General features: G+C 75.7%; 54 protein-coding genes and 1 pseudogene (2 of these 55 running past the window's edge). 28 read left to right on the plus strand and 27 right to left on the minus strand.

What is annotated here, in order from left to right:
* Nucleotides 1-1,041 carry the end of an ATP-binding protein gene (locus BLW63_RS00485; protein ID WP_091150357.1) on the plus strand. The gene continues 1,737 nt to the left of window position 1, outside the view, so the window shows 1,041 of its 2,778 coding nt (coding positions 1,738-2,778); its start codon lies off the left edge, out of view; the stop codon is at nt 1,039-1,041.
* A gap of 25 nt (nt 1,042-1,066) precedes the next feature.
* On the opposite strand, the gene BLW63_RS00490 is transcribed toward BLW63_RS00485, so the two are convergent.
* Complete coding sequence (locus BLW63_RS00490) at nt 1,067-1,525, minus strand: nuclear transport factor 2 family protein (RefSeq protein ID WP_211516946.1); 459 nt, start codon at nt 1,523-1,525, stop codon at nt 1,067-1,069.
* Nucleotides 1,526-1,891: 366 nt separating this feature from the next.
* Here BLW63_RS00490 and BLW63_RS00495 point away from each other — a divergent pair, with 366 nt between their 5' ends.
* The 5 genes from BLW63_RS00495 to BLW63_RS00510 all read left to right on the plus strand — a co-directional run bounded on the left by BLW63_RS00495 (nt 1,892) and on the right by BLW63_RS00510 (nt 6,869).
* Nucleotides 1,892-2,329 (plus strand): VOC family protein, encoded by a 438-nt coding sequence (locus tag BLW63_RS00495; RefSeq protein ID WP_244522302.1) that lies wholly within the window; start codon nt 1,892-1,894, stop codon nt 2,327-2,329.
* A 44-nt stretch (nt 2,330-2,373) separates the two neighbouring features.
* The gene (locus BLW63_RS26540; protein WP_170856569.1) at nt 2,374-2,562 is read left to right on the plus strand and encodes a bleomycin resistance protein; all 189 of its coding nucleotides are present in this window, start codon (nt 2,374-2,376) and stop codon (nt 2,560-2,562) included.
* A gap of 390 nt (nt 2,563-2,952) precedes the next feature.
* A complete protein-coding gene (locus BLW63_RS00500; RefSeq protein ID WP_091150359.1) occupies nt 2,953-4,284 on the plus strand; it encodes a dihydrolipoyl dehydrogenase family protein in 1,332 nt (443 codons plus the stop codon).
* Nucleotides 4,285-4,557: 273 nt separating this feature from the next.
* On the plus strand, nt 4,558-5,778 hold the full coding sequence (locus BLW63_RS00505; RefSeq protein ID WP_091150361.1) for an epoxide hydrolase family protein: 1,221 nt from the start codon (nt 4,558-4,560) through the stop codon (nt 5,776-5,778).
* Between the two features lie 11 nt (nt 5,779-5,789).
* Complete coding sequence (locus tag BLW63_RS00510; RefSeq protein WP_091150364.1) at nt 5,790-6,869, plus strand: thioredoxin family protein; 1,080 nt, start codon at nt 5,790-5,792, stop codon at nt 6,867-6,869.
* Between the two features lie 15 nt (nt 6,870-6,884).
* Here the strand turns inward: BLW63_RS00510 and BLW63_RS00515 are convergent, their stop codons facing one another.
* Nucleotides 6,885-7,487: a TetR/AcrR family transcriptional regulator gene (locus BLW63_RS00515; protein WP_091150366.1), complete on the minus strand. Its 603-nt coding sequence runs from the start codon at nt 7,485-7,487 to the stop codon at nt 6,885-6,887.
* Between the two features lie 191 nt (nt 7,488-7,678).
* On the opposite strand from BLW63_RS00515, the gene BLW63_RS00520 reads away from it, so the two are divergent.
* The gene (locus tag BLW63_RS00520) at nt 7,679-8,629 is read left to right on the plus strand and encodes an alpha/beta fold hydrolase (RefSeq protein ID WP_091150368.1); all 951 of its coding nucleotides are present in this window, start codon (nt 7,679-7,681) and stop codon (nt 8,627-8,629) included.
* Nucleotides 8,630-8,775: 146 nt separating this feature from the next.
* Complete coding sequence (locus BLW63_RS00525; protein WP_091150371.1) at nt 8,776-9,516, plus strand: alpha/beta fold hydrolase; 741 nt, start codon at nt 8,776-8,778, stop codon at nt 9,514-9,516.
* Nucleotides 9,517-9,581: 65 nt separating this feature from the next.
* On the opposite strand, the gene BLW63_RS00530 is transcribed toward BLW63_RS00525, so the two are convergent.
* Together BLW63_RS00530 and BLW63_RS00535 are read right to left on the minus strand one after the other, a co-directional pair.
* Nucleotides 9,582-9,878 carry a DUF6510 family protein gene (locus tag BLW63_RS00530; RefSeq protein ID WP_211516947.1) on the minus strand — a complete coding sequence of 99 codons (297 nt, stop codon included), beginning with the start codon at nt 9,876-9,878 and terminating at the stop codon, nt 9,582-9,584.
* 23 nt (nt 9,879-9,901) lie between these two features.
* Nucleotides 9,902-10,363, minus strand: coding sequence for a DUF5709 domain-containing protein (locus tag BLW63_RS00535; RefSeq protein WP_091150373.1), 462 nt, complete (start codon nt 10,361-10,363; stop codon nt 9,902-9,904).
* A 287-nt stretch (nt 10,364-10,650) separates the two neighbouring features.
* On the opposite strand from BLW63_RS00535, the gene BLW63_RS00540 reads away from it, so the two are divergent.
* From BLW63_RS00540 to BLW63_RS00550, 3 genes are all read left to right on the plus strand, one after another.
* Nucleotides 10,651-13,464: a helix-turn-helix transcriptional regulator gene (locus tag BLW63_RS00540; protein WP_091150375.1), complete on the plus strand. Its 2,814-nt coding sequence runs from the start codon at nt 10,651-10,653 to the stop codon at nt 13,462-13,464.
* Nucleotides 13,465-13,532: 68 nt separating this feature from the next.
* Nucleotides 13,533-14,135, plus strand: a complete 603-nt coding sequence (locus tag BLW63_RS00545; RefSeq protein ID WP_091150377.1) for a molybdopterin-dependent oxidoreductase — start codon at nt 13,533-13,535, stop codon at nt 14,133-14,135.
* Nucleotides 14,105-14,866: an FAD-binding oxidoreductase gene (locus BLW63_RS00550; protein ID WP_091150380.1), complete on the plus strand. Its 762-nt coding sequence runs from the start codon at nt 14,105-14,107 to the stop codon at nt 14,864-14,866. The genes BLW63_RS00545 and BLW63_RS00550 overlap by 31 nt, the downstream gene beginning before the upstream one ends.
* On the opposite strand, the gene BLW63_RS00555 is transcribed toward BLW63_RS00550, so the two are convergent.
* Both BLW63_RS00555 and BLW63_RS00560 read right to left on the minus strand, forming a co-directional pair.
* Entirely contained in the window at nt 14,863-15,078 is a 216-nt protein-coding gene (locus BLW63_RS00555) for a hypothetical protein (RefSeq protein ID WP_091150382.1), read from the minus strand. The genes BLW63_RS00550 and BLW63_RS00555 overlap by 4 nt on opposite strands.
* A gap of 154 nt (nt 15,079-15,232) precedes the next feature.
* Nucleotides 15,233-16,048, minus strand: coding sequence for an AfsR/SARP family transcriptional regulator (locus BLW63_RS00560; RefSeq protein ID WP_091150385.1), 816 nt, complete (start codon nt 16,046-16,048; stop codon nt 15,233-15,235).
* A 307-nt stretch (nt 16,049-16,355) separates the two neighbouring features.
* Here BLW63_RS00560 and BLW63_RS00565 point away from each other — a divergent pair, with 307 nt between their 5' ends.
* Nucleotides 16,356-17,225, plus strand: coding sequence for a response regulator transcription factor (locus BLW63_RS00565; RefSeq protein WP_244522257.1), 870 nt, complete (start codon nt 16,356-16,358; stop codon nt 17,223-17,225).
* A gap of 21 nt (nt 17,226-17,246) precedes the next feature.
* Here BLW63_RS00565 and BLW63_RS00570 read toward each other — a convergent pair whose 3' ends face one another.
* On the minus strand, nt 17,247-17,993 hold the full coding sequence (locus tag BLW63_RS00570) for an HpcH/HpaI aldolase family protein (protein ID WP_091150389.1): 747 nt from the start codon (nt 17,991-17,993) through the stop codon (nt 17,247-17,249).
* 318 nt (nt 17,994-18,311) lie between these two features.
* Between BLW63_RS00570 and BLW63_RS27655 the strand changes: the two genes are divergently transcribed.
* Nucleotides 18,312-18,728, plus strand: a complete 417-nt coding sequence (locus BLW63_RS27655; protein ID WP_244522258.1) for a membrane dipeptidase — start codon at nt 18,312-18,314, stop codon at nt 18,726-18,728.
* Here BLW63_RS27655 and BLW63_RS00580 read toward each other — a convergent pair.
* From BLW63_RS00580 to BLW63_RS28820, 6 genes and pseudogenes are all read right to left on the minus strand, one after another.
* Complete coding sequence (locus tag BLW63_RS00580; RefSeq protein ID WP_091150392.1) at nt 18,680-19,861, minus strand: cation:proton antiporter; 1,182 nt, start codon at nt 19,859-19,861, stop codon at nt 18,680-18,682. The two genes, BLW63_RS27655 and BLW63_RS00580, sit on opposite strands and share 49 nt — an antisense overlap.
* A gap of 8 nt (nt 19,862-19,869) precedes the next feature.
* Nucleotides 19,870-20,355 carry a cation:proton antiporter regulatory subunit gene (locus BLW63_RS00585; protein WP_091150394.1) on the minus strand — a complete coding sequence of 162 codons (486 nt, stop codon included), beginning with the start codon at nt 20,353-20,355 and terminating at the stop codon, nt 19,870-19,872.
* Between the two features lie 61 nt (nt 20,356-20,416).
* On the minus strand, nt 20,417-21,328 hold the full coding sequence (locus BLW63_RS00590) for a universal stress protein (RefSeq protein ID WP_091150397.1): 912 nt from the start codon (nt 21,326-21,328) through the stop codon (nt 20,417-20,419).
* An 18-nt stretch (nt 21,329-21,346) separates the two neighbouring features.
* On the minus strand, nt 21,347-21,859 hold the full coding sequence (locus BLW63_RS00595) for a universal stress protein (protein WP_091150400.1): 513 nt from the start codon (nt 21,857-21,859) through the stop codon (nt 21,347-21,349).
* A 92-nt stretch (nt 21,860-21,951) separates the two neighbouring features.
* Nucleotides 21,952-22,371 carry a hypothetical protein gene (locus tag BLW63_RS27660; protein ID WP_244522259.1) on the minus strand — a complete coding sequence of 140 codons (420 nt, stop codon included), beginning with the start codon at nt 22,369-22,371 and terminating at the stop codon, nt 21,952-21,954.
* A gap of 175 nt (nt 22,372-22,546) precedes the next feature.
* A pseudogene (locus BLW63_RS28820) lies at nt 22,547-23,485 on the minus strand (alcohol dehydrogenase catalytic domain-containing protein); the annotation flags it as partial.
* A gap of 115 nt (nt 23,486-23,600) precedes the next feature.
* Here BLW63_RS28820 and BLW63_RS00605 point away from each other — a divergent pair.
* Complete coding sequence (locus BLW63_RS00605; protein WP_091150402.1) at nt 23,601-24,026, plus strand: pyridoxamine 5'-phosphate oxidase family protein; 426 nt, start codon at nt 23,601-23,603, stop codon at nt 24,024-24,026.
* Between the two features lie 158 nt (nt 24,027-24,184).
* Nucleotides 24,185-25,843, plus strand: a complete 1,659-nt coding sequence (locus BLW63_RS00610) for a GAF domain-containing sensor histidine kinase (RefSeq protein ID WP_211516949.1) — start codon at nt 24,185-24,187, stop codon at nt 25,841-25,843.
* 97 nt (nt 25,844-25,940) lie between these two features.
* On the opposite strand, the gene BLW63_RS00615 is transcribed toward BLW63_RS00610, so the two are convergent.
* A complete protein-coding gene (locus BLW63_RS00615; protein ID WP_091150405.1) occupies nt 25,941-26,612 on the minus strand; it encodes a response regulator in 672 nt (223 codons plus the stop codon).
* Nucleotides 26,613-26,853: 241 nt separating this feature from the next.
* Between BLW63_RS00615 and BLW63_RS00620 the strand changes: the two genes are divergently transcribed.
* On the plus strand, nt 26,854-27,816 hold the full coding sequence (locus BLW63_RS00620) for a hypothetical protein (protein ID WP_091150407.1): 963 nt from the start codon (nt 26,854-26,856) through the stop codon (nt 27,814-27,816).
* Between the two features lie 209 nt (nt 27,817-28,025).
* Here BLW63_RS00620 and BLW63_RS00625 read toward each other — a convergent pair whose 3' ends face one another.
* Together BLW63_RS00625 and BLW63_RS27665 are read right to left on the minus strand one after the other, a co-directional pair.
* Nucleotides 28,026-28,301, minus strand: coding sequence for a hypothetical protein (locus BLW63_RS00625; RefSeq protein WP_211516950.1), 276 nt, complete (start codon nt 28,299-28,301; stop codon nt 28,026-28,028).
* Nucleotides 28,298-29,896, minus strand: a complete 1,599-nt coding sequence (locus BLW63_RS27665) for a DUF4389 domain-containing protein (protein WP_244522260.1) — start codon at nt 29,894-29,896, stop codon at nt 28,298-28,300. Before BLW63_RS27665 ends, BLW63_RS00625 begins: the two co-directional genes overlap by 4 nt.
* 537 nt (nt 29,897-30,433) lie before the next feature.
* On the opposite strand from BLW63_RS27665, the gene BLW63_RS00635 reads away from it, so the two are divergent.
* Genes BLW63_RS00635 through BLW63_RS00645 form a run of 3 tightly spaced genes read left to right on the plus strand, consistent with a single transcriptional unit; the run spans nt 30,434 to nt 34,607 of the window.
* On the plus strand, nt 30,434-32,845 hold the full coding sequence (locus BLW63_RS00635) for a phosphatase PAP2 family protein (protein ID WP_091150410.1): 2,412 nt from the start codon (nt 30,434-30,436) through the stop codon (nt 32,843-32,845).
* Nucleotides 32,842-33,918, plus strand: coding sequence for a lysylphosphatidylglycerol synthase transmembrane domain-containing protein (locus BLW63_RS00640; RefSeq protein WP_170856570.1), 1,077 nt, complete (start codon nt 32,842-32,844; stop codon nt 33,916-33,918). Before BLW63_RS00635 ends, BLW63_RS00640 begins: the two co-directional genes overlap by 4 nt.
* Entirely contained in the window at nt 33,915-34,607 is a 693-nt protein-coding gene (locus tag BLW63_RS00645) for a phosphatase PAP2 family protein (RefSeq protein ID WP_139263443.1), read from the plus strand. Before BLW63_RS00640 ends, BLW63_RS00645 begins: the two co-directional genes overlap by 4 nt.
* 119 nt (nt 34,608-34,726) lie before the next feature.
* Here BLW63_RS00645 and serA read toward each other — a convergent pair whose 3' ends face one another.
* Nucleotides 34,727-35,935 carry a phosphoglycerate dehydrogenase gene (gene serA, locus BLW63_RS00650; RefSeq protein WP_091150414.1) on the minus strand — a complete coding sequence of 403 codons (1,209 nt, stop codon included), beginning with the start codon at nt 35,933-35,935 and terminating at the stop codon, nt 34,727-34,729.
* A gap of 166 nt (nt 35,936-36,101) precedes the next feature.
* Here serA and BLW63_RS00655 point away from each other — a divergent pair, with 166 nt between their 5' ends.
* Entirely contained in the window at nt 36,102-37,385 is a 1,284-nt protein-coding gene (locus BLW63_RS00655) for a glycerophosphodiester phosphodiesterase (protein WP_170856571.1), read from the plus strand.
* A complete protein-coding gene (locus tag BLW63_RS26545; protein ID WP_170856572.1) occupies nt 37,382-37,555 on the plus strand; it encodes a hypothetical protein in 174 nt (57 codons plus the stop codon). The genes BLW63_RS00655 and BLW63_RS26545 overlap by 4 nt, the downstream gene beginning before the upstream one ends.
* A 74-nt stretch (nt 37,556-37,629) precedes the next feature.
* Here BLW63_RS26545 and BLW63_RS00660 read toward each other — a convergent pair whose 3' ends face one another.
* The 4 genes from BLW63_RS00660 to BLW63_RS00675 form a co-directional block, all read right to left on the minus strand.
* Nucleotides 37,630-39,015 (minus strand): carotenoid oxygenase family protein, encoded by a 1,386-nt coding sequence (locus tag BLW63_RS00660; RefSeq protein ID WP_091150419.1) that lies wholly within the window; start codon nt 39,013-39,015, stop codon nt 37,630-37,632.
* 113 nt (nt 39,016-39,128) lie between these two features.
* Nucleotides 39,129-39,539 carry a large conductance mechanosensitive channel protein MscL gene (mscL, locus tag BLW63_RS00665; protein ID WP_091150421.1) on the minus strand — a complete coding sequence of 137 codons (411 nt, stop codon included), beginning with the start codon at nt 39,537-39,539 and terminating at the stop codon, nt 39,129-39,131.
* Nucleotides 39,540-39,581: 42 nt separating this feature from the next.
* A complete protein-coding gene (locus tag BLW63_RS00670) occupies nt 39,582-39,887 on the minus strand; it encodes a Rossmann-fold NAD(P)-binding domain-containing protein (protein ID WP_139263445.1) in 306 nt (101 codons plus the stop codon).
* Nucleotides 39,888-39,967: 80 nt separating this feature from the next.
* Entirely contained in the window at nt 39,968-40,633 is a 666-nt protein-coding gene (locus tag BLW63_RS00675) for an NAD-dependent epimerase/dehydratase family protein (protein ID WP_091150426.1), read from the minus strand.
* Here BLW63_RS00675 and BLW63_RS00680 point away from each other — a divergent pair.
* Nucleotides 40,632-40,991, plus strand: coding sequence for a carboxymuconolactone decarboxylase family protein (locus BLW63_RS00680; RefSeq protein WP_091150429.1), 360 nt, complete (start codon nt 40,632-40,634; stop codon nt 40,989-40,991). The genes BLW63_RS00675 and BLW63_RS00680 overlap by 2 nt on opposite strands.
* Here BLW63_RS00680 and BLW63_RS27670 read toward each other — a convergent pair.
* The gene (locus tag BLW63_RS27670; protein ID WP_244522262.1) at nt 40,891-42,018 is read right to left on the minus strand and encodes a MetQ/NlpA family ABC transporter substrate-binding protein; all 1,128 of its coding nucleotides are present in this window, start codon (nt 42,016-42,018) and stop codon (nt 40,891-40,893) included. The genes BLW63_RS00680 and BLW63_RS27670 overlap by 101 nt on opposite strands.
* 56 nt (nt 42,019-42,074) lie before the next feature.
* On the opposite strand from BLW63_RS27670, the gene ureA reads away from it, so the two are divergent.
* From ureA to BLW63_RS00710, 5 genes are all read left to right on the plus strand, one after another.
* Nucleotides 42,075-42,692: an urease subunit gamma gene (gene ureA, locus BLW63_RS00690; RefSeq protein ID WP_211516951.1), complete on the plus strand. Its 618-nt coding sequence runs from the start codon at nt 42,075-42,077 to the stop codon at nt 42,690-42,692.
* Nucleotides 42,689-44,377, plus strand: coding sequence for an urease subunit alpha (locus BLW63_RS00695; RefSeq protein WP_091150431.1), 1,689 nt, complete (start codon nt 42,689-42,691; stop codon nt 44,375-44,377). Before ureA ends, BLW63_RS00695 begins: the two co-directional genes overlap by 4 nt.
* A gap of 11 nt (nt 44,378-44,388) precedes the next feature.
* The gene (locus tag BLW63_RS00700; protein WP_091150433.1) at nt 44,389-46,059 is read left to right on the plus strand and encodes an amidohydrolase; all 1,671 of its coding nucleotides are present in this window, start codon (nt 44,389-44,391) and stop codon (nt 46,057-46,059) included.
* Nucleotides 46,056-47,405 (plus strand): MFS transporter, encoded by a 1,350-nt coding sequence (locus BLW63_RS00705; protein WP_091150434.1) that lies wholly within the window; start codon nt 46,056-46,058, stop codon nt 47,403-47,405. Before BLW63_RS00700 ends, BLW63_RS00705 begins: the two co-directional genes overlap by 4 nt.
* A 73-nt stretch (nt 47,406-47,478) precedes the next feature.
* Nucleotides 47,479-47,988 carry a phosphohydrolase gene (locus BLW63_RS00710; RefSeq protein ID WP_091150436.1) on the plus strand — a complete coding sequence of 170 codons (510 nt, stop codon included), beginning with the start codon at nt 47,479-47,481 and terminating at the stop codon, nt 47,986-47,988.
* Nucleotides 47,989-48,108: 120 nt separating this feature from the next.
* Here the strand turns inward: BLW63_RS00710 and BLW63_RS28415 are convergent, their stop codons facing one another.
* On the minus strand, nt 48,109-49,050 hold the full coding sequence (locus BLW63_RS28415) for a sensor histidine kinase (RefSeq protein ID WP_091150438.1): 942 nt from the start codon (nt 49,048-49,050) through the stop codon (nt 48,109-48,111).
* On the minus strand, nt 49,047-49,889 hold the full coding sequence (locus BLW63_RS00720) for an MEDS domain-containing protein (protein WP_091150440.1): 843 nt from the start codon (nt 49,887-49,889) through the stop codon (nt 49,047-49,049). The genes BLW63_RS28415 and BLW63_RS00720 overlap by 4 nt, the downstream gene beginning before the upstream one ends.
* 124 nt (nt 49,890-50,013) lie before the next feature.
* Between BLW63_RS00720 and BLW63_RS00725 the strand changes: the two genes are divergently transcribed.
* Nucleotides 50,014-51,759: a PHA/PHB synthase family protein gene (locus BLW63_RS00725; protein ID WP_244522263.1), complete on the plus strand. Its 1,746-nt coding sequence runs from the start codon at nt 50,014-50,016 to the stop codon at nt 51,757-51,759.
* A gap of 22 nt (nt 51,760-51,781) precedes the next feature.
* Here the strand turns inward: BLW63_RS00725 and BLW63_RS00730 are convergent, their stop codons facing one another.
* The 3 genes in view from BLW63_RS00730 to BLW63_RS00740 are tightly spaced (at most 24 nt apart) and all read right to left on the minus strand, a layout consistent with a single transcriptional unit that may run on beyond the window.
* On the minus strand, nt 51,782-52,639 hold the full coding sequence (locus BLW63_RS00730; RefSeq protein ID WP_244522264.1) for an alpha/beta fold hydrolase: 858 nt from the start codon (nt 52,637-52,639) through the stop codon (nt 51,782-51,784).
* An 11-nt stretch (nt 52,640-52,650) separates the two neighbouring features.
* Entirely contained in the window at nt 52,651-54,612 is a 1,962-nt protein-coding gene (locus BLW63_RS00735) for a 3-oxoacyl-ACP synthase III family protein (RefSeq protein ID WP_091150442.1), read from the minus strand.
* Between the two features lie 24 nt (nt 54,613-54,636).
* Nucleotides 54,637-56,640 carry the end of an ATP-binding protein gene (locus BLW63_RS00740; protein ID WP_091150445.1) on the minus strand. Its footprint extends 3,492 nt past the window's final position, so 2,004 of the gene's 5,496 nt are visible here — the last part of the coding sequence; its start codon lies beyond the right edge, outside the window; the stop codon is at nt 54,637-54,639.

Raw genomic sequence — 56,640 nt, forward strand, 5'->3', positions numbered from 1 at the left:
CTCTGGGACGACGGCAGCTGGGACGCGCTCACCCGCCGGCACCTGGAGATCGTCCGCGACGCGGGCGCCCTCAGCGCGCTCCCGCTGGCCCTCCACACCCGTGCCGTGGTCCACCTCTTCACCGGCGAGCTGGCCACGGCGGCGTCCCTGGTCGAGGAGACCCGGTCGGTCACCGAGGTGACGAGGAGCAGCCTGGCCCCCTACGGCGAGGTCGGCCTGCTCGCCGTGCGGGGGGACGCCGAGCGGGCCGAGCCGCTGATCCAGCGCTGTCTCGAGGACGTCACCGCCCGCGGCGAGGGAGCCGGCGTCACCGTGGTCCAGTGGGCCCGGGCCGTGCTGTGCAACGGGCTCGGCCGCTACGGGGAGGCGCTGCACGCGGCTCGGGAGGCGGTCGCGTGCCCGCCGGAGCCCGGCGCGGCCCAGTGGGCTCTCGCCGAACTCGTCGAAGCGGGGGTGCACGCCGGGGATCCGGCAGCGGCCGCCGCCGCGCTCGAGCGGCTCTCCGCGACGACCGGGGCCAGCGGCACGGACTGGGCGCTCGGGGTCGAGGCCGGCAGCCGCGCCCTGCTGCAGCAGGGGCGCGCCGCCGAGGACTCCCACCGGGAGGCCGTCGACCGGCTCGCCCGCACCACCGTCGCGGTCGGGCTGGCCCGGACCCAGCTGCGCTACGGCGAGTGGCTGCGGCGGGAGGGACGCCGCGTCGACTCCCGTGTGCAGCTGCGGGCCGCCCACCGGTCACTGACCTCGATGGGGGTCGAGGCGTTCGCCGGGCGCGCGCGGCACGAGCTCCTGGCCACCGGCGAGACGGTGCGCCGGCGCACGGTGGAGACCTCCCGGGAGCTCACCGCGCAGGAGGCCCACATCGCTCGGCTGGTCGCGCAGGGGCTGACCAACCCCGAGATCGGCGCCGCGCTGTACCTCAGCCCCCGGACGGTCGAGTGGCACCTCCGCAAGGTCTTCACCAAGCTCGGGGTCAGCACGCGCCGCGAACTGCGTCGCCCGCAGCCGGCTGCGCCCGACCCCGGCACCCGGCCGCGCTGACCGGGGCGCCGCGCCTGCCGCCGGCTCAGCCCGGCCCGTCCGCCCGCGGCGGCACGGCGGGCGGCGGGTCCGGCTCGCGGGGGTCGAACCGCTCGACCCACCGGGCGCGCCAGGCCGGCGGCTCCCAGGGCTCGCCGAAGTAGATCCGCTCGCGGACGACCCGGTCCCCGCGGAACTCCATGATCCCGACAGCCAGCACGGGCCGGTCGTCGTAGTGGATCGTGTACTCGTTCACCCACAGGTCGTGGCAGCCGGTGGTCCGGTGGAGCTCGAACCGCTGGCGGGCCGGGTACGTGGACCGGAACCCGGTGATCGCCGCCCTGCCGCGGAGCCGCTCACCGCCCTGCGGCCACTCGACGACGGCGTCCTCGGCGTAGATCTCCGAGGCGCGGGCGATCCGGTCGCCCGGTGCGCCGCCGGCGGCCCCGACGTCCGAGGCGGCGAAGTGCGCCTCGATCGCCGCGCGTGCCCTCGCGTCGTCCACCGTGCCTCCTCGCCGGTCGTGTCCTGGTCCTCGGGCCGGTCGCGCCTCGGCCGGTGCCGACCGGCCACCGCGATCCTCGACCGTCACGCCGCCACGGACGGTGTCGGAAGGCATGTCACCGCCTCTCGTCGGGCGCCGGGGGGGCGCCGACCCCGGGTCGACTGTCGGGGCACCGGGTCCCCGTCGCCCCCGTGGGATCCCCTGGTCCCTCCCTGGTGCGATGCGGCGGAGCACACCACCGGCCGGGGACCGGGCAGCGGACCAGGGAGTCCCCCTGGTGCGATGCGGCGCTCGACGGCGCGAGCGTGTCCGGGCCGGCGACGACCCGGGTGCCGGCCCCGCGACGACGAGGAGCACGCCGTGGACATGAAGCTCGAGGCCGTCGTCATCGGCGTCTCCGACGTCGACCGGGCCAAGCACTTCTACAAGGGGCTCGGCTGGCGGGAGGACGCCGACTTCATGATCGACGAGGGCTTCCGCGCCGTCCAGCTCACGCCGCCCGGCTCGCCCTGCTCCATCCAGTTCGGCCTCGGACTCCCCCCGGCGAGGCCCGGTTCGGTCGCCCTGTTCCTGGCCGTACCCGACATCGAGGCGGCCCGCGCCGAACTGATCGCGCACGGGGCGGACGTCAGCGAGGTCTTCCACGACGCGGGTGGCGGCCTGGCGGTGCGCGCGGATCCCGCGACGCACGCGCCCGGGCCCGACCCGGAGCGCCGCAGCTACGCGTCCTACGCCACCTTCGCCGACCCCGACGGCAACCGGTACGTGGTGCAGGAGCTCACCACGCGCCTGCCCGGCCGGTGACCCACCCGACCCGCTGACACCGATCGACGAGAGGAGACGACGAGATGGACGACCCGACGCTGGCCCGCCTGCTCCGGGAGGCCGAGGAACACCACGGGCGGTACGAGCCGGTGGGGCCCCCGCACCACTGGTCGGACTGGTACGCCGGCTACGTCGTGGCGCGGCAGCAGGGCCGCACCCCCGACGAGGCCGTCGCCGACGCCACCCTCGTGATCGAGGGCGCCCCGCACTGACCGACGGGCGGCCCGTCCCGTCGGCGCGCGGGGTGCGCACCCCCCGGCGCGCCGCAGTCGGTCGGACAGGACCCTGCTCCGGCGCCGCCGCGTCCGCGCCGGGTGCGCGCTGCCGCAGGGTCCTGGTGACCGGCGCCCTCGAGGGGCTCCTCGTGGACGGTGGTCCCGACGGCGGCACGGAGCCGGCCGGGCCGCGAGGACGGGGGCGGCGACACCAGGGACTCCCACGGGCGCGACGGGACGGCCCGGACCACGACCGTCGGGACACCCCGCTCCTCCTGGCCGGTACCGACGCGGAGCGCAGCGGCCCGGGCCCGGCGGGATCCGGAGGATCCTCTCGGCGAGACGCACCACCGCCGGGCGCAACGGCGACACACCCGAGGAGCGGTCATGGACTACGACGTCATCGTGGTGGGCGGCGGAGCCCCGGGAGAGCACTGCGCCGCGCGGCTCGCCGAAGGCGGCCGCAAGGTCGCCATCGTCGAGCGGGAACGGGTCGGCGGGGAGTGCTCGTACTGGGCGTGCATCCCGTCGAAGACCCTGCTGCGGCCCGGTGAGGCACTCGCCGGGGCGCGGCGCGCGCCGGGCGCCGCCGAGGCGGTGACCGGCCGGGTCGACCCGGCCGCCGCGTTCGCCTGGCGGGACTTCATGGTGTCCTCCTACGACGACTCGGGTGCCGCGAAGTGGGCCGAGGGCGAGGGCATCGACGTCATCCGCGGCCACGGCCGACTCGCCGGCCACGGCCGCGTGCGGGTCGACGACGTCGTCCACACCGCCGACCACGTCGTCCTGGCCACCGGCTCGGACCCGTTCATCCCGCCGGTTCCCGGCCTGCGCGACCTGCCCGGCTTCTGGACCAGCCGCGAGGCGACGAGCATGACCGAGGTCCCCCGGCACCTGCTGGTCCTCGGCGGCGGCCCGGTCGGCGTGGAGATGGCCCAGGCCGTCACCCGCCTGGGCGGCACTGCGTCGATCGTCGAGGGCATGGACCACCTGCTGCCCCGCGAGCCGCGGGCCCTGGGGACCGCGCTGGGCACGGCGCTCGCAGCCGAGGGCGTGGGGCTGTACTACGGCCAGATGGTGTCCGCGGCGCGGCACGAGGACGGCGAGTTCGTGCTCGAGTTCCCCGGCCGGGAACCGCTGCGGGGCGACCGGCTGCTCGTGGCCACCGGCCGGCGTCCCCGGGTGCACGACGTCGGCCTCGAGACCGTCGGCATCGAGGAGCTGCGCCTCGACGCCCGGATGAACGCCCGCGAGGGGTTGTGGGCCGTCGGCGACGTGATGACGCCCTGGCCGCTGACCCACGTCGGCAAGTACCAGGCCCGCGTGGTGGCGTCGAACATCCTGGGCCGGCCGCGCGCCGTGGACTACTCCGCCGTCCCGCGGGTGACCTACACCGATCCCGAGGCCGCCGCCGTCGGGGCCGCCGACGGCCCGGTCACGGTCACCGTCCCGCTGTCGCAGGTGGCGCGGACGGCGACCTACACCCGCTCCTACGACACCGAGCCCGGCTTCCTCACGCTCTTCTCCGACGGGACGCGGCTGACCGGGGCCTACGCCCTCGGCCCCGGGGCCGGCGAGTGGCTGCAGCAGGCCACCCTCGCCATCCGGGCCCACGTGCCGCTGGAGGTGCTCGAGGACGTCATCCAGCCCTTCCCGACCTTCTCGGAGGCGTTCCTGCACGCCCTGCTCGAGCTCCGCACCACGGCTGCCGTCGCGTGACGTGGTCGCGCCCCTGACCGTCGGAGGCGCACCGGGTCGGTCGCGGTGCCGGCCAGGCTCGGAGGGACCACCACGACCGGACCCCGATCGCGGACCACGCCTGCCCCTCCGACCGGCGGTTCGCCGCGCCGGTCGACCGCGCCGGCCCGGGTCGATGCGGGGGTGACGGTCACACCAGTGGGGACCAGGGAACGGACCAGGGACTGCGACGGGCGCGCGGTGCCCGCGACACCCACCAGGCTCTCCACCGTTCCCCGACCACGGAGGCCGACCATGTCCGTCACGACCGAGAAGTTGCCGGGCGCCACGGCGATCCGCCCCTTCCACGCGGACGTCCCCGAGGAGGCGCTCACCGACCTGCGCCGGCGCATCGCCGCGACGCGGTGGCCCGAGGCGGAGACCGTCCCGGATCACTCGCAGGGCGTGCCGCTCGCCGTGATGCAGGAGCTGGCGCGCCACTGGGCCACGGACTACGACTGGCGCGCCTGCGAGGCGAGGCTGAACGCGCTGCCGCAGTTCACCACCGAGATCGACGGCCTGGAGATCCACTTCGTCCACGTCCGGTCCCGGCACGAGGACGCACTGCCGATCGTCGTCAACCACGGGTGGCCCGGCTCGGTCATCGAGCAGCTCAAGATCGTCGACCGGCTCACCGACCCGACGGCGCACGGCGGGAGCGCCGCGGACGCGTTCCACGTGGTGGTCCCGTCGATGCCCGGTTACGGGTTCTCGGGCAAGCCGACGGGCACCGGCTGGGGGCCGGAGCGCATGGCCCGGGCCTGGGCGGACCTGATGGGGCGGCTGGGCTACACCCGCTACGTCGCCCAGGGCGGCGACTGGGGTGCCTTCGTCGTCGACCAGATGGGCCTGCAGGCGCCCGAGGGGCTGCTTGCCGTGCACACCAACATGCCGGCCACCGTGCCCGCCGACGTCAACGACGCCGCACTGGCGGGTTCGCCCCCGCCCGCCGGTCTCTCCGCGGAGGAGCAGCGCGCCTACGAACAGCTGATCCGGACGTTCGGGCAGGTCGAGTACGCCCGGTACATGGCCGCCCGGCCGCAGACCCTGTACGGCATCGCCGACTCACCGGTCGGCCTCGCCGCCTGGCTGCTCGACCACAACGACGCCGACGGCCAGCCGGCCGTGGCGGTCGTCGCAGCCCTGGACCGGCACACCAGCACGACCGGTGAGCTGACGCGGGACGAGGTGCTCGACAACATCACGCTCTACTGGCTGACGAACACCGGCGTCTCCGCGTCCCGCCTCTACTGGGAGTACCGGGGCGGCTTCTTCGACGCCAAGGGCGTCACCATCCCCGTGGCCGTGACCGTCTTCCCGGGTGAGCAGTACGAGGCCCCGCGCAGCTGGACCGAACGGGCCTATCCGAACCTGATTCACTACAACCGGGTCGACCGGGGCGGCCACTTCGCCGCTTGGGAGCAGCCGCAGCTGTTCGCCCAGGAACTGCGTGCCGCCTTCCGGTCCCTGCGCTGAGGGAGCGTCCCATGGCTTCTCACGACCACCTGATCGACGCCGCCCGCCGTCTCGGGCAACGGTTCCGCCACGACGCCGTCCGGGCCGAGGACCGCGGGCCGGCCGACGGCGAGGACGCCCTCTGGCCGGCCGAGGACGAGTTCTCCCTCGCCGGAGCGACGGACTGGCTGAACTCCCCGCCGCTCACCGGCGCGGACCTGCGCGGTCGCGTGGTGCTGGTCGACTTCCGGACCTACACGTGCATCAACTGGCTCCGGTCACTGCCCCACGTCCGGGCCTGGGAGGAGGCCTACCACGACTCCGGGCTGGTCGTGGTGGGCGTGCACTCACCGGAGTTCTCGTTCGAGCACGACGTGGACAACGTCCGCCGTGCCATGGGGGACCGGTCCATCGGCCACCCCGTCGCGATCGACGACCAGTTCGCGGTCTGGCGGTCCTTCCACAACCACTTCTGGCCGGCCCGCTACCTGGTCGACGCCGCGGGACGCCTGCGCCACCACAGCTTCGGCGAGGGCGGGTACGAGGAGGACGAGGCGGTCCTCCGGCAGCTCCTCGGCGAGGCCGGGGCCGGCGATCTCGGGCCCGAGCCCGTGCCGGTCGACGCCCGCGGCATCGAGGCCCCTGCGGACTGGGACACGCTCCGCTCCGCGGAGACCTACCTCGGCTACGACCGGACCGCCGGGTTCGCCTCCTCCCCCGACGTCGTGCCGGACCGGCCGCACACCTACACGGCGCCGGAGCGGCTGCGCCTCGGGCACTGGTCCCTCGCGGGCAGCTGGACGGTCGGTGCCGAGTCGTCGTCCTCCACCGAGCCCGGCGGGCGCCTCACGTGCCGCTTCCACGCCCGGGACCTCCACCTGGTCGTGGCGCCGCCGGCCGGGGCCACGGTGCGCTTCCGGGTGCGGCTCGACGGCCGGGACCCGGGCCCCGACCACGGCCTCGACGTCGACGGCACCGGCTCCGGCTCCGGCACGGTCACCGAACCCCGCCTGTACCAGCTCCTCCGTCGGCGCGGCGCGGTCACGAGCGGGACCGTCGAGGTGGAGTTCCTCGACCCCGGCGTGGCGGTCTACGCCCTGACCTTCGGATAGCCCGCCCGGGAGGACTCAGTCGCGTCCGGGAGCCAGGCCGGCCACGACCTCCCCCAGCCGCACGAGCGTCTGCTGCGCGGCCGTCAGCAGCGAGCCGCCCCCCTGCGCCCGCCACGATCGGAGGGCCACCCGCAGCACCAGGATGCCGATCCCGGCCTCCAGCAGGGCCGCCGGGTCCGGCGCCGGCAGGCCGCGCGACCTCGCGAGACCCGCCGCCAGTGCACTCTCCATGTCCCGCTGGACCGTCAGCGTCCGCTGCATGAGCCGGGGGTGCCCGAGCACGATCTGGTCCCGCAGCGCGAGCACGTCCTGCTGCGACTCGAGGAAGGCCGCGAACTCGCCGAGGACGACCGGCAGACGCTCCGCGTCCGGCACCTCGGCGCCGGCCTCGAGCGCCCTGTCGAGCGCCGCGGTGAAGTCTTCCCGGTAGGCGAAGACGACCTCCTCCTTGGTCCCGAAGTGCCGGTAGAAGGTGGCGGGAGCCACACCGGCCTCGGCGCAGACGTCCTCCACCGTGACGTGGTCGAACCCTCGGGCGCGGAAGAGCTCCAGCGCCGTCGCCTCGATCCGGGCACGCCGCTGCTCCCGCGAGCCGGCGACCGGACTGCTCGGAGGCATGCCGCCTTCCTCCTGTTCCGCAGCGGGGCCGGTCGTGGACGCGGCACGAGTCTGTCACCCCGGCGCCTCGGGGGCCGCGCTGACGTGCACGTTCCCCGGTGGGCAGTCAGCTGACCGATGCGCCGCGGCCCGGCCCTCGGGCACGGTCTCCCGTCGCGGCCGCGTCGACCGCGCCCAGCAGGAGGAACGGGATGTCCACACCTGTCGACACTGCGAGCGACGGCGTCTTCCCGGACGGGTTCGACGACCTGACCCTCTCGCGCGCATCCGTCGGGGAGGTCTCCCTGCGGGTCCGCCACGGCGGCTCGGGACCTCCGCTGCTCCTCCTCCACGGCTACCCCGAGACGCACCTCGCGTGGGGGCTCGTGGCGGGTGGGCTCGCGCGGGACTCCACGGTCGTGCTCCCCGACCTGCGCGGGTACGGCGACAGCTCCAAGCCGGCCGCGGTGCCCGGTCACGAGACCTACGGCAAGCGGGCCATGGCGGAGGACTGCATCGCGCTGATGGCGGGACTCGGCTTCGACGCCTTCGACGTCGTCGGCCACGACCGCGGCGGGCGGGTCGCCTACCGGATGGCGCTGGACCACCCCGAGGTGGTCCACCGGCTCACAGTGCTGGACGTCATCCCGACCGGCGAGGTCTGGGCCCGGGCCGACGCCCGGTTCGCCCTCGGCTACTGGCACTGGACCTTCCTGGCCCAGCCGCACCCGATCCCCGAGCGGCTCATCGGGCGAGACCCCGACTTCTTCTTCCTCGACGCGGAGTTCAGTGGGGCCCTCCGCCGGTTCCCCGCGGTGGCGGTGGCCGACTACGCCCGCTGCGCCCGGGATCCGGCGGCCATCGAGGCCATGTGCGAGGACTACCGGGCCGGGGCCACCTGCGACCGTCGGGCGGACGACGAGGACCGTGCCGCCGGGCGACGGATCACCTGCCCCACGCAGGTGCTCTGGGCCGGCAGGGGTGCCCTCGAGGCCTGGTACGACACCCTCGCGATCTGGCGGGAGTGGGCCGACGACGTCACCGGGCGGGCGTTCGACTGCGGTCACTTCATGATCGAGGAGAGACCGCGAGAGACGCTCGCCGCGATCCGGGACTTCCACGTCGGCTCCCGGATCGCGACCGGGCCGACCGGATCCGCCTGACGCCGGTCGGCCATCGGGTCACCTGACCGATGCGGCCGCCCGGACGGCCGGGGCAACGTCCCTGCCTGCGGCACGCCGTCCCCGACGCCCGGGCGCACGGCGGGTGCCACGTCAGGTTCCGCCGACCCGTCCCGGAGGAGATCACCATGACCGAGGCCACCACCACGAACGGCGCACGGCCGACCGTCGCCCTCGTCCACGGCGCCTTCGCCGACAGCTCCGGCTGGGACGACGTGGTCGCCCAGCTCCTCGCCGACGGGGTGGGCGTGCGGGCCGTCTCCAACCCGCTGCGGGGCATCACGCACGACGCCGCCTACGTGGCCAGCGCCCTCTCGCAGATCGAGGGGCCGGTGCTCGCCGTCGGACACTCCTACGGCGGGGCGGTCATCACCAACGCCGCGCTGCGGGCGGGCAACGTCGTCGGGCTGGTCTACGTGGCCGGCTTCGCGCCCGACGAGGGCGAGACCCTGCAGGACATCGAGAGCGACTCGAAGGACAGCGTCCTGACCACGGCCCTGCTGCAGTGGAGCTACCCGACCGGCGACTCCGGGACGCAGACCGAGTTCGCGATCGACCCGGACAGGTTCCACGACGCCTTCGCCTCCGACGTGTCGGAGGAACGGGCCCGCGTCATGGCGGCCACCCAGCGGCCCATCTCGGCCCTGGGCTTCGGGGAGCCGACCGCGGCGCCGGCGTGGAAGAGCCTGCCGTCCTGGGCGGTCATCCCGACGGGCGACAGGGCGGCGGGCAGCGACGTCCTGCGGACCATGGCCGCACGGGCCGGCGCCACGGTGACCGAGGCGGAGGGCTCCCACGTGATCATGGTGTCGCAGCCGCAGGTCGTCACCGCGGTCGTCCGGCAGGCGCTCCAGGCCGTCTCGGCGTAGCGGTCGCCTGCCGCTCCGGTCGTCGGGACCGCGTCCCGGTCCCGACGACCCGACCCCGCCCGGCGTCACCCGGAGGCGCCCTCCGCAGGCGTCATCCGCAGCAGCCGGACCCCGGTCATCTCCAGTCGCAGGCCCGCCGCGTCGGAGGCGCACCGGAGCACGACCTGCATGCAGCCCGGGCACCGGACGACGAGCGCGGGCGCGTCGGCGTAGACCAGGTGCTCACCCAGGGGCGCCGGGCGTCCGCAGTGCGCGCAGGTCGAGACCGCCGTCGTCGGGTCCACCGCGAAGACCTCCCGCAGGACACCTCCCGCCGCGTTGCCGTCCAGCCGCCGACCACCCGTCTCCGGGACACCGGTCACGGGACACCCCTCCGATCCGCTCGTCAGCGATCCGTCCAGTCGTCGTCCGCATCGGGGACGACGTGCACCGCCCCCTCCTCGGCGGAGGCCGCCCCCGAGTCGATGCCCACGTCGAGGGCGTACAGCTCCGGCTCGACGTCCCCCCAGCGCTCGACGGTCTCCATCAGCCGCCCCGCGCGGCGGCCGCCGACCTCCTCGTCGATGAGCTCCCCGTCGGTGTCGGAGGCGTCGCCCAGACCGTCCCCCTCCACCTGCTGCTGCTCCGGGACCTCACGGGCGAGTCGACCCGCCAGGCTCTCGCCGGCCAGCTCCTCGCGTTCGGTGGTCCCCCAGTCCGTGACCGCCCACGGGCGATCGGCCGGGGACCAGCCGGTGTCGAGCACGTCGGCGACGCCGCCGGGGTCCTCGAGGGAGTCCTGTGCCTCCAGGACGCCGGAGTCCTGCTCGGGATCGGTCCCGTCGGTGCCGAAGACGAACGGGTCCACCGCACAACCTCCTCGGGCCGGAGCAGGGAACGTCCTCCGCCGGGGGCGGGTCGCCCGGATCCTCCTGGCGCCGGTGGCCCGCCGCGCGAGGCGACCGTGGCAGCACCGACCACGCCGGTGCATCGGTCATCCGACTGGACGTGGCACCCTCCCCGGGGCCCGAGGTCCCTGGTGGCCCCTTTCCCGGTGAGAGAGACTCTCACCGCGACACGGACGACCGAACCAGGACCGCCACGACCGAGGGCTCGTGTCCCGGCTCCGCCGGGGACGCGCGGGAGGGGACTCCCTTGCCAGACGCGCTCGCCTCCGTCTGCACCGCCGACGCGGGCCTGGTCGGCCGGTCGGTCGAGTGCGCGGCCCTCGCCTCCTTCCTGGACCGGGCGCTCGGCACCGGCGCCGTCCTCCTGGTGACCGGGGAGCCCGGCGTCGGCAAGACGGTCCTGCTCGAGACGGGAGCGCGGGACGCCGCGGCAGCCGACGCCATTGTCCTGCAGGCCGCAGGGGTCGAGTTCGAGGCCGAGGTGGGCTTCGCGGGCCTCCACCAGCTCCTGCTGCCGCTCCTCGACCACCTCGAGGCACTCCCCGAGCCGCACCGGGACGCGCTGGTCGTGGCCCTCGGCCTCGGCGCGGGGCCGCCACCCCACCGGCTGCTGGTCTCGACCGCCGTCCTCGGCCTGCTCGCGCGGGCGGCGGAGTCCCGCCCGGTGCTGGTCGTCGTCGACGACGTGCCGTGGCTGGACCGGTCGAGCGTCCGGGTCCTCGGCTTCGTCGCCCGCCGGCTGGCCCGCAGCCGGATCGGCGTCCTCGCCGCGGCGCGGACCGGCAGCGACTGCGTCCTCCTCCAGGCGGGTCTGCCCCAGCTCGAGGTGTCCCCGCTGGACGACGACGCGGCCGCGGAGCTGCTGCGGACCCGCTTCCCCGTGCTCGGCGCCCGGACCCGTCAGCGCGTCCTGACGGCGTCCCAGGGCAACCCGCTCGCCCTGCTGGAGCTCCCCGCGGTCATGAGCGAGGCCCAGCGCACCGGGTCTGACCCCCTCCCGTCGGCGCTACCGCTGAGCAGCCACCTGCAGCGGGTCTTCGCCCAGCAACTCGTCGCCCTCCCCGAGCGGACCCGGGGACTGCTGCTGCTCGCCGCCCTCGAGGGCACGGGGGACCTCCGGACACTGCGTGCGGCAGCGGCCACCGACGGCTGGCTCGACGACCTGGCGCCGGCCGAGCGGGCAGGGCTGCTGCGCGTCGACCTCGCGTCGCAACGGGTGACCCTGCGGCACCCGCTCATCGGGTCGGCGGCGGTCGAGCTGTCGACGAGCGGTGAGCTCCGACGGGCACACGGCGCCCTGGCCCAGGTCCTGGTCGACCGGCCGGAGGAGTGCGCCTGGCACCTCGCCGAGGCCGTCGTGGGCGCCGACGCCCGCGCCGCCGACCTCCTCGAGACCGCGGCGCACCGCGCACGGCACAAGGGCGACGCGGTGCACGCGGTCAACGCCCTCCTCCGGGCCGCGGACCTCACCCCGAGCGGTCCGGACCGAGCCCGGCGGCTGGCGGCCGCCGCGTTCGTGGGCGCCGACACGACCGGGGACCTGCGCAACGTGCCCCAGCTGCTGTCCGCGGCCCGCACGGCCGATCCCCGGCCGGCGGGCTCCCTCGAGGTCGCGGTGGCCGCCGCCCACCACCTGCTCAACGGGGAGGGCGACGTCGACACGGCGCACCGCATGCTCGTGCGGGCCGTCGAGTACGCGCTCGACTCCGGATCCGACGCGGCCACGGTCGAGGACGCGCTGCACAGCCTCATGCTGGTGTGCCACTTCGGCGGCCGGGACGAGCTCTGGCGGCCCTTCGAGTGGGCGCTCGACGGCCTGGGACCCGACGTCCCGCCGGTGCTGTCGGTGTCGCGCACGGTGTTCGCCGACCCCGTCCGCGCGACGCCGGCGGCGCTCGGGCGGCTCGACGAGCTGGTCGTGTGCGCGCACACCGGCGTCGACCCCACCCACGTGGTCCGCGTGGGCATGGCCGCCTCCTACGCGGACCGCCTCTCCGGCTGCCGCCAGGCGCTCCGGAGGGTGGTCGAGGACGGGAGGCAGGGCGGCGCGGCCGCCTCGGCCGTCAACGCCCTGATGCTGCTCTGCCACGACGCGTACGACGGCGGCCGCTGGCAGGAGGCCGGACGCACGGCCGAGGAGGGCCGCGCCTGGGGTGAGGAGCTGGGCTACCGGCTCGTCACCCTGTACGGCGTCTACTGCTCGGCCCTCCTGGCGGCCGCGCAGGGGGACGACAGGACAGCGGAGGCACTGGCCCACGAGCTCGTCGCGTGGTCCGCGCCGAGGACGGTCCGGCTGCTCGAGGACTTCGCCCGCCGCGTCCGCGGGCTGGCCGCGCTGGGACGCGGGGACTTCGAGGACGCCTACCGGGAACTGAGCGCCGTCAGTCAGGCCGGCGGCTTCGCCCCCTACGCCCCCGTCGGCCTCGCCGTGGCCATGGACCTGGTGGAGGCGGCGGTGCGCACGGGCCGTCGTCCCGAGGCCGCGGCGCACGTGGCGGCCATGGAGCGGGCTCCGATCTTCACCGGCCGGCCGAAGCTCGCCCTGGTGAAGGCGGGTTCGGCAGCTCTCGTGGCATCGGGTGAGGAGGCGTCCCGGCGGTTCGAGGAGGCGCTGGCCGTCCCCGGGGCCGAGCAGTACCCCTTCGATCGCGCGCGGGTCCAGCTCGCCTACGGCGAGCACCTGCGCCGCAGCCGCGCGACGAACGCCTCCCGTGTGCAGCTCACCGCGGCGCTGGAGACGTTCCGGCACCTCGAGGCGCGACCGTGGGCGACACGGGCGTCCCACGAGGTCCGGGCGACCGGGCTGACCCACCGCAGCGCCACCGGAGAACGGGGCGCCGCCGCACTGACCGCGCAGGAGCACCAGATCGCCTTGCTGGCCGCCTCGGGACTGTCCAACAAGCAGATCGGCAGCCGGCTGTACCTCTCGCCCCGGACGGTCGGTGCCCACCTCTACCGGGTCTTCCCGAAGCTGGGCATCACCTCCCGGGCCGCGCTGCGGGACGCTCTGAGCGGCACCGCACGGGGAGCGGTCGCCGAGGGGGCGACCGCCGTCCTTTGACTGATGCCCAGGCCCGCCGGAGCGGGGAGAGTCGGCACCGCTGGAGGGGACGTCCGGGAGGAGCCGTCGTGTCACTGATCTCTCGAGGGTTCGGTCGCCGGGAGCAGCGCCGGGACGAGCGGCTGCCCCCGGGCCAGTACGACGCCGGCGACCTGTTCCCGGTGCTGTCCGCCGGCCCGACCCCGCGGACGTCGCTGAGCGAGTGGGACCTCACGCTCCAGGGCGAGGTCGACGGGCTGCGGCGCTGGACCTGGGAGGAGTTCCGGGACCTGCCGCGCGAGGCGGTCTCGGTCGACATCCACTGCGTCACCAAGTGGTCGAAGTTCGACACCCGGTGGGAGGGCGTCGCGGTCGACACCCTGCTCGCCGGCGTCCGGACCGAGGCGTCCTACGTGGTCGCCTTCTGCGACGGCGGGTACACCACGAACCTGCCGCTCGCCGACGTGACGGACGGCCGGGCCTGGGTGGTCGACACCTACGACGGGCAGCCGCTGGCACCCGAGCACGGGGGTCCGGTCCGGCTGCTGGTCCCCCACCTCTACTTCTGGAAGAGCGCCAAGTGGCTGCGCGGGTTCGCGTTGAGCCGGTTCGACGAGCCGGGCTTCTGGGAGACCTTCGGATACCACGAACGCGGGGACCCATGGCTCGAGCAGCGGTACAGCGGCGACTGACCTGGCTGCGCGCCACGGTCCTGGAGAACCGGCCCGAGACCGCACGCGTCCACCGGCTGCTCCTCGACGTCCCGGGCTGGCCCGGCCACCTGCCCGGTCAGCACGTCGACCTGCGGCTGACCGCCGAGGACGGCTACACGGCCCAGCGCAGCTACTCGGTGGCCTCCGCCCCCGAGGACCCCCGGCTGCACCTGCTGGTCGAGCGGGCCGAGGGCGGTGAGGTCTCGCCGTACCTCACGGACGAGCTGCGGCCGGGCGACCAGCTGGAGCTGCGCGGTCCCATCGGCGGGTACTTCGTCTGGTCGTCGGCGGTGGACCGCGGCGGCGGGCGGCCGGAGGGACGCCGTCCGGTGCAGCTCGTCGCCGGTGGCGTCGGCGTCGCGCCGTTCCTGGCCATGCTCGACCACCACCGGCGGACCGGCGGTGCCACGGCCGTCCGGCTCCTGTACTCGGCGCGCACGCTGCAGGACGTCCTGGCCCGCGACGTCCTGGGGTCCTGGACCACGATCACCCTGACCCGGGGCGCGCCGGCCGACTGGAGGGGTCTGACCGGCCGGATCGACCGCCGCGTGCTGGAGGCGCAGACCTTTGCGCCCACGACGCGGCCGCGGGTGTTCGCGTGCGGCCCGACCTCGTTCGTGGAGACCGTCGCCACGACCCTTGTCGACCTCGGCCACGACCCGTCGTCGATCAGGCTCGAGCGCTTCGGGGGATCCGGGGACCGGTCCTAGTCGTCCCCCGTGCCGGATCCCCGGGTGAAGTCGTCGAGCCAGGCGCGGACGGCGTCGAGCACGCCCTCGGGGGACGACGCCACGGCGACCGTCACCTCCTCCGCCGACGTCCCCGCTGCGTCGGCGTGCAGGGTCAGCAGCCGCGCCCGGAACCGGCCCGGCCCCTCCAGCCAGACGCGGAGGAGCAGTGCCGCACTCGGGTCCTGGGCCACGGTCCTCCTCCTCGGGGGCGCTCCGCGGCGTCGCCGGGTCCCGTACTCCGGGTACCGCGGCCGACGTGCGGAGCCCCATGCTCGGAGGTCGTGCGACGCGGCGCAGTCCCCCGTTCGGATGAGCCGTGCCGGGCGAGGGACCGGCCGTGCCCGGTCAGCCGGACGTCGCCCGCCTGCCGAGCAGCTCACCGCCGGGGGGCGGCTCGCGGTGGCCCGGGCAGCCCGCGGGCGCCGCGGACAGCCCCCGGCGCGACCGGAGGACGTGCTGCACGAGCCGGGTCATCCGCTCGGACGGCGGCACGCCCAGCTCTTCGTCGAGCATCGTCCGGAAGAACTCGAAGGCCCGGACCGCCTCCGCCACGTTGCCCTCCGCCAGGTGGACGCCGACCACCGTCCGGTGCGCGCTCTCCCGCAACGGTTCGGCGCGGATCGCGGCGTGGGCGGTCTCGAGGGCCTCGCCGTGGCGGCCGAGGGAGGCGAGCCGCGCCGCCACGGCCTCCAGTGCCTGCATGCGCAGCTGCCGCAGCCGCTCCCGTTCCAGGAGCACCCAGTCGTCGTACCACCCGGGCAGCAGGTCGCCGAGGACAGCCGCGTCCGGCATGGCGACGTCCCCGGGCCCCGCTGGCGGGGCGGTGGCCCGCCGCGCCCAGTCGGTCAGGTCACGGACGTCGACCCGGACGTCCGCCGCCAGGCGCAGGGCACCCCCCGACGCCTCGACCAGGCCGGGCGCCACCCGGTTCAGCCGCCACAGCGCCGACCGCAGGCTGCCGAGCGCGTGGTCCTCGGGGACGTCGGGCCACAGCCGGCCGGCCGCCGCCGTCCGGGTCGTCCGGCGGGCGAGGCACAGGTGCGCGACCAGCCGCTGCACCGCACGCGGCAGGTCGTCGACGGCCGTCGGCCCCGCGCGGCCGGGGAGCTCCAGCCCGAAGCCGTCGAGCAGCCGGACGCGGGCTCCGAGTGGACGGTCCACGGAAGGGCTCCCTCGTGTCGGGACGGCCAGCGGTCCGGTGCCGCCGGCACGGGTCAGGGGACGTGGCCCGGGAGGACCTGGCCGGCGCGGTCCGGCCCGTGCGCACGGGCGGTCCTCGGACGCGGGTTGACGGCTCCGACCGGCATGGCTCCCCCTGACGCACGCGCTCGAGATGCGGAACAGCAACGTTATTCACCTGCGAGCGCCGGGACCCTACGCAGTTGTGCGTATCCGTGGCGGACAGGGGACCGGGCACCGTGCGCGGACGACCTATACGATCCGGCGCCGGCGGATTACGCTGCGCTGCGTGCCGCGCACCACGAGGTGCCACGCAGCGTGGCTGCAGCTCGTCGGCGACGTCCTGCAAGGGCAGCCCGGGGCACGGGAGTTCCCCCACGCCCAGGTGGCCGACCTGCTCCTCGAGTCCTTCGGTGCCGCCTGCTGCTCGCTCAACGTCGTGGACGACGCGTGGGTGGACCACGTCGTGGCCGGCTGGCCGGCCGGTTTCCTGCCGACGACGCCGCCGTCCGGGGCGCTCCCCGACGCCACGACCCACCCGCTCATCCGCTGGTACGCCGTGACCGGCAGCGCCGCCCCGCAGATCCTGGGCAGGGTGCCCCGCTCGGTGGCCGGCCCGCGGGTGTGCGCGGAGTGGTCGGAGTTCGCCCGGCCGTTCGGCATCACCCACCAGCTCGCCCTGCCGCTCCGCGTGGGCGCGGGGGTCGAGGCGTACGTGGTGAGCCGTCCCGACGACGACTACGCCGACACCGACGCCGAGCTGGCGACCCTGGTCCTCCCGGCCCTGGCCGCGCTGGTCCGCCAGCACCGGGTGCTCCGGGACGTGCCGGAGTGGCAGGACGACCGGGTCCGGGACCGCCGCCTGACCGACCGCGAGCTCGCCGTCCTCACCCTGCTCGGGGCAGGCCTCACCGCTCGGGCCATCGCCCGCCGCCTCGACACGTCGCCCCGGACGGTGCACAAGCACCTCGAGCACCTGTACCGCAAGCTCGGCGTGCGCGACCGGCTGATGGCGGTCCAGCGGGCCCACGACGCCGGCCTGCTGACCCCGCCGGCCCGGCCCGGCGGACGACGCGGCACCCCGGCACCCGTCCCGCCCATCCCGTCGCCGCGCAGCGGCGGTCGGCTCCCTGCCGCGCCGACGTCGGTGACCGCGTAGCGCGCCTCACCGGGCGGCCGGTCAGCCCGCGTCCGACCCCGAGCGGCCGCGGGCGACGCCGAGGGAGGAGCTCACGGCCCGGCCGAGGGAGACGGTGTCGACGGCGACCGTGACGATGGTGGCGCCCTCGGCGGCGTAGCCGGCGGCCTCCTCGCCGTCGTAGGCGTGGACGCCGACCGGCACGCCCGCGGCAGCGGCCCGGGCGACGATCGAGGACAGCACACCGCGCAGCTCCGCCCGGTGCTCGGGGCCGGTCAGCCCCAGCGACAGGGAGAGGTCGCCCGGGCCGACGTACACGCCGTCCAGCCCCTCGACGGCGAGGACGGCGTCGAGGTCGTCGAGCGCGGTCGCGGCCTCGACCATCACGATCAGGAGGGGCTGGTCGGCGCCGCCGGAGAGCCGGCCGACCGACCGCCCGCCGGCCGGGGCGTACCGGCCGGCGGCGACGACCTGGCGGGCGTGGTCGGCGTCGCGCACGTTGGGCACGACGACGCCACGGGCGCCCAGGTCCAGCGGCCGCCCGACGTCGGCGAAGGCCGGACTGCGAGTGCGGACGAGCGGCACCGAGCCCGCCGCGGTGATCGCCGCGGCGACGCCCGGCAGGTCCGTCTCGGCCACGGCGCCGTGCTGCAGGTCCACGACGACGTAGTCGAGCCCGGTCCGCGCGAGCACCTCGCCGGTCACCGCGCCGGGAAGCAGGCTCCACAGCCCGTGGCACGGCCGCCCCTCGGACCACCGCCGCCGCAGGTCGACCTCGCTGATCGCCATGTCGGGACCCGCTCCTCCCGCCGGTGCGCGCCGCGGCGTCCCCGCGGGACGCCGCCGGGACGATCCTGCTCGGCGTCCCGGGCGCACGCGACCGCGGTGGCCGCTCCCGTGCGGTCAGCGGACCGGCCGGCCCGGCGGCGCTCGCCGCGGTTCGGCGCGCGGCGGGCGTGCTTCGGCAAGGCAGGTGACCGGTCTTGGCCGTCCGACCCACCCCCGACCGCTACGGGTCCGGCCAATGCGGCCGCGTGGACGCTCGGGCTCCGGGCCGAGGTGGAGCGCCGCGGACTCGACCCGAGGGACGCCGGAGTGCGGGCGGCGGTGGCGGGTGAGTACCTCGCCGACCACCCCCGTCCGCGGGCGACGCTCGCGCAGGTCGCCGACCACGTCGAGCACGTGCGGCGGGTGGCCGGCGTCGACCACGTCGGCCTCGGCGGGGACTACGACGGCGTGGAGGACCTGCCGGACGGGCTGGAGGACGTCTCCCGCTACCCCGCGCTGATCGCCGAGCTCCTCGACCGGGGGTGGAGCCGGGACGAGTGCGTCCGGCTGGTCGGCGGCAACGTCCTGCGGGTGTTCCGCGAGGCCGAGGCCGCGGCGCGATCCGCGTCCGCCCGGCGGGGTCCGTCCACGGCGCGGATCGAGGACCTCGGCCGCGCCGACGGGTCAGCGCCGTCGCACCGCCGGGGTCAGGGAGCCGTCCGCCCGGGTGCCGGCGGTCGTGGGCCGGCGCGCTGAGCACGCGGCTCGGTGAAGCGGGTGAGCACCGGGCCGGCCACGGCGAGCACCAGCACGTAGCCGGTGGCCACGGGACCGAGCTCCGGGATGCCCGCCGCCACGGCGAGCCCGGCGATGACGACGGAGAACTCGCCGCGGGCCACCAGGGCCGTCCCGGCGCGCAGCCGGCCGGGCACCGCGACCTGGTCCCGCCGGGCGGCGAACCAGCCGGTGGCGACCTTGGTCGCGGCGGTCACGAGCGCCAGCAGCAGGACGGCGGGCAGCACGGGCAGCACCGCGCCCGGGTCGGTGGACAGCCCGAAGGCGACGAAGAAGATCGCCGCGAACAGGTCGCGCAGCGGCCCCAGAACCGCCCGGGCCCGGTCGGCCACCGTGGCGGGCAGCGCGAGCCCGACGAGGAACGCCCCCACCGCGGCCGACGCCCCCGCCGCCTGCGCCAGCCCGGCGACCAGCAGGGTGAGCCCCATGAGGCGCAGCAGCACCTGCTCGTCGTCGTCGGAGGCCAGGAGCCGGCCGAGCCGGTGGCCCTGCCGCTGCGCGGCCAGCAGGGCCAGCCCGACGGCGCCCGCCGCCAGCGCGACGCCCGCCGCCGCCGTCGCCGGCCCTCCGCCGGCGAGCGCGACGGCCAGCAGCGGGAGGAACAGCGCCATCGCCAGGTCCTCGAGGACCAGCACCGACAGCACCGCGGGGGTCTCCCGGTTGGCCAACCTCCCCAGGTCGCCGAGCAGCCGGGCGACGATGCCCGACGAGGAGATCCAGGTGACCCCGGCCAGGGCGAGCGCGCCCTGCCACGGCAGACCGAGCAGCAGTCCCGCGACGAAGCCCGGCGGCGCGTTGAGCAGCAGGTCCACCAGACCCGAGGGGCCGTGGTGGCGCAGCGACGCGAACAGCTCCCCGGCGGTGAACTCCAGGCCGAGGGCGAGCAGCAGCAGGACGACGCCGACCTCCGCGGCGGCCTCGATGAACGGCTCCGACGTCGTCAGCGGCGCGATCCCGCCCTCGCCGAGCGCCAGCGCGGACAACAGCACGAAGGGCACCGACGACAGGCCCAGCCGGCGGGCCAGCAGACCGATGAGCGACAGCCCGAAGAACAGCAGGCCCAGTTCGAGCAGCAGCTGGGCGACGTGTTCCACCGTGGCCGCTACGCGGGCTCGTCGAGGCGCCGCTCCAGGTCCGCCAGGCCGCGGGCCGACCCGATCGCGACAACGACGTCCCCGGGGTGCAGCAGGTCGCCCGGCCCCGGCGACGGGACGACGTCGGTGTCCCGCACCACCGCCACGATCGAGCAGCCGGTCAGCGTGCGTGCCCGCGTGTCCCCCAGCGGCCGGCCGGCGAAGCGGGAGCCCTCGCGGATCGGGAAGCGCCCCGACTCCAGCCCCGGGACCTCGCGGGACAGGTCCGCGAAGCGCTGCGTCAGGCGGGGGGCGCCGAGCACCTCGGCGACGGCGTCGACCTCGTCGGGCTCCAGCCGCAGCACGCCCCGGGCGCGATCGGGGTCGCGTCGGTCGTAGACGGCGACCTCGGCCCCGCCCTCGCGGCCGAGGACGATGGCGAGGACCTCGCCGGACCGGGTCCGCAGCCGGTACCGGACGCCGACGCCCGGCAGCAGGGTCTCCTCGAGGTCCACGGCCGCATGGTGGCAGACCCCGCGCCGGCCACGCCCGGTCCCCGGCGCACGGGGGACGCCGTCAGCCGACCGTGCCGGGGGGCCGGACCACCAGGACCGGGCAGGGTGCGGCGGTGACGGCGTGCAGGCCGACCGACCCGAGCAGCAGCCCTGCCCATCCCGCGCGGCCGCGCGAACCCACCACGAGCAGGTCGGCCCCCTCGGCGACGTCGAGCAGGACGTCCCAGTCGATCCCCTGGCGGACCTCCGATCGGACCCGGTCGCCCGGGGCGGCGTCCAGTCCGGCGGCACGCAGACTCTCGCGCAGGGTCGCCTGCGCCTGCTCCGCCAGCGTGGTGTCGGGCACCACCCAGGGGAGGCCGCCGTACCCGGAGACGGTGTCGGCCCAGGCGTGGACGACGTGCAGCCCCGCGTTCCGCAGCCCGGCCTCGGCGGAGGCGAGGCGGGCCGCGGCCACCGAGGAGTCGGAGCCGTCGACGCCCACGACGACCCGCCGGAGCTCCGGGACCCGCTCCCCCGGGACGTCGCCGCGGACGACGACGACCGGGCAGTCCGCGTACTGGGCGCACTGCTGGCTCACCGAGCCCACCAGCAGGCCCCGGAGGCCACCCGTGCCGCGGGAGCCGACGACCAGCACCGCGTCGTCCCCGGCCGCCGCCATCAGCGACCTCGCGGGGTGGCCGTACCGCACCTCGACGAGGACCGGCACCCCGGACGCGCCCGTGGCCTGCGCCGCCTCGGCGGCGTCGGCCCGCACCCGCGCCTCGACGGCCTGCTCGAACTCCGCGACGGCGGCGGGACCGTCGCCGTCGCCCCGCGGCCGTCCCCCGGTCCAGACGGGAACCGCGCGGACCCCGACGCCGCGCAGCCGCGCCTCCTGCAGCGCCCACGACAGCGCCCGGCGGGAACCGTCGGACCCGTCGACCCCCACGACGACCTCGCGGACCTGCTCCTGCGGCGTCCCCGGTGTCACGAGTGCCGGCGCCCGGTGTCAGGCACCGGCGGGAGCCGCGCCGGTCCCGGTCCGGACGACCGTGACCGGGCAGGGCGCGTGGCGCACGCACTGGTCGCTCACCGAGCCGAGCACCAGGCCGGCGAAGCCGCCGCGGCCGCGGGCCCCGACCACGAGCAGGTCGGCCCGCACCGCCGACTCGATCAGCCCGCGCACGGCCGTGCCGTGGGTGACGTGACAGGTCACCGACAGTGCCGGGTCCAGCGCCGCGGCGACGACGTCGGCCTCCAGGTCGGCCCACACCGCCTTCTCGAAGTCCTCGAACGGGGGGACGTAGCCCGGCGCCCAGGTCGCCGGGCGCGGCGCCGTGGTGATCTTCCAGGCGCGCAGCACGTGCAGCGGGAAGCCGGCGCGGGCCGCCAGCCGCGCCGCCCACTGCAGGGCCTCCTGCGCGCACTCGGACCCGTCGTGCCCGACCAGGACCCCGCCGGGGACGTCCGCCACCCGGGTCACGCCCTCGTCGTCGAAGTCCACGTCGATCTGCTCGGTCATGCGCCGAAGCTACCGTCGTCGGGATGCCACCTCCCGTGACCCAGGGCCCGTCGACCCGGGCCCTCGGTCCCCGGCGCGGGTCCCCGGGAGGATCAGGCGTGCAGGACCGCCGCGCCGGCGAACCGTCCGTGGGCCAGGTCCGACAGCGCTCGCGGGGCGTCGTCCAGGGAGTAGGCGACGGTGGTGGCGCGGACGCCCAGGCGGCCCGCCAGCCGGAGGAACTCCTCCCCGTCGCGGCGGGTGCTGGCGGTGACGCTCCGCAGCCGGCGCTCCTGGAACAGCTCGGTGGTGTAGTCCAGCGCCGGGATCGTCGAGAGCCAGATCCCGGCGACGGCGAGGGTGGCCCCGCGGTCGAGCGCCCGCAGCGCGACCGGGACCAGCTCACCGGCCGGGGCGAACAGGATGGCGCCGTCCAGCGGCTCGGGGGGCGCGTCGGTCGTCGTCCCCACCGAGTCGACGCCGAGCTCCTCGGCCAGCCGCCGGTTGTGCTCGCCGCGGGTGCGCACGTGCACCCGCAGCCCCTGCGCGATCGCGACCTGGGCGGTGAGGTGGGCGCTGCCACCGAAGCCGTAGACGCCGAGCCGCCCCCCCGGGTGGCACGTCGGCGCACCGGAGCGCCCGGTAGCCGATGATCCCGGCGCACAGCAGCGGCGCGGCCTGCTCGTCGTCCAGCCCGTCCGGCAGCGGGTGGGCGAAGCGCTCGTCCACCAGACAGGCGTCGGCGTAGCCGCCGTCGACGTCCCAGCCGGTGAAGACCGGCGCGGTGCAGAGGTTCTCCTCGCCGCGCCGGCAGAACCGGCAGCTGCCGTCGGTGCCGCCCAGCCAGGGCACCCCGACCCGGTCCCCCACGGCGAACCGGTCGGCGCCCGGGCCGCGGGCGCCGACGTGGCCGACCATCTCGTGCCCGGGTGTCACCGCGGGCCGTCGGGGCGGGAGGTCGCCCTCGGCGAGGTGCAGGTCGGTGCGGCACACGCCGCAGCAGGAGACCTCGACCCGCACCTGACCCGGCCCCGGCACCGGCTCCTCCCGCTCGACCCGCCGGAGGGCGCCGCCGTCGACCGGGCCCGGCGCGTCGACCACCCACGCACGCACCGCTGTCCCCGGCCGGCGGGTCAGACCCGGGCCGGGACGCCGGACGGCTGAGCGGGGGCGGCGACGGGTGAGGGCTCGGGGCGGACCACCCGGGCGCTGTCGGCCGCCCCGGTCCTGCTGTCCGCACGTGCTGCCGCCCCCGTGCCCGTCGGCTCCCTGCTCACGCCGCCACCCCTGAACGCTGCTCCGGTGTCCCTGCCGGCCCGAGCCTGGCCCGCCGCACCGGGCGGGGACCGCGGGCGCTCGGCCCGGCTCCGGGGGACCTTCGACCCCGGCCGGCGCCGGTCGCGGGCCCGCGGGGCGTCGTCCGGCCGCACGACCGGACCCCGGCAGGGCGTGCACCGTGCAGCGCACCGCCACTGCGCACCCGGCCGCGGCACTGCCCTGGCCGGCCCCTCGCCCCCACCCGGCGAGGAGGGACGGAGGTCCCGGCCCGGGTGCGCCCGCCGACCCTGGGAGGTCGTCGGCCCGCCTCCTAGCGTCCGGCACACGAACCCGCCGCGGAGGAGGCGCCGTGCAGGCCAGGGAGGTCACCGCTCAGGACCCCACCCGCGCGGCGCCCGCGAACGCCTGAGGGGACGACGATGACGACTCACCCCCGGTCCCGTGCCGAGGCCGCCGGGGCCCTCGGCTGAACGTCCGGACCCCCATGCCCACCACCGACCCGGACCCGGTCGTCGTCCCGCTCGACGAGGTCGAGTGCCGGGTCCTGCTGCTCGGCGGCCGGCTCGGCCGGCTCGCCTTCACCCGGAACGCCCTGCCGGCCATCCAGCCCGTCCCGTACTGCCTGCACGGTGGCGAGGTCGTCATCCCGGCGCCGGCCGGCAGCCCCTACCTGCCCAGGGCCCGGGGCGCGGTGGTCGCCCTCGGGGTCGACGCCTACGACGGGGACACCGGCACGGGGTGGAGCGTCACCGTGGTCGGCCCGTCCCGGGCGGTCGACGACCCGGCCGAGACGGCGGCCCTCGACGCGCTCCCCTGGTCCCACCCGAGGCCGACGGGCCGCGGCGGCCGGTACGTGGCCCTGGGGATCGGGTTGCTGAGCGGGTGGCGGACCGGACCCCGGGACCGCTGACCGACCTCCCCGGCGACCGACGTCCCACGGCGCCCGCAGCGACCGGGTTCCGGTCCGTTGCGCCACGTGCCAGGCTCGGATGCGGGGTGATAGCAACCATGCCGACCCGCCCGCACACCGCCCGCCCGGACAGCCCGGCGGACTCGCCTCTGGCAGGCATGCGGCTCACCGAGCTGCTCGAGGAGGTGCAGGACCGACTGGCGACCGTGGCCCGGACCCAGGCCCGCGTCCAGCACCTGCTGGACGCCTTCCTCACCGTCTCGACCGGGCTGGACCTCGAGACGACCCTGCGGCGCATCGTCGAGGCGGCCACCGACCTGGTGGAGGCGCGTTACGGAGCGCTGGGCGTGCTGGCGCCCGAGGGCGGACTGGCCGCCTTCATCCACGTGGGCATCGACGACGAGCTGGGCGCACGGATGGGCCACCTGCCGGAGGGCAAGGGGGTGCTCGGCCAGCTGATCCGGGAACCCCACCCCCTGCGCATCGCCGACCTCGGCCGGCACCCGGCCTCCGTCGGCTTCCCGGCGCACCACCCCGCGATGGGCACCTTCCTCGGCGTCCCGGTCCTGGTGCGCGGCGAGGTGTTCGGGAACCTCTACCTGACGGAGAAGCGCAGCGGCGAGTTCACCGCCGAGGACGAGGCGGTCCTCACCGCGCTCGCCGGTGCGGCCGGAATCGCCATCGACAACGCCCGGCTGTACGAGGAGGCGGAGGAGCGGCGGCGGTGGACCACCGCGATCTCCGACGTGCGGGCCGGCCTGCTCGACGCGCCGTCGCCCGACGAGGCGCTGCGGCTGGTGGCCACGCGGGTCCGCGAGCTCACCCGGGCCGAGGGCGCGTGGATCGTGGTCGGCCCCTCCCCCGACGACGGCGCCTTCGAGGTCCGCGTCCAGGTCGGCGAGGGCCTCGACGACCTGACCGGCCGGCGGCTGACGACCGAGGACGACCCGGTGCTCGAGGCCGTGGCAGCGGCCGACGGCGTCGTGACCGTCGACCTCCGGGGCACGGAATACCGGGGACCGAACGACGACATGGACTGGGGACCCTGCATCGCCGTGCCCCTCAGGGGGACGCAGAGCGAGCAGGCCGTCGTCATCGCCGCACGACGTGCGGGGGCGCCGGCGTTCGACGCGACCACGGCGCCGCTCGTCGCCGCCTTCGTCGACCAGTCGGCCGCGGCGCTCGACCTCGCGGCCCGGCAGCGGGTGGCGCGCCAGCTCGACGTGTACGAGGACCGCGACCGGATCGCCCGCGACCTGCACGACCACGTCATCCAGCGGGTGTTCGCCGCCGGCCTGAGCCTGCAGTCGGTGATCCCCCGCGTCCAGGACCCCGACGCGCAGCGCCGGATCGGCGCGGTCATCGGTCAGCTCGACGAGACCGTCCGGGACATCCGGACGACGATCTTCGACCTGCACAGCACCGCGGACGTCGACCGCTCGACGAGTCTCCGGCGACGGGTGCTCGACGTCGTCACCGAGACGGCGGGACCCGACCTGCGCCCCACCGTGCGCACGTCCGGTGCCGTGGACAGCCTGGTCACCGGAGACCTCGCCGTCGACGTCGAGGCGGTCACCCGGGAAGCGGTGAGCAACGCCGCCCGGCACTCCGGCGCCGACCACGTCACCGTGACCCTCGACGTCACCGACGAGGTCGTTTTGGAGGTGACCGACGACGGGCGCGGCATCGACCCCCGTGCCGCACGCAGCGGCCTGCGCAACGTCGAGCAACGCGCCGTCCGGCGGGGCGGCGGGGCGAGTGCGGAGGCGCTGCCCGAGGGCGGCACCCGGCTGCGCTGGTGGGCGCCGCTGCGCTGAGGGAGGACCCCTAGGCCCCCACCACTCGCGAGCTCGCGGCGGGACCCTGCAGGGGGGCCGCCGTCCTGGCCCGGTCGGCCGGCAGTCGTCCCGCCGGTCAGCGGCCGCGCGAGCCCGCGGAGGGACCGCGCAGCTCGGTGGCGAGCACCGCGGCCTGGGTGCGGCGCTCCAGGCCGAGCTTGGCCAGCAGGTGGGAGACGTAGTTCTTCACGGTCTTCTCGGCGAGGAACATGCGCTCCCCGATCTGCCGGTTGGTCAGCCCCTCGCCGATGAGCTCGAGCACTGTGCGCTCCTGCTCGCTGAGCGTGGCCACGGGACCGGCCGGCTCGGCGGCCCGGCGCAGCCGCTCCATCACCGCGGTCGCGGCCGTGGGGTCCAGCAGCGAGCCGCCCGCAGCCACGGTCCGCACGCCGGTGACGAGGTCCGAGCCGAGGATCTGCTTGAGCAGGTAGCCCGAGGCGCCGGCCAGGATGGCCTCGAAGAGCGCCTCGTCGTCGCTGTAGCTCGTCAGCATGATCACCTTGAGCTCGGGCATCCTCGACCGCAGCTCGCGGCAGACCGAGACGCCGTCCCCGTCGGGCAGCCGGACGTCGAGGATCGCGACGTCCGGCTTGAGGGCCGGCACCCGGGCCAGGGCCTCCGCGGCGTTCTTCGCCTCCCCGACGACCGCGATGCCGGGGTCGGCCCCGAGCACGTCCACCACCCCTCGGCGGACCACCTCGTGGTCGTCGAGCAGGAAGACGTCGATCGTGTCGGGCTCCTCCGCCACCGGCCACCCCCTCCCTCGCAGCACTCCGGCCCGCCTCCCGCCAGCACGCTGCCGCGAGGCCACGCCGACAGGCTAGGCGCGGCAACGGGGCAGGCCGGCAGGGACCGACGTCCCTGGGTGCCAGGGTTCCGGTGCACACCGTGCCGCTTCCCGACCGTGCCGCACCCCGGGCCCTTGGTCCCCCGCGACGAGGACCCTCGGCCCCGGCGGACCGCTCCTCCCCGGCGGAACGTGACCCCCCGTGACCGAGCCGCACCGAGCCACCCCGCGCCCGAGCCGACCGGGCCTGCTGCCGGCCCCGACGGCGCTCCTGGGAGCGGGCACCGTGGTCCTCGCGGCCCACGAGCTGCCGGACCCGGGAGGCATCGGCTCCTCGGCGGTCGCGGCTCCCCCCGGCGCCGGGGCCGTGGCCCTCGCCCTACCGGCCGTCGTCCTCCTGCTCACCGCCTGGTCGACCCGGCACGGGCGGAGGACCGGTGCGCTGGTGGCCCTGGCCGCGTCCTCGGCCGTCGGGTACCTCGCCGCCGGCACGGTGGTCGGTCGCGGCCGGTCCGGGACGACGGACGGCGGAGCTCCGCCGCACCTCCTGGTCCTGGCCGTCCTGCTCCTCGCCGCCACCGTGGCCGTCGCCGCGTGGCGCGCGCTGCCGGCCGGTGCGGTGACCCTCGAGCGCCGGACGCGGGTGCTGGTGGGTCCGCTCCTGCTCGCCGCGGTCTGGGGACTGCTCATGGCGCGGCAGCTGCCGGTAGGGCCGGTCGCCGGGGGGCTCCCGGTCCGCAGCGCCGGCGCCCTCGCCGACCTGGTCGTCCTCCCGGCCGCCGCCGCGGCCGGCGGCGGACTGCTCGCGCGTGCCGCCTGGGCCGGGAAGGCGACGTTCGCCTCCGCGGGGTGCCTCGCGCTGGCCGGTCTCGTTCCGGTCGGCGCGGTGTGGTCCCCGACGCCACCCGGCGGCGCGGGGGCGTCCGCGGCTGTCACCTGGACGGCGACGGCCCTGGGGGTGGCCGCCGCCGTCCCCGCCGTGCTGTGCTGGACCGCCGTCGTCCGCACCGGCCGGCAGTACTGGGGCGGGCTGCCCGCCGCGGCGCCGGCTCCCCGTCCCCGGCTCCTCCCCGTGCCCCGGAGCTCCCCGGAGGACCCCGCGTCCCGACCCACCCCCGGTGCGGCGGCCGTCGCGGCGCGAGGGGCACGCCGATCCGGGACCTAGAGTCCCGTCGCCGCACTCGCCCGCTCGATCGGGGAGCTCATGCTCCGCTCCGGTCCCCCGCCGGGCCGGGAAGCGGCCCCCGGCCGGACTCCGCCGGCCGGGGGTGGTCCGGAGCGAACCCGCCGAGGTGCACCGGCGGCGACCCGCAGCCCACCCCGGGTACGGCGGTCCGGGCGCGAGCACGCCGCGCACCTTCGCGGCCACGGCCGTCAGCCGGCCGGGACGCCGGCGGACCCCGGCCCGCGCAGCGGCCGGTCGAGGGTCAGCTCGCCGACGTGCAGCCGCGCGATGCGCAGCTCCCCGACCTCCGCCCGGCCGAGCGCCAGGCGGCCGACGGCCAGCGCGCCGACCGCGAGGGCACCGACGGCGAACGCCCCGGCCGCCAGTGCCCCCACGGCCAGCGCGCCCGCGGCCGCGGCGGGCACAGCCACCCGGCGCCAGGCGAGGTCCTGCGGCCGGGACCGTGGGCGGACCCGGCGGGTCACCGCTCGGTCCCCGGGGTGGTGCCGGCCTGCGGCGCGTCCGCCGGCGCGGGCCGCGGCGCGGGCGGCGCCGGGGGCGCGGCGGAGGGACCGGCGGCCGGAGCCGGCGGCGGGCCGTAGGGCTGGTAGACCGGCCCGGCCGGGCCCGACCGGGCCTCACGCACCGCGAGCGCGACGAGCAGCGCACCGACGAGGGCCAGCACCGCGCCGACGACGAGCAGCCCGGACCAGATCCACGGCAGCGCGGGCACGGTGACGCCGGCGCGCGCGTCGACGTCCACCCCCGCCGCGCCGTCGGCGCGCATCACCACGACCGTCCAGTCACCGTCCGACGGCGTCCACTGCAGGGTCTGGGTGCCGGTCCCCTCGGTCTGGGCGACCCAGACGTCCTCGTCCCTATGGAGGGCTGCCGGTGCTCCGCCGCTGATCTCGTCGGTGACCCCGAGGCCGCCGTCCGAGCCGAGTTCGCCGACCCGGCCGTGCCCGACCCCGGCCAGGTACCGGTCGGCGTCCGCGGACCGCGCCACGCCGATGAAGAGGCTGGTCCCCGGGTCCGCCGCGGTGGCCTCGACGCGGACGTCGCCGATGAACTCGTCGACGACCCACTCGTCCCCGGCAGTGTCGAGCGTGATGTCGTCGACGGTCAGGGCGGAGCCGGCGGTCGAGAGGTCGTCGGTCACGGACCACACGTAGCCGTCGTCGCGCTGGCTCGTGTCGGCCCACGCCAGCGCGGCGCCGCCGACGATCGGGCCGGTGGCGGCCAGGAGCAGCACGGCGCCGGCCACGACGGCCACCACCCGCCCGGCGGTCCACCGCTCCGGCGTCCGGTGGTGCGGCGGCTGCGGCACGGGGGCGCCGGGAGCCGACGTCGCGGCCGCGGGGCTCACCGGCGGCGGCCCGGCCGGGCCCACGGGTCGGGTGCCCGGGTCGGCGCCGCCCAGGTCGAGCCGGAACGGCGGGTACCGGTCGGTCATCAGGGCCACGTAGGCCGCGACCCGCAGCACCCACCGGTCCATGCCGAGGATGAAGTCGTACAGCGGCGCCGGGTACCGCCCGGTGAACAGCAGCACGATCCCGACGATCAGCGCCAGCAGCCCGATCAGTCCGCCGGCACCCCAGCTGCTGTCCCACCGCACGTCGTCCGCGGTTCCCGTGCTGATCCAGATGCCGCCGCCGGCGAAGACGGCGAGCACCAGCCAGTGCGGGATGGCGAGCAGCCACGACTTGACCAGCACCAGCCCGCGGGACAGCCGCTCCGGGTACGGGACGTCCAGCCGGGCCGGGTAGTCCGGCACGTCGGCGAGGGTGAACGGCGGGTACCGGTCGGTGCCCAGGGCGGAGTAGCCGTAGTAGTGCACCCGCCAGCTCCAGCGCAGCACCCCGAGGTTGAAGTCGAACAGCGCACGCGGGTATCGCCCGGTGATCAGGATCGCGAACCAGGCGACCACGGTCAGGACGACGAAGGCGGTCCAGAGGAACGCCAGGACGACGTAGTGCGGGATCAGCAGGATCCACTTGACCAGCCAGAGCCAGCGCGACAGCGGCGCGTCCATCGACGCGTCGACCCGCACCGGGTAGGGCGGATGGGTCTCGGTCACGGCACTCCTCCTCGACGTCGTCCGCCCGGACCGCGCGGTCACGCCGTCCGACGGCGGACTGCCCCCGAGCCTCCGGCGGCTCGCGCGACCCCGACACCGCCCTCCGTCCACGGTGCGGCGGGCCGGAGGTCCCTCAGCGGTGCGGCGTGCGACACCGGGGCCCGGCGGCCGGAGACCCTCGTGCCCCGCCCGCGCGTCGGACGGGTCGAGCCGGACCGGACGACGGCGGAGGAGGCCGCGATGGTGCAGCGCCGGTGGCGGGGACCTCGGCCCGTGGCAGCGGCTCGGCCTCGTGGCCGCGGTCGTGGCGCAGCCGGTGCCGGCCGTTCCCGCCTCGTCCGACCTGGCCCGCCGTCGTCCGGCCGGGGTGGCCGGTCGCAGGGGCGTGTGGGCGGTGGAAATCGCGGTCAACCGGGTCGGGCCGCCGGCGTACCTCCGCCGGGGACGTCGGCGCTGAGACGTCGCCGGGACCCCGGACACGCCGGCCTGGACCGGAAGACCCTGCTCCACGAGGCCTCCGGGATGTGGACTCCCGGCATGACCTCCCGCGTCATCGGCCCAGCCGACCCGGACCTCCGGGCCTGCCGCCCGGCGCGGCGGGGTCGTCGGCCGGTGCAGCGGTACCCGGTCGACCTGGTACGGGTGGCCCTGGGTCTGGCGGTGCTCGGCCTGGGCTTCCTCGTCGCCCAGCGTGGCCGCCTCCCCGTCTTCGAGCGCGACGTGTTCCAGCTCGTCAACGACCTGCCGGCGACGGTCTTCCCGGTCGTCTGGGCGGTGATGCAGCTGGGCAACGTCCTGGCGGTGCCGGTCGTCGCCGGGGTGGCCGCCCTGGCCCGCCGGTTGCGGATGGCGCGGGACGTGTTGGTCTCCGGGGTCGCCGCGTACTTCGCCGCGGACCTGGTGAAGAACGTGGTGCAACGGGAGCGCCCCGGGGGCTTCGCCGTCGAGGTGAACTTCCCGGAGGGTCCGGTCACGGGCCTCGGTTTCGTCTCCGGGCACTCCGCGGTGGCCGCCGCGCTGGCCACCGCCGTCGTGCCCTACCTGTCCCGCCGCGGTCGACGCTGGGCGTGGACCCTGGCGTGGACGGTCGCCCTCGCGCGGGTCTACGTCGGGGCGCACCTGCCGCTCGACGTCGTCGGCGGGCTGGGCCTGGGCTGGGCGATCGGCTCGCTGGTGCACTGGGTGTTCGGCATCCCGCGCCGGGAGGTCGCGGTGGCGCGGGTCGGACAGTTGCTCGACCGCTTCGGCCTGTCCGTGCGCGACCTCCGGCCGGCCTCCGTCGAGGCGCGCAGCTCGCACCCGTTCGAGGCCGTCGACGAGCGCGGCCGCCGGCTCTACGTGAAGTTCCTCGAGCCGGACCGCTACGAGCGGGACTGGCTCTACCGGCTGTGGCGCCTGCTGGCCGTACGTGACATCAAGGACGGCGACGCCGTCGCACCGCTGGGCCAGCAGGCCGAGCACGAGGCGGTGGTCGCCATGACGGCGCGCGAGCGCGGGGTCTCCGCTCCGCCCGTGCTGCTGGCCCGGGGTGACGAGCGCGGCGCGGTGGTCGTGCAGGAGTACGTGACCGGCCGAGGGATCGACGAGCTGCCGGCCGACGAGCTCACGCCGGAGTTGCTGCGCCGGGTGTGGCAGCAGGTGGCCCTGCTGCGGGCGGCACGGGTGGCCCACCACGACCTGGTGGCGTCCAGCGTCCTGGTCGACGCCGACGGACGGGTGTGGGTGGTCGACTTCGGCAACGCCCTCAACGGTGCCGACGACGACGCGCTGGCCGGCGACGTCGCCGAGCTCATGGCCTCCTTGGCGCTGCGGGTCGACCCCGCGCTGGTGGCCGACTCGACGATCCACGTCCTCGGGCCCGACGCCGTGGCCCGGGCGCTGCCGGGGCTGACGCCGCTGGCCCTGTCGGCGGTGACCCGCGCCGAGATCCGCGAGGACCGCTCCGGCCTGGACCGGCTGCGCGGCGCGATCCGCCGCCGGCTGGCCCTGCCCGACCCGGACCGGCCGGAGTTCGGCCGGCCCGGGCTCGCCGCGCGGCTGGCGGTGGCCGCCGGCTCCGTGCTGGTGCTCGTCGGGGTCCCGCTGCTGGCCGGTGCGACGGCGTTCGTCGGGTCCGTCGAGCGCGGCGGCTGGCGCTGGCTCGGCGCCGCCCTGGTGCTCGCCGTGCTGGCCCGGGCGGCGACCGCCGCTGCGGCGCTGCTGACCATCGACCGCCGGCTGGCGCTGGGCCGGACCTACGCTGCCTCGATGGTGGCCGAGGAGGCGTCACTGCTGCACGGCGGCGAGGGCTGGCGCCGGTCGGCTGCCCGGTTCCTCGAGCGTGCCGGGGTCTCCCCGGAGGAGGCACAGCGGGCGGTGGACCGGTACGTCGCCGGGGCCATCGTCGCGGCAGTGCTCGTCGCCGCGGTCACCTCCGGGCTGGCGGTGGTGGAGGGGCACCTCGGCAGCTGGCAGACGCCCGAGGCGCTCGTCCCGGCCGTCGCACTCGGGCTCGGCGCCTGGGCGCTGGTGCTGGCCGGCCAGTGGCTGGCCCGGCGGCACGACACCGGTCCGGACGTCCGGCGGCACGTGACCCTGACCCTGCGCGGGCATCTGACCGCCCCACGCCGTGCCCTGTGGATGCGCGGCGCGCAGCTGGGTTGGACGGCCGCCGGCGTCGCCTTGGAGGGCGCGGCGCTGGCCGCCGCGATGCACGCCGTCGGGGGGGCGGTGCCCCTCCTGGCGACCGCGACGGTGTACGCCGGCCTGCACCTGCTGTGGTCGGTCCTGCCGGTGACGGGCGCGCCCGGGGCTGCCGAGGTCGCCCTCGTCCTGGCGCTGACCGCGCTGGGCGCGCCACTGGCCGGAGCCTGCGCCGCCGCGTTCACCTTCCGGCTGCTGGTGTTCTGGGGACCGGCCCTGATCGGTGGCGTGTTGTCGGCCCGCTTCGACCACCGCTTCGGCGCGTGAACGCCGTAGCGGCCGACCAGCCGCGGCACCCCCTCCGCCGGGTCCTCACCGGGCCCGTGGGGCGGGCCGCCCTCACGGTGGCCGTGGTGGTCGCGGTCTTCGGCGGGGTGCTGCCGCGGATCGCCGACTACTCCGCGGCCTGGGAGCTCGTGCGCGGCCTCACCGCGCTGGAGGTCGCCGGCATCGGGGTGATCGCGCTGGTCAACCTGTTCTCCTACGCCCCGCTCTGGATGGCGGCGATGCCCGGGCTGTCCCTCGGTCGCGCGGTGCTGTCCGACCAGGCCTCGACGGCGGTCTCGAACACCGTCCCCGTCGGTTTCGCGTTCGGCGTCGGCACCAACGTGGCGATGTACCACTCCTTCGGCTTCTCGCCTGCGGCGATCACCCGCGCCGTGGCGCTCACCGGCGTCTGGAACACCCTCGTCAAGCTCGCCACCCCCGCCGTCGCGCTGGGCGGGGTGGCGCTGGTCGGGGACGTCGATCCCGGGCTGGGCACCGCCGCCCTCGTCGGCAGCGGCGTCCTCCTGCTCGGCGTCGGCGCGCTGGTGGCGGTCCTGAGCCACGGCCGGGCCGCCGCGGTGCTGGCCGCGGCCGCCGAGCGGGCCGCGGGGCGGGCCGCTCGAGCGGTGCGGCGGCAGCCGCCGTCGGGCTGGGTGGCGCGCACCGACCGGTTCCGCACCGGGTCCCTGGACCTCATCCGGCACCGCTGGGTGCAGCTCACCGCCGCCGCGGTCGGGAGCCACGCGGCCCTGTTCCTCGTGCTGCTGGCCTGCCTGCGCGCCGTCGACGGTCGGGGTGCCAACGTCCCGTGGGTGGTCGTCCTGGCCGTCTTCTCCCTCACCCGGCTGGTCACGCTCGTGCCGATCACGCCGGGCGCCCTGGGGGTCGCCGAGCTCAGCTACGTCGCCGGGCTGACGGCCGTCGGCGTGGACCCGGCCGCGGCCGCCGGCGCGGTGCTGCTGTTCCGCTTCCTGACCTGGTTCCTCCCCATCCCGACCGGCATCGTCACGTGGCTGCTGTGGCGGCACGGTGCGGGTCAGGACCGGGCCGCACGGGTCGGAGCCGGTCCGTGACGCGTCGACGGCCGCCGGCAGCGGCCACTGTGTACCGCCGACGCGGTACCGACGTCGTCACCCTGCTGGCCACCACGGCCCTGACGGTGCTGTGCTCCTGGGCCGTCTCCTCCGGGGACGTCAGCCCGGTCGAGGAGGCGGTGTTCGACTGGGTCAACTACTGGCCGGACTGGTTGGAGGAACCCCTGTACGCCTTCCAGTTGCTGGGGGTGCTGGGGATGCCGCTGCTGGTGGCGATCCCGGCGCTGGTGCTGCGCCGCTGGCGGCTGGTCCTCGCCCTGGCCCTGCTGGTGCCGCTGAAGCTGCTGGTGCACGGCGAACTGGTGAAGGGCCTGGTCCAGCGGGAGCGGCCCGGCAGCATCCTGCCCGACGTGGTGCTGCGGGACGTGCCGTCGGCCGGCGTGGCCTACCCCTCCGGGCACGCGGTGATCACCGCGGGCATCGTCGTCCTGCTCGCCCCCTACGTGCGGCGGCGGTGGCTGGCGGTCCTCGTCGCCCTGGCGCTGCTGAACTCGGTGGCCCGGGTGTTCCTGGGCGCGCATGTACCGCTGGACGTCATCGGTGGCGCGGCCCTGGGCGCGGCGATCGGCGCGACGCTGAACCTGCTGGTCGGCGTGCCGGCGCGGGGCCGGGGTGTCCGTGCGCCCGGCGCGGGGAGGCGTGCCTCCCTGCCCGCGCGGGGAGCGTGACGGCGGCGCCGCGGCGGACGTCTCCTCGGCTCGGGACGTCGGGTGCAGGACGGCGTCCAGGCCCCAGGGAAGAGCGAGCGGTCGAGCGACCCGGCGCGACGTCGTCGCCGGCCGGGGAGTCAGCCGGTGCGCGACCCGAAGGTCGTCAGGCGCACGCTCTCCGGCAGCGCGCTGAGCGCGGCCAGCAGCTCCGGGGGCAGCGCCGCGCCGACGTCGGTGACCGCGTAGCCCAGCTCCCCGCGGGTGGCGAGCACCTGGCCGTCGACGTTGAGGCCGTGCTCGCCGACCAGCGCGTCGACGCGCGCGAGCACGCCGGGCTCGTTGCGGTGCAGCAGCGCGAAGCGGGCCGCGGAGGACCCGTGCAGAGCCACGGTCGGCAGGTTGACGCTCAGCGTCGTCGTCCCCGCCCCGGTGTACTCGACCAGCTTGCCGGCGACGAACCGCCCGATGTCGTGCTGCGCCTCCTTGGTCGACCCGCCGACGTGCGGCGTGAGGATGACGTTGGGCAGGCCGCGCAGCACGGAGGTGAACGGGTCGCCCTGCTCGCGCGGCTCCTCGGGGAAGACGTCGACCGCGGCGCCGGCGATGTGGCCGCTGAGGACGTGGTCGCGCAGCGCCTCGTGGTCGACGACGAAGCCGCGGGAGAGGTTGAGGAACAGGCTCCGCCGGCGCATCCGCCCGAACTGCTCGGCACCGAACAGGCCCGCGTTCCCGGCCCGGCCGTCGACGTGCAGCGTCACCGTCTCGGCCCGCTCGAGCAGCTCCTCGAGCGTGTCGCAGCGCTCGGCGTTGCCGAGCGCGAGCTTGTCCTCGAGGTCGTGGAAGAGCACCCGCATGCCCAGTGCCTCGGCCAGCACCGACAGCTGGCTGCCGATGTTGCCGTAGCCCACGATGCCGAGCGTCCGCCCGCGGATCTCGTGGCTGCCGGCCGCGGACTTGTCCCAGGTGCCGGCGTGCAGCGACCGGTCCCGGTCGACCAGCCGCCGGGCCAGGCAGATGATCTCCGCGATCGCCATCTCGACCACGCTGCGGGTGTTGGAGTACGGCGCGTTGAACACCGCCACCCCCGCCGTCGCGGCCGCGGCCAGGTCGATCTGGTTGGTGCCGATGCAGAACGCACCCACCGCGGCCAGGCCGGGACGGCGACACAGCACCTCCGCGGTCACCTGGGTCTTCGACCGGATACCCAGCACGTCGACGCCGTCGAGCGCGGCCACCAGGTCGGTCTCGTCCAGCGCGCCGCGCAGCGACTCGACCTCGTAGCCGGCGGTGCCGAGCAGGTCGGCCGCCACCGGGTCGATGTTCTCGAGCAGCAGGGCTCTGGGCACGTTCGCAGGACCTCCTCCACCGCGGGACCGCCGGTGGACCGCGTCCCGACGAGTATCCCGTCGCGGTGGGGAGGCCCTGACGACCGGGGGCCGACGGTCACCCCGGAGCCGGCGCCGGGCGGCCACTCCCACCCCGGCCGCGGGCCCGAGGCCCCAGGATCACCACGTGGACTTCGCCGACCTGAGCCGGCCGTTCGTCATCGCCCACCGCGGCGGGGCCATGCAGGTCCCGGAGCACACGATGGAGGGCTACCGGGTCGCAGTGGGCCAGGGCCTGGCTGTCATCGAGCAGGACGTGTCGACGCTCGCCGACGGCGGCCTGGGCGTCATGCACGACGGCACGGTGGACCGCATGACGACCTCCAGCGGCAACGTCGCCGACCACACGTCGGTGTCGTGGAAACAGCTCGACATCGACGCCTCGGTCACTCTCGGCGGAGGCTGGCCCGACGGGCTGCGTCCTCCGCTGTTCGAGGAGGTGCTGGTCGAGTTCGGCAACCGCGTCCTCCTCTGCGTCGAGGCCAAGAGCAGCGACGCGATGGGCCCGGTGATCGACGCACTCGAGCGACGCGGGATCCGCCCGGCGTCCGTCCTGCTCCAGTCCTACGCACTCGCGGACTGCCGGCTGGCGCGCTCACGGGGGTGGGACGTCATCTGGCTCGGCAGCACCGACGTCCTCCGGGCCGCCGTCGAGGGCATCGCCTGGATCGGTCCGGAGGCCGGCCACGTCACCCCGGCGGTGTGCGCACAAGCGCACGCGGCGGGGATCGAGGTGGCCTGTCACACGGTCAACCGCCGGCACCAGCGAGACGTCCTCGTCGCCGACGGCGTGGACGCGATCTTCTCCGACGACCCGGTCTACATCGCGGGCGACGCGGGCCGGCGTACCTCGGACCTGTTCGCGCATCAGGTCTGGCTGCCCGGGATGCTGCCGGACGGCGGCCGCGGCCGGTTCCACGCGGACGACGCTTCCTGGGGCTTCGACGTCTCCGGCACCGCCACCTCCACACTCATGGGCTTCCTGGTCCCGCCGGACCCGGCCGCCTTCACGCTGCGCCTCGACCTGCGCATGGACGCGACCTGCGCGGACGGCCGCACGAGCTGCGGGTGGGTCCTCCTGAGCACCGATGACCACCCGTACCGGCCGTCGTCCGGCTCGTCGGCCGGCACCGACGGCTACCTCTTCGTCCTGCGGGCGGACGGCACCCTGGACGTCCACCGGGTCGTCGACGGGGTCGCCACCCCGTTGGCGTCCTCGACGGGAGGAACGGCGCTGCCCATGGGTGCCTACGTGCCGCTCCGGATCACCGTCGCCGGCCCGGGCCTGCTCTTCACCCGTGCCGGCGGCGAGGGCGTGGCCGTCGCAGACACCACCCACCGCCCCGTGCCCGTCGTCCACCTCGGCTGCGCCTCCGCCGGGGTGCGGTTCAAGAACCTGGAGTTCACATGACCGACCCCTGGGAACGCCCGGGTCACGGGCCGTCCGACCCGGAGGGCTACCTCGTCGAGCAGACCCCCGACGGCTACCGGTGGACGTGTCGCGCCGACGGCCGCACTGCAGGGCCCTTCGCCAGCCGGGACGACGCCGTCATGGACGCCGAGGCGGACCGCGCCGACTGAGGGACCGGGGCCGGTGTGCTCGAGCCCGCTCGACGCCCGGGAGGTGGCGAGGACCGCCCTCACCAGGCAGCGGCTCACCGGTCGGGGACCCAGCTGCCGTGGAAGCCGAGCGGCACGCGCGCCGGCAGGTGGACGCGGGCGACGGGGCCGCCGGGAAAGTCCTGCGCGGCGAGGACCACCAGGTCGGTGGCGCCCCGGTCGGGATCGTGCACGAAGGCGAGGACGTAGCCGTCGTCCTCGGCCGCGTCGGGTGCCGACGGGGCGAACACGGCCTCGCCCACGACGGCGTCGCGGCCGAAGCGGTGCACCTCGACGCGGCCGGTGGCCAGGTCCTGCTTCAGCAGCGCGTCGGTGAACGCGTCGTCGGCGAAGGAACCGTCCACCCGCACGGTGGCCGGGCCGGCCTCCCCGGTCACCACGCTGTAGCCGTAGCGGTGCGGCCGGGAGACGACCCGGTCGTCGGTGCGCGGGAGCTCCTGCGGGCGGTCGTCGAGGCACTGCCGGCCGACCCTGCCCGCGGCGGGGTCGACGGTCCAGCGGTCCAGCGTCAGCGGGCCCTGCCCGGACAGGGCCGACAGGTCGTAGGAGCCCCCGTAGCGGCACAGGTCGACCACCACGCGGTCGCCGTCGTCGTACGCGTTGAGCGTGTGGAACACCCAGCACGGGTCGACCTCGCTCCAGCGGACCTCGCGGGCGGTCCCCTCCCGCGGCAGCAGCCCGACCCGGGCCGGGTGCGCCGGGTTCCACCCGTAGGGCAGGGACGAACCGGCGGTCGCGGCGGCCATGCTGAAGGTCACCGGGAGGTCGAGCAGGACGACGTACCGCTCGGTCAGCGCGAAGTCGTGCACCATCGGCCCGTCCGCGACCGGGACGTCGGTGGTGCTGCTGACCCGCCCGTCGGGGCCCACGACGACGTGCTGCAGGTGGTCCCAGCCCCAGAAGTAGGCGACGGCGTGCAGGTCCCCCGTCTGCCGGTCGAGCTTGGTGTGCGCGGCGTAGCCGCCCGGCAGCGTGCCGCCGAAGTCGCACGGGCCGACGGTCTCGAGCTCGTCGGTGAGCTCGTACGGCAACGCGCCGGCCTCGACGGTGGCGAGCGTGCGTCCGCCGTGCGCGATGACGTGGGTGTTGGCGGCGAAGTCCATGCCGGCGTGCACCGGCCCTCCGGCCCACCGCTCCCCCAGCGCCTCCGCCACCTGCCGCGAGCGCACCCAGCGGTTGCGGTACCACTCGGCCCGGCCGTCGCGCAGCCGGACCCCGTGCACCATGCCGGGACCGACGAACCAGTGCTGGACCGGGTCGTCGAGGCCCAGCGGGTTGGGGCCGTTGCGCAGGTACCGCCCGTGCAGCTCGGCGGGCAGCGTCCCGGTCACGGGCAGGTCGAACGCGGTGATCTCCTCGGTGACCGGCGCGAGCGGCCCCTCGAGGGACCTGCCGGGGTCGGGTACCGGGTGGTCGGGCATCGTCGTCCCCCTGGCGGTCGTCGGCCTGGCCCCGTGTCGTCGCGCTCCCCCCGGCAGTCTGGTCCGCCCGCTGCGCTGCGGGAAGCCACGCCGCCGCGGGCGGACGGGGCGTCTCAGGAGACGATCGGGTCGACGTCCCGCGTGCAGAACATGCACACCGACGCATCCACCGGGATGAAGCTCTTGCAGTGGTCGCACTCCCGGTTGCCCTGCGCCCCGGCGGTCTCCCGGCCGGTGGCCCGTCGGACGGCCTGCACCAGGAACATGATCGTGAGGGCCAGCAGCAGGAACGAGACCAGCGCCGTCAGGAACGAGCCGTAGCGGATCTCCCCGCCGTTCACCGTGAGCACGAGGGCGTCGAAGCTCGGCTCCCCGAAGACCGCCGCGACCAGCGGCAGGATGATGTCGCCCACGAGTGACTCGACCACCGTCGCGAACGCCGCTCCGATCGCCAGGCCGACGGCCAGGTCGACGAGGCTGCCGGAGAAGGCGAAGTTGCGGAAGTTGCTGAGCAGGGTGCGCACGGGTCCTCCTGCCGGGCCGGGACCGGGACCGGGACCCGCAGCCTAGGGCCGGCCGACGACGGGTGCAGAGCCACCCGAGGCGGCCCGCAGCGCGGCCAGGGTCCGGCGCACGCCCTCCTCGTACGGGGTGGGGGTGAGCCCGAAGGCCCGGGCCGCCCGGCTGCCGTCGACCACGAACGGCTGCTCGAACTGGTAGACCATCTCGGCGCCCTCGCGCGCCAGCGGGACCACGGAGCCGACCACGCGCATCCGGGCACTCCCGTGCCGCACGAGCCGTAGCCGCGTGCCCGCCTGCCGGCACGCCTCGGCGGCCAGCGCCCGCCCCGTGGTCACCCCCGGGTGGGGCACGTGCCACACCGCCGCGGCGGAGGTGTCCCTGGTCCCGACGGCGGCCAGGGTCGCGGCGAAGTCGTCGACGAACGTGACGGTCAGGGGCAGGTCGGGGTCCCCGAACCACTGGACCGGCCAACCCCGCAGGGCCGAGGGGACACGTTGCCGGCGACGAGCGACCGGACGCCGGGCCCGTAGAGCTCCCCCGCACGGACGACGCCGACCGGCAGCCGTCCCGCCGCGCCGGCGGAGAGGATCCGCTCGGCGATCCACGCCCGGAGCACGCCCTTGGCGCTGACCGGCCGCCACGGGGTGTCCTCGGTCATCGGGCCGTCGACCCGCCCGTACATCCACGTGTCGTCGGCGTACACCAGACGGGCGCCGACCCGGGACGCGGCGTCGACCAGCGCGTCGGTGACCACGGGGAAGTCCCTCGTCCAGCGCGCGAGCACCGGCATGACGCAGTGGTAGACGGCGACCGCGTCCTGGCAGTCCGCGGCCAGGCCCTCGCCGTCGGTGGCGTCCGCCGCTGCCGTCTCCACGCCGGGTGTGCCGACGTCCCGGCCGTCGCGGGTCACCGCGCGCACGCGCAAACCGGCGGCGTGCAGGTGGGCCACGAGGCGCCGGCCGGTCGCTCCCCGGCTCCGACGACGACGTGGACCCCCGCGGCCGGGTCGGGAGCCTGCGCGTCTGCGGTCATCGGGGTCTCCGTCTCGTCCGCGACCGGGGGCGCCACCGTGGAGCCGGTGACACCATGCCGTCATGAGCTACGGCCACGCCGTCCAGGACGAGCTCCGCGAACCGGGTCGCGCGTTGCGCCGCGCGATCCCCGAGGTCTACGACGGCTACCGGACGATGCACGCCGCCGCCTACGCCGCGGGGGCGCTGGACGAGAAGACCAAGGAACTGATCGCGCTCGCCATCGCGGTGAGCAAGGAGTGCGACGGGTGCATCGCGTCGCACGCCCGCGGCGCCGCCCGCACCGGCGCGACCGAGTCCGAGGTCGCCGAGGCGCTCGGAGTCACCATCGCGATGAACGGCGGTCCGGCCACCGTGTACGGCCCGCGCGCGTTCGCCGCCTTCCGGGAGTTCGCGGAGGAGGCGGATCCACAGGGGGGCTGACCCGTCCATCCCGCTCACCGGGCGCCCCCCACGCCGCCGCCACCGCCCGCACGGCGCGGTCGACGTCCGCCTCCGTCGTGGACCGGTACGTCACCGCGTCGGACGCCGGCTGGGCTCCCGCCACGGCCGGCACGTCCGCCGCGGTGGCCGAGTCCAGGGCGCCGCCGACCACGAAGCGGAAGGACCGCGGTCCCGTCGTGGCGACCAGCCCCGGCTCGGCAGCCGCGGCCAGCTCCGCCAGGACGGCGGCCGGATCGGCGCCCTCGTCGCGCAGCGAGCCGAGCCCGGCGCGGACCGCGGCGGCCGGCTCCCCGCGGGGGAAGACCGCGACATCCCGGACGCCGGCCCGGTACTCGGCAGCCCGCGCCGCGACGTCGGCCAGCAGGGTGCGCAGATCCGCCACGGCGGGATCGTCACAGGCCGCGCCCCGACATGGCTCCCCGTCGCGGCCGGGGCCGTCGGGGTCGGAGAACGCGCCCGGGGAGGTGACCGTGCGCCCCACCGCGGGGACGACCGCGCCCTCGTAGGTCTGCTCGATGAACTGGCGGACCTCGTCGGAGTGCAGCAGCTCCTCGAGCTGCTGGATGCGCTCGTCGTCCTGGGTGCCGGTGCGCACCACCAGCAGGTTGGCGTTGGGGGTGCCCTCGGCCTCCTCCAGCGCCAGGGCGTCCTCGGCGGGGACCAGGTCGGCCTCGATGGCGTAGTTGCCGTTGATCACCGCGATGTCGACGTCGGCCAGCGACCGGGGCACCTGCGCGGCCTCCACCTCGGAGATCTGCAGGTCCTCGGGGTTGCCCTCGACGTCCAGCGACGTCGGCGCCGCGTCGCCGGTGTCGGCCAGGGTGAGCAGCCCGTTGGCCTCGAGCAGCCGCAGCGCCCGGGCGGCGTTGGTCGGGTCGTTCGGGATCGCCACCGTCGCGCCGTCCGGGAGGGCCGCCAGGTCGGTCAGCGACTCGGAGTAGATGCCGAGCGCCTCGAGCCCTCCGGGGGACCGCCGGTCGCGCGGGGGACCACGACCGTCAGGCACGGCCGCGGACCAGTCGCACGCTGCCGATTGCCGGACGTCCAGGTCAGGAGCACCGTGTGGCTCGACACCACCACCGCACGGAACCGGAGGCCGCGGTGCACCTGACCCCCCGCGAGCAGGAGCGCCTGCTGCTGTTCGGCGCAGCCGAACTCGCCCGCCGGCGGCTGGCGAGGGGCGCGCGCCTGGGCGCGACCGAGGCCGTCGCCCTGGTCTGCGACGAGGTCCTGGAGATGGCGTGGGACGGGCTGCCCCTCCAGGAGGTCGTCCGGCGGGCCCGGGGCGTGGTCGCGGCCGGCCAGGTGCTCGCCGGGGTCGCCACCACCGTGCCCAGCCTGCAGGTGGAGGCGCTGTTCCCCCACGGCACGTCCCTGGTGCACGTGCCCGAGCCCTTCGGTCCGGCCGACCCGACCGGTCCCGGCGCCGTCCTCGCGCAGGACGGCGACGTCGAGCTGGCACCGGGCCGACCGCGTCGCACCGTCGAGGTGACCAACCGCGGCGACCGCTCGGTGTGGATCTCCTCGCACTTCCCGCTCGAAGAGGTCAACCCGGCGGTCGAACTCGACCGCGAGGCGGTCCGCGGCTTCCGGCTCGACCTGCCGGCCGGTCTCAGCCGGGAGTTCCCGCCCGGCACCACCTCCGTCGTGCCCGTGGTGGCCCGCGGAGGTCAGAGGTGAGCCGCCTCTCCCGCGCCCGCTACGCGAGCATCTACGGCCCCACCACCGGTGACCTGCTGCGCCTGGGCGACACCGACCTGTGGGTGCGCGTCGAGGCCGACGACACCGAGCCCGGCGACGAGCTGCTCGGCGGCTGCGGCAAGACCGCCCGGGACGGGCTGCTCGTGACCGGCCGGGCTCCCCGGGACAGTGCCCTGGACATGGTGGTGCTCGGCGTCGTGGTGATCGACCCGCTGATCGGGGTGCGCAAGACCAGCATCGGGATCAAGGACGGCCGCGTCGTCGGCGTCGGCCGGGCCGGCAACCCGGACACCACCGACGGCGTGGAGCTGGTGGTGGACTCCCATACCGCGATGATCACCGGGGAGGGCCTCGTCGCCACCCCGGGCGTCGTCGACTCGCACGTGCACCTGTCCAGCCCCGAGGTCGCGCCCGCAGCACTGGCCGCCGGGGTGACCTCACTCGTGGGCATGGGCATCGGCGGCGTGTGGGACGTCGGCGCCAACCCCGCTCCGAACCTGCACACGCTCATCGACGCCTGGCGGGACACCCCGGTCAACGCGGCCTTCCTCGCCCGGGGCTCCACCTCGTCTCCCGAGCTGCTCGAGCGCGCCGTCCTCGCGGGGGCCGGTGGGTTCAAGATCCACGAGGACTGGGGCGCGACGCCGCGCATCGTGGACACCTGCCTCGGTGTCGCCGACGACGTCGACCTGCCCGTGGCCCTCCACACCGACACCCTCAACGAGTCCGGCGCCCTGGCCGACACGCTGTCGGCCACCCGCGGCCGGACCGTGCACGCCTACCACGTCGAGGGCGGCGGCGGGCACGCCGACCTGCTGCAGGTGGTGAGCGAGGCACACGTCCTGACCTCATCGACCACACCAACGCTGCCGCTGACCGGTGCCACCGTCGACGAGTTGCTGCCCATGACCTTGACGGTCCACCGCGGGCACCGCGGCATCGACAGCGACGTCTCCATCGCCTCCAGCCGCGTGCGCGAGCACGGCATCGCCGCGGAGAACGCGCTGCACGACCTGGGCGCCATCAGCATCGTGAACTCCGACTCGATGGGCATGGGCCGGATCGCGGAGACCGCCCGGCGCACCTGGCAGCTGGCCCACGTGCAGGCGCACCTCGCCGGTCAGGCCGGGCCGGAGCACGTCAACAACGAGCGGGTGCTCCGCTACCTGGCCAAGGTCACCGTCAACCCGGCCATCGCCCACGGCATGGCGCACGAGGTGGGCTCCCTCGCGCCCGGGCGGCTCGCGGACGTCGTGCTGTGGCACCCGGCGACCTTCGGGACCGCGCCGGAGCTGGTCCTCAAGTCCGGCTTCGTCGCCTGGGGGACCTCGGGCTCCGGCTCCGGCTCGACCCGGCTGACCCAGCCGCGCGTGCTGCGGCCGTACTTCGGCGGCCTCGGGGCCGCGCCGCGCCGGCTCTCGCGGGTGTTCGTCTCCGAGCAGTGCCTCGCGGACCCGGACGCGCGCCGGGCGCTGCCCGAGGGCGTGCGCTACGCCGCCATCCGAGCGAGCCGCGGGCTGACGAGCGCGGACATGGTCGCCAACGCCGCCCTGCCCGCGGTCACCGTGCCGACGGAGCCGGGTCCCGTCCTCGTGGACGGGCGTCCCGTCCCCGTCCACCGTGCGTCCGACCTGCCCCTAACCCGCCTGCACCACCTGGCCTGAACGGAGCGACCGTGCTGGACCTGCTGCTGAGGGACGTGCTCGTGCACACCGTCGACGACGCCCGCCCCACGGCGTCCGCCGTCGGCGTCCTCGGCGGCCGGATCGTCGGACTCGACGAGGAGGTCGTGGACCTGCCCGCCCGGTCGGTCGTCGACGGGGACGGTGCCGTGGTGGTCCCCGGGTTCGGGGACGCGCACAACCACATGGCCTGGTTCGGCCAGTCGCTCGGCGAGATCGACCTGTCCGCGACCGGCGACCTGGCCGCTCTCGAGGACGCCGTGGCCCGGGACGCCGCCCGACTCCCCGCGGACGCGTGGGTCGTCGGCTCCGGCTACGACGACACAGTCATGGGCGCCCACCCCGACCGCTCCCTGCTGGACCGGGCCGGCGGGGGACGACCGGTGTGGCTCAAGCACCGCTCCGGCCACATGAGCGTGGTGAGCAGCGAGGTGCTGCGACGCTGCGGCGTCCTGCACGGCGGTGCGGAGGAGCCGGAGGGCGGCGTCGTCGTCCGCGACGGGTCCGGGGAGCCCACGGGGCTGCTCCAGGAGCGCGCACAGGCGCTCGTCGACGACCTCGTGAAGCCGTACCCGGTGGAGGAGGTCGCGACGGCGCTCGGCCGGGCGAGCGAGGTCTACGCCGCGGAGGGGCTGACCCACGTCGTCGAGGCCGGCATCGGCCTGGGCCTGCTCGGCCGCTCGCCGGTGGAGGCGGCCGCCTACCTGCTCGCCCGGGACCGGGGGCTGCTGCGGACCCGCGTCGAGCTGATGGTCGCCAGCGACACCCTGCACCGCCTCCGGGCGCACCCCGCCGACGGCATCGACGTGGGGCTGGACCTCGGGCTGCGCACCGGTTTCGGCGACGACCGGCTGCGGCTGGGCCCCATGAAGATCTGGCTGGACGGGTCGCTGATCGGGCGCACGGCCGCGCTGTCCGAGCCCTTCTGCGACCACGGGACCGCGGTGTTCCAGGACGACCCGGACGTCATGCGCCGCCTGGTCGTCGACGCGCACCGCGCCGGGTGGCGGGTGGCCGCGCACGCCATCGGTGACGACGCCGTGGAGCTGGCGCTGGACAGCTTCGCCGAGGCCACCCGGGTTCACCCGCGCGCCGACGTCCGCCATCGCGTCGAGCACGCCGGCCTGGTCCGTCCCGACCAGCTCGCCCGTTTCGCCGACCTGGGCGTGGTCCCCGTCCCCCAGCCGCGCTTCCTGTACGCGATCGGGGACACCATGGCCGCCGCGGTGGGGCCCCGGCGCGCCGACTGGCTCTACCGGCACCGCTCGTTCCTGGACGCCGGGCTGCGCGTGCCCGGCAGCTCCGACCGGCCGGTGGCCCCCGGTGCCCCGCTGCTCGGGATGCAGTCCATGGTCGAGCGCCTGTCGTCCGGCGGGGCGGTGATCGGGGCCGACGAGCGCGTGAGCGCCGCCCAGGCACTGCGGGCCTACACCCTCGACGAGGCGTGGGCCAGCCACGACGAGCGGACCCGCGGCAGCGTCGCCCGCGGCAAGGTCGCCGACCTGGTGCTGCTGGACGACGACCCGCTGCGCGTCGACCCCGACCGGATCGGCGCCATCGGTGTCCTGGCGACGCTGCTCGCCGGGGCACCCGTGCACGACACCGGCCCGTTCACGGGCCGGGACCCCTCCCCCACCCCCGATCCGCGAGGCAGGCAGGCATGAGCGATCCGACCGGCTCGTCGCCCGGCGCGGCGGCCGCCGCCCGCATGGTGGACACCCCCGCGCACGTGAGCGGCCAGGACGCCCGCCGGGTCGCCTTCGCCGCCTTCGTCGGCACGGCCCTGGAGTGGTACGACTACTTCCTCTTCGGCACCGCTGCCGCCCTGGTCTTCAACCGGCTCTTCTTCAGCACGCTGGACCCCACGGCGGCGACGCTGGCGGCCTTCGCCACCTTCGGCGTCGGCTTCGTGGCCCGCCCGGTGGGGGCGGTCGTCTTCGGAGCGGTGGGCGACCGCATCGGCCGCCGTCCCGCGCTGCTGATCACGGTGGTGATGATCGGCGTGGCGACCGGGCTGATCGGCCTGCTGCCCGACTTCGCGGCCATCGGCGTCGCCGCGCCGGCCCTGCTCGTGCTGCTGCGCCTCGCGCAGGGCGTGGCCGTCGGCGGGGAGTGGGGCGGCGCGGTAACCCTGGCCGTCGAACACGCCCCGCCGGACCAGCGCGGCCGCTACGCCGCCCTCCCCCAGCTCGGCTCGCCGGTGGGCACGCTGATGTCCTCGGGCGCCTTCGCGCTCGTGCTGCTGCTCCCCGACGAGAGCTTCGACTCGTGGGGGTGGCGGCTGCCCTTCCTCGCGGCCTTCCCCCTGCTCGTCATCGCTTTCTACATCCGCCGCCGCGTCGAGGAGTCACCGGTCTTCGACCAGATGCTCGCCCAGGAGTCCGACCGGCCGAAGATCCCGGCCGGGGAGGTCTTCACCCACGCCTGGGGACGCCTGCTCGTCGCCATCGCGGCGGCGTTCCTCGGCGTCGGCGGGTTCTACGTGCTGACCACGTTCGCGATCAGCTACGGCGTGGACACCCTCGGCCTGTCCCGCACCCTCATGGTGAACGCCACGCTCGTGGCTGCCGTGGTCGAGATCGGCGTCATCGTCCTGTTCGGCCGGATAGCCGACCGCCTCGGCCCGGGCCGGGTGACGTTCTGGGGTGGCCTCTCCAGCGCCGTCCTGGCACTGCCCGTCTTCGCCCTGCTGACGACGCGCTCGCCGGTCGCCGTCGTGCTCGCGATCTCGGTCGGGATCGCCGCCCTCTCGGTGGCGTACGCGGTGACCGGCGCCCTGCTGGCCGAGCTGTTCCCCGCCCGCTACCGCTACAGCGGGGTGGCACTGGCCTACAACATCGCGGGCGCGCTCAGCGGGTTCCTCCCCTTCATCGCGACCGCCATGACCAGCAGCATCGGCGACGACCCCTGGGTGCCCGCGACCCTCCTGATCGCCGTCTCGCTCGTCACCGCCGTCGGCGGGTTCGTCGGTGAGCGCATGCGCGTGCGCGACGAGGTAGTCGTGGACTGAGGTCCCGCCGGTCGACGGGGGCCGGTGGGACGGGTGTCGCGCATACGCCGGGACCAGCGCCTAGCCTCGGACCGTGGGGTTCACCGTTCCCGACGCGCACCTGCTCGCGCTGCACGCGCACCAGGGCCAGGTCGACGAGCACGGCCGTGACCACTACCTCGCCCACCTGCGGCCGGTCGCCGAGGCGCTGCGCCCCCACGGCCCCTACGCGGAGATGGCCGGCGCGCTGAAGGACGTCGTCCGGCACACCCGCGACCACCCCGACCCCACCCGCCGGCACGACCTCGACGGGCTCCGCGCGCTCGGCGTGCCCGAGGTCGTCGTCGAGGCGATCGACGCGGTCACCCGGCGGCCGGGTGAGCCCTACATCGCCGGCCTGGTCCGCCGGGCCGCGGCCCACCCGCTCGGCCGGCTGGTCATGCTGGCCGACAACGCCCACGACCTCGCCGCCGCCGCCGAGCTGGCCCGGGTCGACCCGGAGCGGGCCCGGCGCCTCCGCGAGGGCCGCTTCCGCCCGGCCCGCCGGATCCTGCTCGCCGCCGAGGCTGCCGACCCCCGCTCGGGCCGCCGCGTCCTCGTCTGAGGACCCACCGTCCGGCCACCCTTCAGGGGCCCGCGCCGAGCCCTGACGGCCCCCTTGCAGGGCCCCGCCGCGAGCCTGGGGGGCAAGGGGGTCCTTCACGGGGGGAAGGCTGGTCCTCCTTCAGCGGTGGTGGAAGAACAGCCGGACGGCGGTGCCGGCGGGGTGGGAGTCGACCGCCACGTCGTCGGCCAGGCTCCATGCCAGCCACATCCCCCGGGGACTGTCGGGCTTCGTGGGCGGTGGGACGTAGCCGAGGGTCTCGTCCGGCAGGCCCGGCCCGGAGTCGGCGACCTCGACGACGAGGGTGCCCTCGTCGGTCCAGGAGGAGACCTCGACGAACGGCGCCACGCGCAACGCGTTGAGCACCAGCTCGTGGGCCGCTTGGACGACCTCGCCCACCCGCGCCGGCCACCAGTCGAGCGCCGCCGCCGAGACCGCGCGGCGCGCCTCCCGTGGCGTCGTCAGCGCCGCGACGGCGGCCCGCGCCGGGCGCCGGTCCCACGCCGGGTGCACCGACCGGAGGAAGCGCTCCGGGTCCTCGTAGGCCGGTGCGGGAACCGGTGCCGAGCCGCCCCAGGTGAGCGGGTGGGTGCGGGCCACCGCGTCGAGCACCGGCTCCGGCAGCCGCTCCCGGTCGTGCAGGCACAGGCTGTAGTACGGCAGGGCGGCGTAGCAGCGGTTGGCGACGGCCTCGAACCGGCTCCACTCCCGCCCGTCGTCCCGCGCCAGCCAGGTCGGCTCCGCGGCGAGCCGCCACGTCGGCGCCACGGCCTGCAGGGCGCGGAGGTCCCGGTCGTAGGCGTGTAGCGTGCGGTGCCCGCCCCGCCACCAGGTCTCCGCGGCGGTGAAGGCCGTCAACCGGTCCAGGTCCGGGCCCAGCTCGCCGGCGAGCAGCGACCGGACGCGCTCGCCGGCGACGACGAGCACCGGCTCCCCGCGGGACAAGCCCTCGAGCACGAACGGCACCACCCGGTCGACGAGCTCCTGGTCGGCGCCGAACACGAAGGCCTCGTGGGCGAGGGCCGTGCCGTCCCAGTCGCCGGTGGGGCGGACGTCGCTCACTCCGGCACCACGTCCCCGCCGCCGAGGCCGAACAGGGCGAGGCAGCGGGCGGCCGTCCGCGGAGCCCCCACCAGCCGCAGGTGCACGTCCGCCCCGCGGAGCAGCCGGGTGGCACGGGCCAGCGCGCGGGCGCCGGCGACGTCGAGAAAGCGGAGGGCGGAGAGGTCGAGCACGACCTCCCCGGGGGCGTCGCAGGCGACGTCGACGAGTGCCCGAAGCAGGTCGTCGGCCAGGGTGACGTCGACCTCGCCGTGCAGCGACAGCGACAGGCCCCGCCCGGACAGGTGGGCGAGGGCCTCCGAGCCGGAGTGCTGGTCGGGGTGGAGCAGGGTGACCGGGCCGAGCACGTCGTCCCCCAGTGCAGCGTCGTAGAGGCAGAGCGCGGTCATGGGGGCGGCACCCATCATGGCGTCGGCCAAGTGCTCGTACACGTGCAGCTGCCGCCGCGCACCGGCCCCGTGGCGGGCCCGCGGGGTGACGTCGGCGGCCACCCGCAGGCCGGTGCGGCCGCGCTGGCGGGCCTCCGCCACGAGGGTCCGGTACGCCGCCACCTGGTCCTCCGGGGAGAACCGGTCGCCGGAGCCGTACACCGCGTCGGTGCCGTGCACCTGCAGCTGCCCGTCGGCGAGCAGCTCGTCGCGTCCGGGGAGGGGCGCCAGGACCCGCAGCAGCTCCGGGCGCGACGCCCCGATGAGCAGCAGCTGCTCGCCGAGCCGTCGTCCCTCGTCGAGGAAGGGCAGGACGGCCGCCGAGAGGTCCGCGGCGTCGGCGAACGTCCAGCAGGCGTGGTCGCCGGACTGCAGACCCGTCGGTGCGTCCAGCCTCCGCGGGGCCGTCACACCGGGACGGTACCTCCGCACCCGCCGTCGCGGGAGGGGCCGGTCGCAGCGGCGGAGGTACCCCGGACCCGGCGCCGCGGGTTACGGTCGGGCAGCCTGTGACCCAGCTCACATCGGAGACACCGTGACGACGACGCCATCCCGTCCCCGCACATCCGGCAGGCCCCGCCCCGCAGCAGCCGAGGACCGGATCCCCCTCGACGACGCCGGCGCGCCCGCGCTGGTCGAGAACGGCGAGCCCGTCGGCATCCCGTCCCCGCGGGGCATGGCCCGGGGCCTGGTCGCGACCTTCACCCAGCCCGGACCCGTGGCGCGCGAGGCCCTCCGCGTCGGCCGGGACACCGTGCGCATCCTCCGGGGCACCGCCGACATCGCGCCCTCGCCGAAGGACAAGCGGTTCGCCGACCCCGCCTGGTCGCTGCACCCCGGGTACCGCCGGCTGGCGCAGTCCTACCTCACGGTGGCGGGGTCGCTGGACCGGCTGGTCGGCGAGTTCGAGGCCGGCGGCGCCGACTGGCGCGAGGTCGAGCAGGTGCGCTTCGTGCTCAACGCGCTCACCAGCGCCATGGCGCCGACGAACACGCTGGTCGGGAACCCGGCCGCGCTGAAGCGGGCGTTCGACACCGCCGGGATCAGCGTCGCTCGCGGGCTCCGGAACGTGCTGCACGACCTCGTGCGCAACGGCGGGCTGCCGCGCCAGGTGGACCGCAGCGCGTTCACCGTGGGCGAGGACCTCGGCGTCACCCCGGGATCGGTCGTCCACCGCGACGAGGTCGTCGAGGTGATCCAGTACGCGCCGTCGACGCCGCGCGTCCGGCAGCGGCCGCTGGTGATCGTGCCGCCGCCCATCGGGCGCTTCTACTTCCTCGACCTGCGGCCCGGCCGCAGCCTGGTCGAGTACGCGGTCAGCCGCGGCCTGCAGGTCTTCATGATCAGCTGGCGCAACCCCACCCGGGAGCAGTCCGAGTGGGGCCTCGACGAGTACTCCCAGGGCGTCGTCACCGCGGTCGACGTGGCCCGGGAGGTCACCGGGGCGCCCGACGTCACCACGCTCGGCCTCTGCGCCGGCGGCCAGATCATGACGACGGCGCTCAACCACCTCGCCGCGACCGGCGACGACCGGGTGCACGCCGCCGGCTACGCGGTGACCCTGCTCGACTTCTCGAGCCGGGCCCCGCTCGGGGCCTTCTCCGGGCCGCGGATGCTGGAGGTCGCCCGGCGCAACTCCAGCCGGCGGGGCGTCATCTCCGCCCGGCAAATGGGGTCGATGTTCACCTGGATGCGCCCGGACGACCTGATCTTCAACTACCTGGTGCAGCAGTGGCTCATGGGCGAGGACCCGCCCGCCTTCGACATCCTCGCCTGGAACGCCGACGGGACGAACCTGCCGGCCCGGCTGCACGAGCAGTTCCTCGACGTCTTCGGGCACAACGCGCTGGTCCGGCCGGGCGCGCTGCGGGTCCTGGGGACACCGGTCCACCTGAGCCGGATCACCCTCCCCACGTTCGTCACCGGCGCGCTCACCGACCACATCACCCCGTGGTACGGCTGCTACCGGACCACCCAGCTGCTGTCGGGGCCGAGCACGTTCGTGCTCAGCCACAGCGGGCACATCCAGAGCCTGGTCAACCCGCCCGGCAACCCCCGGGCGAAGTACTGGACCGGCGGGGAGCCCGGGCCGGACCCGCACGCCTGGCGCGCGGCGGCCGAGGAGCACACCGGCAGCTGGTGGGAGCCGTGGTCGGAGTGGGCGATCGAGCGCTCCGGCGACGAGGTGCCCGCACCGGAGGCGCTGGGCAGCGCGGCCCACCCGCCCCTGGAGCCGGCGCCCGGCTCCTACGTCCGGGACCGGGTGCCGAGCGGGGCGTAGGGACGGCCCCGGGAGCCCGCGCCTACGGGCGGGCGGGCTCCCGGGCCACCAGCGCCCGCAGCTCCTCGAGCATCACTTCGGGGTACTGCAGCGGCACGAAGTGGGTGCCGGCGAGCGTGCGCAGCCGCGCGCCCGGCACCGCCCGGGCCGCCGCCCGGACGTCGGCCGTGTCGACCAGGGTGTCGTAGCGGCCGGCCACGAAGGTGACCGGGCAGTCCACCGCCGCGACGTCCAGTGGCGCGTGCTCCGCGACGGCCAGCGCCAGGTGCCGGTACCAGCGCCAGTCGTGCCGGGAGAACTCGTGCAGCACGTGGTACAGCGCGGCCGGGTGGGTGGCCTCCCGCGCCGGGCCGCGGGCCCCCGCGGGCGTCAGCAGTTCGTGCCACGGCGGCAGGCTCGCCACGAGCACCGGCAGCAGCGGGCCGACGACCGGCAGCAGCCGGCTGCTCAGCCGGCCCGCCGGGGCCCGCAGCCGCCGCGGCACGCCGTAGGGGGCGAACATCGCGGAGAAGCTGCCGCCCGGGACGCCGGCGACGGCGAGCAGCGACCGGACGCGCGAGGGCTCCTCCACCGCCAGCTCGAACGCCACGTTGACCCCGAGCGACCAGCCGACGACCGTCGCCGACGGCAGGTCGAAGGCGTCGAGGACGGCGCGGGCGTCCTCGGCGTGGTCCTCGACCCGCACCCGGGCCCGGTCGGCCGGCCGCTCCGAGCCGGCCAGGCCGCGGTGCGCCCAGCTGACCACCCGGAAGCCGCTGTCCCGGTCGACGATCCCCGGCCAGGCCGCGGGCGGGGCGCCCAGGCCGTTGCACAGCAGGACCGGCACGCCGTCCCCGTCGTTGCTCCAGGCGCGCAGCGGCGTCCCGTCCGCGCCGCACACCGTGCGGGTGCTCAGCCGAACGCCTCCCGCATGCCCTCCGACGCCGTCTCGGTCCCACCCGACGACGAGGGGGCGGGCATCTCGGCACCGTGCTCGTGCGGCGCGGTGGACCCCTGGACGGCGACCACCGCCGGGTCGACCCGCATCACGGCGTACCCGGCGACGGCGCCCGCACCGAAGCCCGGCGCGAAGACCCGCACCGGCTCGCTGATCACCCCGTCGCGCACGGCGTCGTGGATGGCCAGCGGGATGCTCGCCGAGGAGGTGTTGCCGACCTTCTCGATGTTGAAGTAGAGCTGGTCGGCGGTCAGCCCGGCCCGCTCGGCCAGGCCGATCACCATCGTCTTGTTCGCCTGGTGCGGGACGATGAGGTCGATCGCGTCCATCAGCGACCCGTCCCGGCCGTCCGGGGCCGGCAGCTGCCCCAGCTCGTCGATCATCTGGGACAGGTAGCGGCCGGCCAGCGCCTTGACCTGCGGGCCGAACACCGTGATGTTGTTGTCGAACTCGGGGTTGGGCCAGAGGATCGAGTTGACCTCGCTGGCCGGGCCGCTGGCGTAGGTCTTCATGTAGTCGATGTCGCCGTCCGTGCCCTCGGGAGCCGGGCCGATCACCAGCGCCGCCGCGCCGTCCCCGAAGATCATCCGCGAGGTCCGGACGTTGCCGATCTTGTCGGAGAACTTCTCCACGCAGACGACGAGGACCGGCCGCTCGACCTCCTGCACCATCCGCACCGCGTCGGCGACGCCGTAGGGCATGCCCGCGCAGGCGGCGATGATGTCGTACGCGGCGTAGACCTGGTGCATGCCGAGCTGGCCACAGAGGTAGGTGGCCAGCGACGGGATGAGCCGGGAGCTGGTGCAGGTGCAGACCAGCACGCCGCCGATCTCCTCCGGCTGGCGACCGGCCTTGTCCAGCGCCGCCTCGGCGGCCTCGAGGGCGAGGTCCTCCAGCGGCAGCGAGCTGTACTCGCGCTGCTCGATGCCGGTCTTGGACGAGATCTCGTCGGCACTCATCGGCGACCAGTTGTAGGCCGTATTGCGGATCAGGTCGTCGTTGCTGCACACCTGGTCGCCGTGCACCGCGGCCAGCGCCTCGATCCGCGGCTGCACCGAGAAGCGCTGCCGCACGTCGAGCTCGGGGTAGGGCCGCACCGGCGGCCGGGATTCCCGGGGCCCCGCGACGTGCCGCGGCTCGGCACCGGTCTGCAGCCGGCGCAGGAAGGCCCGCACCTCCTTGTCCCGTGGGTGGAAGGCGACCACGTAGTCGTCGTCCTTGAGGTCGGCAGCCCGGGTCAGCTCCATCTTCGACCGGTCCCAGGGGTACTGGTTGTGCAGCACCATCGCCCAGCGGTGCAGCGCCTCGAGCTCCGGCACGTCCTCGGAGACGTCGAGGATGTCGGTGTAGTCGTAGACCGGGTAGTCCGGGTCGTAGTCCGGCAGCCGGAAGGTCAGGTTCCCCGGCTCCTCCAGGAACTCCGCGACGGTGGGCTTGAGCGCCGGCAGCGTCGAGGCGTGGTGCTTCCGGTGGCCGTAGACGTCGAACAGGACGTCGAAGATCCGGTCCTCGCAGCCCTCGTCCCACTTGGACGGCAGCTGCGGGTAGGCCTCCTCCACCGCAGCGATCTTGGTCTCGCCGTCCTCCCAGGGCTCCAGCACGGGGAGGAACACGTCCGACCGCGACCGGGGCACGTCGGCCCAGCGGGTGGGCCGCTTGTCGTACATGGTGATCGAGAAGCGGTTGGCCCAGAACAGGTTCAGCGCCATGTCCCGCATCAGGTCGAAGCGAGTGGCGTAGGCACCCGTCCGCAACCGCTCCAGGATCTCGGTGCCGCTGGGGGCCTTGGTCTCGAAGTCCCGGCGGATGACGCTGTCGAGCTGCTCCAGCGACTCCATGGTGGAGAAGTCCAGCTCGGGCATGACGTTCGACGGGAACACCATGCGGCCGTGCCGGTTCAGGACGAACGCGTTCACAGGAGTCCTCTCATGACGGGGTGGTCAGGTCGTGGCCGCGCGCTCCATGCCGCGCTCGACGGCGGCGATGAGGCGCGGCCGCAGCTCGGCGGCGGGGATGATGGCGTGCACCGAGCCCGTCCGGCGGGCGCGCTCGATGTCGTGGACCGCCTCGAACTCGGCGGCCACCTCGCCGAGCTTCTCCGAGCGGACGGCGGTGCGGACGGTCGCCAGCTGCGACCGGAGGTGGGCCTGCTCGACGGCGTCGGCCGCGGCGATCGCGGCCTCCAGCTCCCGTAGCCGCGGGTCGGCGGCGGTGCGCTTGTCGACCTCGCGGGAGAACACCACCGCGGCGGCGGGCGCGCCGCCGATCACCGACGCGTAGGAGCCCTCGACGGCGAGGACCTCCATGTTGTCGTTGAGGGTGCCGGAGAAGACGACGAAGGCGCCGCCGTGGTAGCGGGACACGACGCAGAAGACGATCGGGCCGTCGAAGTTGGTGATCGCCCGGCCGATCTCCGCGCCGTACTCCAGCTGGATGTTGCGCAGCGACTCCGGTGAGCCGTCGAAGCCGGAGAGGTTGGCCAGGACCACCAGCGGCCGGTTGCCGCTGGCCGCGTTGATGGCGCGGGCGGTCTTCTTAGACGAGCGCGGGAACAGCGTCCCCGCCGTCCACTGGTCGGGCCCGTCGGCCGGGTGGCTGCCGCGCCGCGGGATCGGCCGGGACTCCACCCCGAGGACGCACACCGGGTGGCCGCCGAGGTGGGCGTCGAGGACGACGGAGGTGTCGGCGTCGGCCATCCCGGCCCACCGCTCGAGGACCGGGTGGTCCTGGTCGGTGACCGCGCGCATGACCGTCCGGATGTCGAAGGCCTTCTTGCGCTCGGGGTTGGTCTCGGCCGAGAAGACGTCGCCGACCGTGGTGAACTCGCTGTCGGGGTGCGTGTGCGGGAAGGAGCGCACGTCCCGGTCGCGCGGGTCCTCGCTCTGCGCCGGCCGCGGCCAGCGCTCCCCGGGCGCGCGGTAGGCGTGGTCGTAGTGCCGGAACAGCACGTCCAGCGCGCCGTTGAGGTCCGGCGCCCAGTACTGCGCCTGGCCGTTGGGGCCCATCACCCGGTCGTAGCCGCCGATGCCGAAGTTGTCCTCGGCCGACACCCCGCCGGAGTAGTCCAGGGAGTGCTTGCCGGTGAGCACCATCGCGCTGTCCGGCGTCATGACCAGGATGCCCTTGGTGTGCATGAGCATCGTGGCCTCGGCGTTCCAGTACGGCTGGGCGCCGACGTTGATCCCGGTGACGACGACGTTGATCTCGTGCCCGGCCTGGGTGAACTCGATGATCCGGCGCAGCGCGCGCGACACCCAGTCCATGTTCTCGGTGCCGCTGTCCATGGAGATCCGCGCGCCCGACGACAGCGCGAACCACTCGACCGGGATGCCCCGCTCCTGCGCCAGGTCCAGCGCCCCGACGACCCGCGCGCACTCCGGCTCGGCGACGGTGCCCAGGGCCTTGGTCGGGTCGCCGAACATGGCCACCCGGGTCATGCCCTCCGGGTAGCGCGGCGTCGGCGTGGTCACCAGGCCGACGACGATGCCGGCCTTGTTCTGCCCGGGTGGGCGCTCGACGGGCGTGAGCCGGCCGTCGCCATCCAGGTCGTGCTCGACGAACGAGCCGTCCGGCCCGGCCAGCAGGGGGGCCAGCTCGTACGGGTAGGGAGCGCCGCGGGCCCGGGAGCTGAGCACCTTCGCGGTGTAGTCGTCCAGGACCCTGAGCGGCTCGGTCGGGCGGTCGGTGACCCGCATCTGCACCCCGGTGCCCGGACGGGCGGAGAAGCGCAGCGCCACGTCGCGCGGCGGGCCGCCCTCCTCCTGCAGCCGGGCCAGGAGCACGATCTGGTCCAGGCCGGCGCCGTAGGTCAGGGGGGCGGCGGTCCGCGCGAACTCCGCCACCTCGGCCAGCGGCACCTCGATCGACGGCCAGGCGTACAGGTGGATGCGGTTGTTCTCCAGCGGCCGCCGGGACCGCCGCTGCGACTGCGCCCGCCGCAGGCC

It is taken from the genome of Geodermatophilus africanus (assembly GCF_900107105.1).
Classification (GTDB): Bacteria; Actinomycetota; Actinomycetes; order Mycobacteriales; family Geodermatophilaceae; genus Geodermatophilus; species Geodermatophilus africanus.

What these genes read in the sequence shown, in the direction of transcription:
- BLW63_RS00495 (WP_244522302.1), top strand. Translation starts at nt 1,892, where the DNA reads ATGAAGCTCGAGGCCGTCGTCATCGGCGTCTCCGACGTCGACCGGGCC.
- BLW63_RS26540 (WP_170856569.1), top strand. Translation starts at nt 2,374, where the DNA reads ATGGACGACCCGACGCTGGCCCGCCTGCTCCGGGAGGCCGAGGAACAC.
- BLW63_RS00500 (WP_091150359.1), top strand. Translation starts at nt 2,953, where the DNA reads ATGGACTACGACGTCATCGTGGTGGGCGGCGGAGCCCCGGGAGAGCAC.
- BLW63_RS00505 (WP_091150361.1), top strand. Translation starts at nt 4,558, where the DNA reads ATGTCCGTCACGACCGAGAAGTTGCCGGGCGCCACGGCGATCCGCCCC.
- BLW63_RS00510 (WP_091150364.1), top strand. Translation starts at nt 5,790, where the DNA reads ATGGCTTCTCACGACCACCTGATCGACGCCGCCCGCCGTCTCGGGCAA.
- BLW63_RS00515 (WP_091150366.1), bottom strand. Translation starts at nt 7,487, where the DNA reads ATGCCTCCGAGCAGTCCGGTCGCCGGCTCGCGGGAGCAGCGGCGTGCC.
- BLW63_RS00520 (WP_091150368.1), top strand. Translation starts at nt 7,679, where the DNA reads ATGTCCACACCTGTCGACACTGCGAGCGACGGCGTCTTCCCGGACGGG.
- BLW63_RS00525 (WP_091150371.1), top strand. Translation starts at nt 8,776, where the DNA reads ATGACCGAGGCCACCACCACGAACGGCGCACGGCCGACCGTCGCCCTC.
- BLW63_RS00550 (WP_091150380.1), top strand. Translation starts at nt 14,105, where the DNA reads ATGGCTCGAGCAGCGGTACAGCGGCGACTGACCTGGCTGCGCGCCACG.
- BLW63_RS00570 (WP_091150389.1), bottom strand. Translation starts at nt 17,993, where the DNA reads ATGGCGATCAGCGAGGTCGACCTGCGGCGGCGGTGGTCCGAGGGGCGG.
- BLW63_RS00595 (WP_091150400.1), bottom strand. Translation starts at nt 21,859, where the DNA reads ATGACCGAGCAGATCGACGTGGACTTCGACGACGAGGGCGTGACCCGG.
- BLW63_RS00605 (WP_091150402.1), top strand. Translation starts at nt 23,601, where the DNA reads ATGCCCACCACCGACCCGGACCCGGTCGTCGTCCCGCTCGACGAGGTC.
- BLW63_RS00610 (WP_211516949.1), top strand. Translation starts at nt 24,185, where the DNA reads ATGCGGCTCACCGAGCTGCTCGAGGAGGTGCAGGACCGACTGGCGACC.
- BLW63_RS00635 (WP_091150410.1), top strand. Translation starts at nt 30,434, where the DNA reads ATGACCTCCCGCGTCATCGGCCCAGCCGACCCGGACCTCCGGGCCTGC.
- BLW63_RS26545 (WP_170856572.1), top strand. Translation starts at nt 37,382, where the DNA reads ATGACCGACCCCTGGGAACGCCCGGGTCACGGGCCGTCCGACCCGGAG.
- BLW63_RS00660 (WP_091150419.1), bottom strand. Translation starts at nt 39,015, where the DNA reads ATGCCCGACCACCCGGTACCCGACCCCGGCAGGTCCCTCGAGGGGCCG.
- BLW63_RS00680 (WP_091150429.1), top strand. Translation starts at nt 40,632, where the DNA reads ATGAGCTACGGCCACGCCGTCCAGGACGAGCTCCGCGAACCGGGTCGC.
- BLW63_RS00675 (WP_091150426.1), bottom strand. Translation starts at nt 40,633, where the DNA reads ATGACGGCATGGTGTCACCGGCTCCACGGTGGCGCCCCCGGTCGCGGA.
- BLW63_RS00705 (WP_091150434.1), top strand. Translation starts at nt 46,056, where the DNA reads ATGAGCGATCCGACCGGCTCGTCGCCCGGCGCGGCGGCCGCCGCCCGC.